The 57,144-nt window shown below is 71.9% G+C and carries 51 protein-coding genes and 1 riboswitch (2 of these 52 running past the window's edge); of the genes, 32 read left to right on the top strand and 19 right to left on the bottom strand.

What is annotated here, in order from left to right; all coding sequences use genetic code 11:
- Positions 1 to 1,181: the 3' end of a transcription-repair coupling factor gene (gene mfd / locus ACSGDB_RS03590; protein WP_434992900.1), read on the top strand. It extends 2,419 nt beyond the left edge of the window; the window shows 1,181 of its 3,600 coding nt (coding positions 2,420-3,600); the start codon falls outside the window, past its left edge; the stop codon is at positions 1,179 to 1,181.
- Positions 1,182 to 1,264: 83 nt separating this feature from the next.
- Here the strand turns inward: mfd and ACSGDB_RS03585 are convergent, their stop codons facing one another.
- From ACSGDB_RS03585 to ACSGDB_RS03570, 4 genes are all read right to left on the bottom strand, one after another.
- A complete protein-coding gene (locus tag ACSGDB_RS03585; RefSeq protein ID WP_434992899.1) occupies positions 1,265 to 1,552 on the bottom strand; it encodes a hypothetical protein in 288 nt (95 codons plus the stop codon).
- Between the two features lie 79 nt (positions 1,553 to 1,631).
- Complete coding sequence (gene deoC, locus ACSGDB_RS03580; RefSeq protein ID WP_434992898.1) at positions 1,632 to 2,312, bottom strand: deoxyribose-phosphate aldolase; 681 nt, start codon at positions 2,310 to 2,312, stop codon at positions 1,632 to 1,634.
- 116 nt (positions 2,313 to 2,428) lie between these two features.
- Positions 2,429 to 4,156 (bottom strand): phospho-sugar mutase, encoded by a 1,728-nt coding sequence (locus tag ACSGDB_RS03575; RefSeq protein ID WP_434992895.1) that lies wholly within the window; start codon positions 4,154 to 4,156, stop codon positions 2,429 to 2,431.
- A 32-nt stretch (positions 4,157 to 4,188) separates the two neighbouring features.
- Positions 4,189 to 4,989: a purine-nucleoside phosphorylase gene (locus tag ACSGDB_RS03570; protein ID WP_434992892.1), complete on the bottom strand. Its 801-nt coding sequence runs from the start codon at positions 4,987 to 4,989 to the stop codon at positions 4,189 to 4,191.
- A 56-nt stretch (positions 4,990 to 5,045) separates the two neighbouring features.
- On the opposite strand from ACSGDB_RS03570, the gene ACSGDB_RS03565 reads away from it, so the two are divergent.
- From ACSGDB_RS03565 to ACSGDB_RS03550, 4 genes are all read left to right on the top strand, one after another.
- Positions 5,046 to 6,446, top strand: a complete 1,401-nt coding sequence (locus tag ACSGDB_RS03565; RefSeq protein ID WP_434992891.1) for an NAD(P)H-quinone dehydrogenase — start codon at positions 5,046 to 5,048, stop codon at positions 6,444 to 6,446.
- 154 nt (positions 6,447 to 6,600) lie between these two features.
- Positions 6,601 to 8,013, top strand: coding sequence for an MFS transporter (locus tag ACSGDB_RS03560; RefSeq protein ID WP_434992889.1), 1,413 nt, complete (start codon positions 6,601 to 6,603; stop codon positions 8,011 to 8,013).
- 325 nt (positions 8,014 to 8,338) lie between these two features.
- Positions 8,339 to 9,559: a serine/threonine-protein kinase gene (locus ACSGDB_RS03555; RefSeq protein WP_434992888.1), complete on the top strand. Its 1,221-nt coding sequence runs from the start codon at positions 8,339 to 8,341 to the stop codon at positions 9,557 to 9,559.
- Complete coding sequence (locus ACSGDB_RS03550; protein WP_434992886.1) at positions 9,556 to 10,344, top strand: hypothetical protein; 789 nt, start codon at positions 9,556 to 9,558, stop codon at positions 10,342 to 10,344. Before ACSGDB_RS03555 ends, ACSGDB_RS03550 begins: the two co-directional genes overlap by 4 nt.
- 34 nt (positions 10,345 to 10,378) lie before the next feature.
- Here the strand turns inward: ACSGDB_RS03550 and ACSGDB_RS03545 are convergent, their stop codons facing one another.
- The 9 genes from ACSGDB_RS03545 to ACSGDB_RS03505 form a co-directional block, all read right to left on the bottom strand.
- Positions 10,379 to 12,220 carry an acetyl/propionyl/methylcrotonyl-CoA carboxylase subunit alpha gene (locus ACSGDB_RS03545; protein ID WP_434992885.1) on the bottom strand — a complete coding sequence of 614 codons (1,842 nt, stop codon included), beginning with the start codon at positions 12,218 to 12,220 and terminating at the stop codon, positions 10,379 to 10,381.
- Positions 12,221 to 12,328: 108 nt separating this feature from the next.
- Complete coding sequence (locus tag ACSGDB_RS03540) at positions 12,329 to 12,961, bottom strand: Maf family protein (RefSeq protein WP_434992884.1); 633 nt, start codon at positions 12,959 to 12,961, stop codon at positions 12,329 to 12,331.
- A gap of 37 nt (positions 12,962 to 12,998) precedes the next feature.
- A complete protein-coding gene (locus ACSGDB_RS03535; RefSeq protein ID WP_434992883.1) occupies positions 12,999 to 13,547 on the bottom strand; it encodes an AMIN-like domain-containing (lipo)protein in 549 nt (182 codons plus the stop codon).
- 177 nt (positions 13,548 to 13,724) lie between these two features.
- On the bottom strand, positions 13,725 to 15,143 hold the full coding sequence (locus tag ACSGDB_RS03530; protein ID WP_434992882.1) for a dicarboxylate/amino acid:cation symporter: 1,419 nt from the start codon (positions 15,141 to 15,143) through the stop codon (positions 13,725 to 13,727).
- Between the two features lie 168 nt (positions 15,144 to 15,311).
- Positions 15,312 to 17,027 (bottom strand): DUF885 domain-containing protein, encoded by a 1,716-nt coding sequence (locus ACSGDB_RS03525; protein ID WP_434992881.1) that lies wholly within the window; start codon positions 17,025 to 17,027, stop codon positions 15,312 to 15,314.
- A 33-nt stretch (positions 17,028 to 17,060) separates the two neighbouring features.
- A complete protein-coding gene (locus ACSGDB_RS03520) occupies positions 17,061 to 17,462 on the bottom strand; it encodes a DUF5655 domain-containing protein (RefSeq protein ID WP_434992880.1) in 402 nt (133 codons plus the stop codon).
- Positions 17,463 to 17,514: 52 nt separating this feature from the next.
- Positions 17,515 to 18,177 carry a DUF305 domain-containing protein gene (locus ACSGDB_RS03515; RefSeq protein ID WP_434992879.1) on the bottom strand — a complete coding sequence of 221 codons (663 nt, stop codon included), beginning with the start codon at positions 18,175 to 18,177 and terminating at the stop codon, positions 17,515 to 17,517.
- Positions 18,178 to 18,287: 110 nt separating this feature from the next.
- On the bottom strand, positions 18,288 to 18,767 hold the full coding sequence (locus tag ACSGDB_RS03510; protein WP_434992878.1) for a hypothetical protein: 480 nt from the start codon (positions 18,765 to 18,767) through the stop codon (positions 18,288 to 18,290).
- 98 nt (positions 18,768 to 18,865) lie between these two features.
- Complete coding sequence (locus ACSGDB_RS03505) at positions 18,866 to 21,034, bottom strand: heavy metal translocating P-type ATPase (RefSeq protein WP_434992877.1); 2,169 nt, start codon at positions 21,032 to 21,034, stop codon at positions 18,866 to 18,868.
- A gap of 265 nt (positions 21,035 to 21,299) precedes the next feature.
- Here ACSGDB_RS03505 and ACSGDB_RS03500 point away from each other — a divergent pair, with 265 nt between their 5' ends.
- Entirely contained in the window at positions 21,300 to 22,469 is a 1,170-nt protein-coding gene (locus tag ACSGDB_RS03500; protein WP_434992874.1) for a serpin family protein, read from the top strand.
- 40 nt (positions 22,470 to 22,509) lie between these two features.
- On the opposite strand, the gene ACSGDB_RS03495 is transcribed toward ACSGDB_RS03500, so the two are convergent.
- The gene (locus ACSGDB_RS03495; RefSeq protein ID WP_434992873.1) at positions 22,510 to 22,761 is read right to left on the bottom strand and encodes an acyl-CoA carboxylase subunit epsilon; all 252 of its coding nucleotides are present in this window, start codon (positions 22,759 to 22,761) and stop codon (positions 22,510 to 22,512) included.
- Complete coding sequence (locus ACSGDB_RS03490) at positions 22,758 to 24,341, bottom strand: acyl-CoA carboxylase subunit beta (protein ID WP_434992950.1); 1,584 nt, start codon at positions 24,339 to 24,341, stop codon at positions 22,758 to 22,760. The genes ACSGDB_RS03495 and ACSGDB_RS03490 overlap by 4 nt, the downstream gene beginning before the upstream one ends.
- Positions 24,342 to 24,592: 251 nt before the next feature.
- On the opposite strand from ACSGDB_RS03490, the gene ACSGDB_RS03485 reads away from it, so the two are divergent.
- The 8 genes from ACSGDB_RS03485 to ACSGDB_RS03450 all read left to right on the top strand — a co-directional run bounded on the left by ACSGDB_RS03485 (position 24,593) and on the right by ACSGDB_RS03450 (position 32,874).
- A complete protein-coding gene (locus tag ACSGDB_RS03485; protein WP_434992871.1) occupies positions 24,593 to 25,453 on the top strand; it encodes an SDR family oxidoreductase in 861 nt (286 codons plus the stop codon).
- A 41-nt stretch (positions 25,454 to 25,494) separates the two neighbouring features.
- Positions 25,495 to 26,376, top strand: coding sequence for a biotin--[acetyl-CoA-carboxylase] ligase (locus tag ACSGDB_RS03480; RefSeq protein WP_434992869.1), 882 nt, complete (start codon positions 25,495 to 25,497; stop codon positions 26,374 to 26,376).
- 3 nt (positions 26,377 to 26,379) lie between these two features.
- Positions 26,380 to 26,976, top strand: a complete 597-nt coding sequence (locus ACSGDB_RS03475) for a PH domain-containing protein (protein WP_434992868.1) — start codon at positions 26,380 to 26,382, stop codon at positions 26,974 to 26,976.
- Between the two features lie 146 nt (positions 26,977 to 27,122).
- Entirely contained in the window at positions 27,123 to 28,214 is a 1,092-nt protein-coding gene (locus ACSGDB_RS03470; protein ID WP_434992949.1) for an adenylate/guanylate cyclase domain-containing protein, read from the top strand.
- A gap of 69 nt (positions 28,215 to 28,283) precedes the next feature.
- A complete protein-coding gene (locus ACSGDB_RS03465; RefSeq protein ID WP_434992866.1) occupies positions 28,284 to 29,225 on the top strand; it encodes a PP2C family protein-serine/threonine phosphatase in 942 nt (313 codons plus the stop codon).
- A 6-nt stretch (positions 29,226 to 29,231) separates the two neighbouring features.
- A complete protein-coding gene (gene ligA / locus ACSGDB_RS03460) occupies positions 29,232 to 31,544 on the top strand; it encodes an NAD-dependent DNA ligase LigA (protein WP_434992865.1) in 2,313 nt (770 codons plus the stop codon).
- Entirely contained in the window at positions 31,541 to 32,413 is an 873-nt protein-coding gene (locus ACSGDB_RS03455) for an inositol monophosphatase family protein (protein ID WP_434992864.1), read from the top strand. The genes ligA and ACSGDB_RS03455 overlap by 4 nt, the downstream gene beginning before the upstream one ends.
- On the top strand, positions 32,410 to 32,874 hold the full coding sequence (locus ACSGDB_RS03450) for a DUF2087 domain-containing protein (RefSeq protein ID WP_434992863.1): 465 nt from the start codon (positions 32,410 to 32,412) through the stop codon (positions 32,872 to 32,874). The genes ACSGDB_RS03455 and ACSGDB_RS03450 overlap by 4 nt, the downstream gene beginning before the upstream one ends.
- 160 nt (positions 32,875 to 33,034) lie before the next feature.
- Here the strand turns inward: ACSGDB_RS03450 and ACSGDB_RS03445 are convergent, their stop codons facing one another.
- Entirely contained in the window at positions 33,035 to 34,495 is a 1,461-nt protein-coding gene (locus ACSGDB_RS03445; protein ID WP_434992862.1) for an HNH endonuclease, read from the bottom strand.
- Between the two features lie 368 nt (positions 34,496 to 34,863).
- Here ACSGDB_RS03445 and ACSGDB_RS03440 point away from each other — a divergent pair, with 368 nt between their 5' ends.
- The 11 genes from ACSGDB_RS03440 (at position 34,864) to ACSGDB_RS03390 (ending at position 46,124) form a co-directional block, all read left to right on the top strand.
- The gene (locus ACSGDB_RS03440; RefSeq protein ID WP_434992860.1) at positions 34,864 to 35,331 is read left to right on the top strand and encodes an Hsp20/alpha crystallin family protein; all 468 of its coding nucleotides are present in this window, start codon (positions 34,864 to 34,866) and stop codon (positions 35,329 to 35,331) included.
- A 76-nt stretch (positions 35,332 to 35,407) separates the two neighbouring features.
- Positions 35,408 to 35,941 (top strand): GNAT family N-acetyltransferase, encoded by a 534-nt coding sequence (locus tag ACSGDB_RS03435; protein WP_434992859.1) that lies wholly within the window; start codon positions 35,408 to 35,410, stop codon positions 35,939 to 35,941.
- 130 nt (positions 35,942 to 36,071) lie between these two features.
- On the top strand, positions 36,072 to 36,368 hold the full coding sequence (gatC, locus tag ACSGDB_RS03430; RefSeq protein WP_434992857.1) for an Asp-tRNA(Asn)/Glu-tRNA(Gln) amidotransferase subunit GatC: 297 nt from the start codon (positions 36,072 to 36,074) through the stop codon (positions 36,366 to 36,368).
- A gap of 3 nt (positions 36,369 to 36,371) precedes the next feature.
- Positions 36,372 to 37,877, top strand: coding sequence for an Asp-tRNA(Asn)/Glu-tRNA(Gln) amidotransferase subunit GatA (gene gatA / locus ACSGDB_RS03425; protein ID WP_434992856.1), 1,506 nt, complete (start codon positions 36,372 to 36,374; stop codon positions 37,875 to 37,877).
- Positions 37,877 to 39,391, top strand: coding sequence for an Asp-tRNA(Asn)/Glu-tRNA(Gln) amidotransferase subunit GatB (gene gatB, locus ACSGDB_RS03420; RefSeq protein WP_434992948.1), 1,515 nt, complete (start codon positions 37,877 to 37,879; stop codon positions 39,389 to 39,391). Before gatA ends, gatB begins: the two co-directional genes overlap by 1 nt.
- 140 nt (positions 39,392 to 39,531) lie before the next feature.
- Positions 39,532 to 40,428, top strand: a complete 897-nt coding sequence (locus tag ACSGDB_RS03415; protein ID WP_434992855.1) for an aminoglycoside phosphotransferase family protein — start codon at positions 39,532 to 39,534, stop codon at positions 40,426 to 40,428.
- 269 nt (positions 40,429 to 40,697) lie between these two features.
- Positions 40,698 to 41,741: an L-threonine 3-dehydrogenase gene (tdh, locus tag ACSGDB_RS03410; protein WP_434992853.1), complete on the top strand. Its 1,044-nt coding sequence runs from the start codon at positions 40,698 to 40,700 to the stop codon at positions 41,739 to 41,741.
- Between the two features lie 14 nt (positions 41,742 to 41,755).
- On the top strand, positions 41,756 to 42,994 hold the full coding sequence (locus ACSGDB_RS03405; RefSeq protein WP_434992852.1) for a glycine C-acetyltransferase: 1,239 nt from the start codon (positions 41,756 to 41,758) through the stop codon (positions 42,992 to 42,994).
- A 96-nt stretch (positions 42,995 to 43,090) separates the two neighbouring features.
- A complete protein-coding gene (locus ACSGDB_RS03400) occupies positions 43,091 to 44,197 on the top strand; it encodes an NAD(P)/FAD-dependent oxidoreductase (RefSeq protein ID WP_434992851.1) in 1,107 nt (368 codons plus the stop codon).
- A 241-nt stretch (positions 44,198 to 44,438) separates the two neighbouring features.
- Positions 44,439 to 44,921 (top strand): cation:proton antiporter regulatory subunit, encoded by a 483-nt coding sequence (locus tag ACSGDB_RS03395; RefSeq protein WP_434992850.1) that lies wholly within the window; start codon positions 44,439 to 44,441, stop codon positions 44,919 to 44,921.
- A 9-nt stretch (positions 44,922 to 44,930) separates the two neighbouring features.
- Positions 44,931 to 46,124 (top strand): cation:proton antiporter, encoded by a 1,194-nt coding sequence (locus tag ACSGDB_RS03390; protein WP_434992849.1) that lies wholly within the window; start codon positions 44,931 to 44,933, stop codon positions 46,122 to 46,124.
- A gap of 27 nt (positions 46,125 to 46,151) precedes the next feature.
- On the opposite strand, the gene ACSGDB_RS03385 is transcribed toward ACSGDB_RS03390, so the two are convergent.
- Complete coding sequence (locus ACSGDB_RS03385; protein WP_434992848.1) at positions 46,152 to 46,997, bottom strand: siderophore-interacting protein; 846 nt, start codon at positions 46,995 to 46,997, stop codon at positions 46,152 to 46,154.
- A gap of 46 nt (positions 46,998 to 47,043) precedes the next feature.
- On the bottom strand, positions 47,044 to 48,627 hold the full coding sequence (gene hutH / locus ACSGDB_RS03380; RefSeq protein WP_434992847.1) for a histidine ammonia-lyase: 1,584 nt from the start codon (positions 48,625 to 48,627) through the stop codon (positions 47,044 to 47,046).
- Between the two features lie 101 nt (positions 48,628 to 48,728).
- On the opposite strand from hutH, the gene ACSGDB_RS03375 reads away from it, so the two are divergent.
- The 7 genes from ACSGDB_RS03375 to ACSGDB_RS03345 all read left to right on the top strand — a co-directional run bounded on the left by ACSGDB_RS03375 (position 48,729) and on the right by ACSGDB_RS03345 (position 56,228).
- Positions 48,729 to 49,418 (top strand): IclR family transcriptional regulator, encoded by a 690-nt coding sequence (locus tag ACSGDB_RS03375; protein ID WP_434992846.1) that lies wholly within the window; start codon positions 48,729 to 48,731, stop codon positions 49,416 to 49,418.
- A complete protein-coding gene (hutU, locus tag ACSGDB_RS03370) occupies positions 49,415 to 51,091 on the top strand; it encodes a urocanate hydratase (protein ID WP_434992845.1) in 1,677 nt (558 codons plus the stop codon). The genes ACSGDB_RS03375 and hutU overlap by 4 nt, the downstream gene beginning before the upstream one ends.
- A 25-nt stretch (positions 51,092 to 51,116) precedes the next feature.
- Positions 51,117 to 52,334, top strand: a complete 1,218-nt coding sequence (locus ACSGDB_RS03365; protein ID WP_434992844.1) for an allantoate amidohydrolase — start codon at positions 51,117 to 51,119, stop codon at positions 52,332 to 52,334.
- Between the two features lie 13 nt (positions 52,335 to 52,347).
- Positions 52,348 to 53,739: a formimidoylglutamate deiminase gene (locus tag ACSGDB_RS03360; RefSeq protein WP_434992842.1), complete on the top strand. Its 1,392-nt coding sequence runs from the start codon at positions 52,348 to 52,350 to the stop codon at positions 53,737 to 53,739.
- Positions 53,739 to 54,941: an imidazolonepropionase gene (gene hutI, locus ACSGDB_RS03355; protein WP_434992840.1), complete on the top strand. Its 1,203-nt coding sequence runs from the start codon at positions 53,739 to 53,741 to the stop codon at positions 54,939 to 54,941. Before ACSGDB_RS03360 ends, hutI begins: the two co-directional genes overlap by 1 nt.
- Before the next feature lie 42 nt (positions 54,942 to 54,983).
- A complete protein-coding gene (locus ACSGDB_RS03350) occupies positions 54,984 to 55,784 on the top strand; it encodes a CPBP family intramembrane glutamic endopeptidase (protein ID WP_434992838.1) in 801 nt (266 codons plus the stop codon).
- A gap of 138 nt (positions 55,785 to 55,922) precedes the next feature.
- Complete coding sequence (locus ACSGDB_RS03345; protein ID WP_434992837.1) at positions 55,923 to 56,228, top strand: DUF1540 domain-containing protein; 306 nt, start codon at positions 55,923 to 55,925, stop codon at positions 56,226 to 56,228.
- A gap of 19 nt (positions 56,229 to 56,247) precedes the next feature.
- Here the strand turns inward: ACSGDB_RS03345 and ACSGDB_RS03340 are convergent, their stop codons facing one another.
- On the bottom strand, positions 56,248 to 56,889 hold the full coding sequence (locus tag ACSGDB_RS03340; protein ID WP_434992834.1) for a VOC family protein: 642 nt from the start codon (positions 56,887 to 56,889) through the stop codon (positions 56,248 to 56,250).
- Between the two features lie 156 nt (positions 56,890 to 57,045).
- Positions 57,046 to 57,144, top strand: a riboswitch (SAM riboswitch) (it continues 18 nt past the right edge of the window).

Here is a 57,144-nt window from a genome sequence, read left to right as displayed (position 1 = left end):
CGATGAGCGCCACCCCCATCCCGCGCACCCTCGAGATGTCCCTGACCGGGATCCGCGAGACCTCGACCCTCGCCACGCCCCCGGAGGAGCGCCACCCGGTCCTCACCTACGTGGGCCCGTACACGGACAAGCAGGCCTCCGCCGCCATCCGACGCGAACTGATGCGCGAGGGCCAGGTGTTCTTCGTGCACAACCGTGTCTCCTCGATCGACCGTACGGCCGCGCAGCTCCGGGAGCTCGTGCCCGAGGCCCGGGTGGCCGTGGCGCACGGCCAGATGACGGAGTCCCGGCTCGAGCAGATCATCGTGGACTTCTGGGAGAAGCGCTTCGACGTCCTCGTCTGCACCACGATCATCGAGACGGGCCTGGACATCTCCAACGCGAACACCCTGATCGTGGACCGCGCCGACTCCTACGGGCTGTCCCAGCTGCACCAGCTCCGCGGCCGCGTGGGCCGTGGGCGGGAGCGGGCCTACGCGTACTTCCTGTACCCGTCGGAGAAGCCGCTCGGTGAGGTGGCCCTCGAGCGCCTCAAGGCCGTGGCGTCCCACAACGAACTGGGCGCGGGCATGCAGCTGGCCATGAAGGACCTCGAGATCCGCGGGGCGGGCAACATGCTGGGCGGCGAGCAGTCCGGGCACATCCAGGGCGTCGGGTTCGACCTCTACATCAGGCTGGTCGGCGAGGCCGTGGCGTCCTTCCGCGGGGAGGCCGAGGAGAAGGCCGCGGAGATGACGATCGAACTGCCGATCAACGCGCACCTGCCGCACGACTACGTGCCGGGGGAGCGGCTCCGCCTCGAGGCCTACCGGAAGCTGGCGTCCGCCGTCACGGACGAGGCGATCGACGCCGTCGTCGCCGAGCTCCACGACCGCTACGGGGAGCCGCCCGCGGCCGTGGAGAACCTCATCTCCGTGGCCCGCTTCCGGGTGTCCGCCCGGGCCCTCGGCCTCACGGACGTGGCGCTGCAGGGCAACTTCATCAAGTTCGCCCCCGCGGACCTGCCGGAGTCCAAGCAAATGCGCCTGATGCGGATGTACCCGGGCGCGGCCGTGAAGCCCGCGCTCAACGCGGTGCTGGTCCCGAAGCCGAAGACCGCGAGGATCGGCGGGCGGGACCTCGTGGACGCCGACATCCTGGACTGGGCGAAGAACGTCCTCGACTCGGTGTTCAGCGCGTAGGCGCCGGACGCGGAAGAGGCCGTCCCCCGCGGGGGACGGCCTCTTCCGTCGGGCTGCGCTGCCGTGCGCCCGCTGCGGCGTCGCTACGAGGTGACGGCGGCGGAGGTCGGCTTCTCGTCCGCCTTCTTGCCCTCCGCGAGGTCGTACCCGGTGTCCGAACGGCCGAGGATGCCCTGGGGGATGAAGAACGCGAGGAACGAGATGACCACGATGGCCGCCATCGGCCAGACGGTCTCCAGGGTCAGCCAGTTGAGCAGGTAGATGCCCAGCAGGAAGGCGCCGAAGATGAGCACGAAGACCACGACGTTCTCGACGAGGTGACCCTCGCCGGCGTGGGAGGGCTGCTTCTCGGCGTTGGCTTCGTGTGACATTGGGTCTCCTTGACTGCGTTCGTGCGTGCCGGGTCTACTGCTGGGCTGGTGCATCTGCTGGTCGGGCCGGTCCTGGGTGTCAGTACCCTTCCGCGCCCTGTTCACCCTTAACGATAGCGACTCCCGAGCTCGCCCCGATACGCGTCGCCCCGGCGTCGATCATGGCGCGTGCGTCCTCGAGGGACCGCACCCCGCCCGAGGCCTTCACACCGAGGTCCGGGCCCACGGTCTTCCGCATCAGGGCGACGTCCTCGACGGTCGCGCCGCCGCCGTTGAACCCGGTGGACGTCTTCACGAAGTCCGCGCCCGCCTCGACGGCCGCCTCGCAGGCGAGCACCTTCTGCTCGTCGGTGAGCAGGGAGGTCTCGATGATGACCTTGAGGATGGCGCCGTGCTCATGGACGGCGTCCGCGACCGCGAGGATGTCCTGGACCAGGAGGTCGCGGTCCCCGGCGCGTGCCGCGGCGATGTTGATGACCATGTCGATCTCGTCGGCGCCGTCGGCCACGGCGCCGCGCGCCTCGAAGACCTTGACCTCGGTGGTCGTGGCGCCGAGGGGGAAGCCGACGACGGAGCAGGTGAGGACACCGGTGTCCTTCACCGCCGTGCGTACGGTGCTGACCCAGACCGGGTTGACGCAGACGGACTTGAACGAGTGTTCGACCGCCTCGCGGCACACCGTGAGGATCTGCTCACGGCTGGCCTCGGGCTTCAGCAGGGTGTGGTCGATGGAGGAGGCGAGGGATACGTCGTTAGGCATGCCCACCATCTTTCCATGTCGCGCCGACCGGGCGTGCGTCCCTCCTCCCGTCGAAAGAACAGAAATGACCGGGTTCTGGGCCTCGACCCGGTCTTTTCTGTCCTCTCGGCGGGACGTCAGAGCCCGAGGGCCGCGGCGACGTCCTGCTTGACGGCCTCGAGGCGGACGCGGGCTGCCTCCTTCGCCTCCCCGAGTGCGGCGGCGGAGCCGACCGGTTCCACCACCTCGAGATAGCACTTGAGTTTCGGCTCCGTCCCGCTGGGCCGGATGATGACCCGCGTCCCGTCCTGCGTGAGGTAGAGGAGCCCGTCCGTGGGCGGCAGGTGCGCCGAGCCCTCGGCGAGGTCCTCGGCGGTGCCCACGGGGGAGCCGGCGAAGGACGACGGCGGGGCCTGCCGCAGCCTGCCCATCATGTCCCCGAGCAGGCCGAGGCTCTCCACGCGCACCGAGAGCTGGTCCGCGGCGTGCACGCCGTGCACCAGGAAGGCGTCGTCGAGCAGGTCGAAGAGGGTGCGGCCGGCGGCCTTCGTCGCGGCCGCGAGTTCGGCGAGCAGCAGTCCGGCGGAGATGCCGTCCTTGTCGCGGACGAGCTCCGGGGCCACGCAGTAGCCCAGTGCCTCCTCGTACCCGAAGGAGAGGTCGTGGACGCGGGCGATCCACTTGAACCCGGTGAGGGTCTGCTCGTGGTCGATGCCGGAGGCCGCGGCGATCCTGCCGAGCAGGCGGGAGGAGACGATCGAGTTCGCGAAGACCGCGGGCCGGTCGGCGGCAGCATCGGCCCCGGTGTCCGGGGCCAGGCGCGCCGCCAGGTGCAGGCCCAGCAGCGTGCCCACCTCGTCGCCGCGCAGCATGCGCCAGGCGCCGGTGGAGGGTTCGCGCGCCGCGAGCGCCACGCGGTCGGCGTCGGGGTCGTTCGCGATGACGAGGTCCGCGCCGACCTGCGCCGCGGTCTCGAGGGCGAGGTCCAGCGCGCCGGGCTCCTCCGGATTGGGGAACGCGACGGTGGGGAAGTCGGGGTCCGGCTCGGCCTGGCGTTCGACGACGGTGACGTCGTCGAACCCGGCGGTCGCCAGCACCGCCCGGGCCGTCCTGCCGCCGACGCCGTGCAGCGGCGTGAGGACGATCCTCAGGTCGCGGTCCGTCATCGTCGGGTCGGCGAGGGCCGCGACGGAGGCCACGTAGTCGGTCTCGATGGCGTCCGGCAGGACCGTCCAGCCGGAGGCCGCGAGCGTCACGTCCCGGACGGCGTCGATGTGGGCGGCGATCCCGGCGTCGTGCGGGGCCACGATCTGGACGCCGCGGGCGTCCTCCTCGACGGCGCGCCCGCCCAGGTAGACCTTGTACCCGTTGTCCTGCGGCGGGTTGTGGCTGGCGGTGACCATGATGCCCACCTCGCAGCCGAGGGCGCGGATCGCGTAGGCGAGCACCGGCGTCGGCAGTTCCCGGGGCATCAGGAACGTCTCGAGACCGGCGGCGGTGAGGATGGCCGCGGTCTCCTCGGCGAAGATGCGCGAGTTGTGGCGGGCATCGAAGCCGACGACGGCGCGCGGTGCGTAGGCGCCGGCCGCGAGGTCCAGCGCGTGGGCGGCGACTCCCGCGGCGGCTCGGCGGACCACGACGCGGTTCATGCGGTTGGGGCCCGCGCCGAGGGCGGCCCGCAGCCCGGCCGTGCCGAACAGGAGCGGGCCCGAGAAGCTGTCCCGCAGGTCCCGCTCCGCGGCGGGGTCGCCGGAACGCACCAGCCCGGCGAGCGTCCTCAGCTCCTCCGCCGTCCGCGGATCCGGGTCGGCCGACGCCCAGGCGTCGGCGGCGGCGAGGAGGGTGTCCAGGGCGGCGGTTCTCATGCGGGTCCCTTACGTGGGTCGGCGGCGGACGGCTAGAGCGTGGCGACGATGTCGGCGAGCAGGCGGGAGATGCGGGGGCCCGCCGCCTGGCCGGCCTCGAGGACCTCGGTGTGGCTGAGCGGGACGGGGCTGATCCCGGCCGCGAGGTTCGTCACGAGGGAGAGGCCGAAGACCTCCATCCCGGCATGCCGGGCCGCGATGGCCTCGAGCGCCGTGGACATGCCCACGAGGTCCGCGCCGATGCGCTTGGCGTACTGCACCTCGGCCGGCGTCTCGTAGTGGGGGCCCGTGAACTGTGCGTACACGCCCTCCTCGAGGGTGGGGTCCACGCGGCGGGCGAGCTCGCGCAGGCGCGGGGAGTAGAGGTCCGTGAGGTCCACGAACGTCGCGCCCTCGAGCGGCGAGGTGGCGGTCAGGTTGATGTGGTCGCTGATCAGCACCGGGGTGCCGGGCTGCCAGTGCTCCTGCAGCCCGCCGCACCCGTTGGTGAGGATCATCGTCGTCGCACCCGTCGCGGCCGCGGTGCGGACGCCGTGCACCACGGCCCGCACCCCCTTGCCCTCGTAGAAGTGCGTGCGGGCACCGAGGACCAGCGCGCGCTTGCCGGCGGGCGTGAGGACGGAGCGGATGGTGCCGGTGTGGCCGACGACGGCGGGCGCCGAGAAGCCGGGGATGTCCGCGGCGTCGAGGGTGTGCGTGGTCTCGCCGATGAGCTCGGCGGCCTCCCCCCACCCGGAGCCGAGGACGAGCGCGGTGTCGTGCCGGTCGATGCCGGTGACGCGGGCGATGTGGCCGGCGGCGTCGCGGGCCAGGTCAAAGGGATCAGAAGTCACCGCTACAACTTACCCTCTATTTCCCGCGCGTCAGTGGCATGGGCGATGATGGGTCGGTGACCAACCAACTCGATTTCAGTTCCCTGCGCCTGGCGATCCTGGGCGGCGGTCCCGGCGGCTACGAAGCGGCGCTCGTCGCGGCATCGCTCGGCGCGAAGGTGACCGTCGTGGAGCGCCAGGGCCTCGGCGGGTCGGCGGTCCTCACGGACGTCGTGCCGTCCAAGACCCTCATCGCGACGGCGGACACCATGACGCGCTTCATGGACGCGAGCGGGCTCGGCGTCCGGTTCTCCGAGGACAGCAAGGTCTACGCGGACCTGGACAAGGTCAACCAGCGGCTCCTGAAGCTCGCCGTCGAGCAGTCCTCCGACATCCGGGCCACCCTGGAACGCCTCGGCGTGACCGTGGTCATCGGTAGCGGGAAGCTGCTCGACAACCACCGCCTCGAGGTGACCTCCGAGGGCGTGACGAGCATCGTCGAGGCCGACGCCGTGCTCCTCGCGGTCGGCGCCACGCCCCGCGAACTGCCGAGCGCCATGCCCGACGGCGAACGCATCTTCAACTGGACGCAGCTCTACAACCTCCGGGAGATCCCGGACCACCTGATCGTCGTCGGGTCGGGTGTCACCGGGGCGGAGTTCGCGAGCGCCTACAACGGCCTGGGCTCCAAGGTCACCCTGATCTCCAGCCGCGACCGCGTGCTGCCGGGCGAGGACGCCGACGCCGCCGAGGTCCTCGAGGGCGTGTTCAAGGACCGCGGCATGACCGTCCTGTCCAAGTCCCGCGCCGAGGCGGTGGACCGCACGGACGGCGGCGTCCTCGTGCGCCTGGCGGACGGCCGGACCGTCGAGGGCAGCCACTGCCTCGTCGCCGTCGGCGCCGTCCCCAACACCACCGGGATCGGCCTCGAGGCCGCCGGGGTCGCCGTCAACGAGTCCGGGCACATCACCGTGGACGGCGTCTCCCGCACCACGGCGCCCAACGTGTACGCCGCCGGCGACTGCACCGGGGTCTTCGCGCTCGCGTCCGTGGCGGCGATGCAGGGCCGGATCGCCATCGCCCACCTGATGGGCGACACCGTGAGCCCCATCAAGCTCAAGCAGGTCGCCTCGAATATCTTCACCTCCCCGGAGATCGCCACCGTCGGGGTGACGGAGGAGGACATCGAGTCCGGCCGGTACCAGGGGGACGTCGTCAAGCTCTCCCTGCACACCAACGCCCGGGCCAAGATGATGAACGTCAAGGACGGCTTCGTGAAGGTGATTTCCCGCAAGGGCTCCGGCACCGTCATCGGAGGCGTCGTCGTCGGCCCCCGGGCGTCCGAGCTGATTTTCCCGCTGGCACTCGCGGTGACGAAGAAGCTGCACGTGGACGACGTCGCCAACACGTTCACCGTCTACCCGTCGCTGACCGGGTCCATCTCTGAAGCCGCACGCCGCCTCCACGTGCACATCTGACCTCGGGCAGTTCCCGCTGTCCACATGGTGGACAGACTTATCCACCTGCTGGACACCGGTGGTCAGATATTGGCATTCACCTGTTGCACGGACGCCGTGCTGCCGCGGCCACAGGCCCGGACGGCTGCGTCTCGTCTCAAGAAAGCCGACGCCTATGACCTCCTCCACAGCCGCCAGTGCCGGCGGAACCACCAAACCGCTGAACTCCCGGGGCAAGGTGATCTTCGCCAGCCTCATCGGGACGACGATCGAGTTCTACGACTTCTACATCTACGCCACGGCCGCGGTGCTCGTGTTCCCGGCCCTGTTCTTCCCGAACCAGACCTCCGCGAACCAGCTGCTCAGCTCCTTCGCCGTCTTCGGTGTCGCGTTCGTCGCCCGGCCCCTCGGCTCCATCGTCTTCGGTCACTTCGGCGACAAGATCGGCCGCAAGGCCACCCTCGTGGCGTCGCTGCTCACCATGGGTATCGCGACGTTCCTGATCGGCCTGCTCCCGGCCGCCACGAACGACGGCTGGGTGTTCCTGGCCCCGCTGCTGCTCGTGGTGCTGCGCTTCCTCCAGGGACTGGCCCTGGGCGGTGAGTGGAGCGGCGCGGCGCTGCTGGCTACCGAGAACGCCCCCGAGGGCAAGCGTGCGATCTTCGGGACGTTCCCGCAGCTCGGCGCGCCGATCGGGTTCATCCTGGCCAACCTCCTGTTCGTGCTCCTCAGCACGGTCCTCAGCCCCGAGGAGTTCCTCGAGTGGGGCTGGCGCGTGCCGTTCCTGCTGAGCGCCGTCATGGTCATCATCGGCCTCTACGTCCGGCTCAAGCTCATCGAGAGCGCCTCCTTCCAGAAGGTCCAGACCGAGGGCAAGGTCGTGAAGGTGCCGCTCGGCACTACTTTCCGCCTGCACTGGCGGGCCCTGATCCTCGGCACGTTCATCATGTTCGCCACCTACGTGCTCTTCTACTTCATGACCGCCTTCACCCTGACCTACGGCACCGCGCCGTCGAGCGTGGAGCAGGCGCAGGCGCGGGCGGTAGCCGCCGGCAAGGAGTTCACCGACGCGCAGGCCTCGGCGTTCGTGCCAGGCCTGGGCATGGACCGCACCGACTTCCTCTGGATGCTGATCATCGGCGTCGTGTTCTTCGGCATCTTCACGCTCGTGTCCGGCCCGCTGGCCGAGCGCTACGGGCGGCGCAAGATGCTCCTCGCGACCACCGTGGGCATCGCCGTCTTCGGGCTCCTGTGGGCGCCCCTGTTCGGCGCCGGGACCGGAGGCGCCATGGTGCTGCTGATCATCGGCTTCATCCTCATGGGACTCACCTTCGGTCCCATGGCCGCCGTGCTGCCCGAGCTCTTCCCCGCCAACGTCCGCTACACGGGCTCGGCCGTCGCCTACAACGTCTCGAGCATGATCGGCGCCGCCCCGGCCTCCTTCGTCGCCGTGGCGCTGTGGCAGGCGGCGGGCGGAAGCACCGTGCTGGTGGGCGCCTACCTGAGCGTCGCCGCGGTCGCCACGTTCATCGCCCTCTGGGTCTCACGGGAGACCCGGGACCACGACTACGAGAACAACGTCGCCTGATCCCCGACCGCCCGTCCGACGGCGCCGCATCCACCCGGGTGCGGCGCCGTCGTCGTTCCCGGGCGTACCTCCCTCCGCCCCCCGGCTGCGGCTTCCTGCGCGCCTCCGGCTGCGGCTTCCTGCGCGGCATTGGCCGCACTCAGGCCCCGATCGGCGGCGTGTCCCGCCGCGACACGCCCCCTGGTCCCAGAACGCGTGCACGATCCCACCGCTTTCGGCCGAAACCGGCCAGCCCCGTACACTTGATGCACAGTCGGCTTATTAATTTCCGGACGCGCCCCGATCGCGGGCGCCCGGAAGCCGCACAGCGGGGTAGTGGAAGCGGGTGGCATTGGAGAAGCAGGCACTGGCCGGGCGGTACGCCCTGGGGGAGCGCGTCGGCAGCGGCAGAATGGCGGACGTCTTCTCGGCCCGGGACACGAGGCTCGAGCGGGACGTCGCCGTCAAGCTCTTCCGGCCGGGCATCTCCGACGGCATCGACCGCGGATCCGCGGAGGCACGGATGCTCGCCGGCCTCGACCACCCCGGCCTGGTCCGCGTCCTCGACATGGACCGCGGCGACCGCATCGGGGACGACGCCTACCTGGTCATGGAACTCGTCGACGGCCCGGACCTGGGCGTACTGCTGCGCTCCGGTGGCCCGCTCGGGGCCGAGGACGTCCGCCTGATGGGGCTCGATCTGGCCCGGACACTCCAGTACATCCATGGGCGCGGGATCGTGCACCGCGACCTGAAGCCCTCGAACGTCCTGACCCGGCAGGCGGATGCCGACAGCGGCGTCTTCCGCTTCCTCCTCACCGATTTCGGGATCGCCCGGTTCTTCGACGGCAGCAGGATGACCGCCACCGGGCAGGTGATCGGCAGCGCCGCCTACTTCAGCCCCGAACAGACACGGGGCGACGGCGTCGGCCGACCCTCGGACGTCTACTCCCTCGGCCTCGTATTGATCGAGGCCCTGACGGGGGAGCGCGCCTTCCCCGGGACCGGCGTGGAGAGCGCCCTCGCGCGCCTGCACCGCAGCCCGTCCATCCCGCATGCAGCCGGGCCGGCCTTGTCCTCGCTCCTGGTGTCCATGACGCTCGACGACCCGGAGGACCGGCCGGATGCCGCCCGTGTGGTGCAGGCCCTGACGGCCATGGGCTCCCAGCACGACCGCGGGGACGCCGCGACGGTCGTGCTGCCCGCCGGGGTGTCACGGACGACGGCGATGCCCCCCGAACGTGCGGCATCCGAGGCGGAGCGGCCCGAGGCGCCGCCCACTGCTGCCCCGGCAGCCGCCGTTATTCCTGCGGGTACTGATACCGCGGTGCCCGGCACCGCGGCGGGATCGCTCCGGCCGACCGCGGGCGCCCGTCCCTCCCGACGCCGCCGGCACGTCGTCCCCTGGCTGGTCGCACTGCTCGTCGTCGGCCTCCTGGCCGCCGCGCTGTGGACCTTCACCGCCACGACCGCCCCCGAGGAGGACTCCGACGTCCCACCCCTGCCGGCAGTACCCGGGGAGACGGGCGAGAAACTGCAGGAACTCTACGACAGCGTGCAGCAATGAGGGGTATCCGCAGGCAGGTGCTGCCCCTCCTGATCGGTGCGACGCTCGTCCTCTCCGGCTGTGCGGATGACACCCTCGATGCCGGGGTGGCCGGGGACTTCCAGGCCGAGGTCCGTGCCATCGCCACGGCGGCAGCCGCGGGTGACGCGACCGGCGCCATCGCCCTGGCCGAGGGGCTGAAGGACGACGTGGACGGAGCGCGCAGCGAGGGCAGCCTCACCGAGAACCGGGCCGCGCTGATCGGCATGCGCATCGACGCCGTGATCGCCTCGCTCGACGCCGGGCAGGCCCCCGGCGGGACGCCGGAGCCGTCCGAGGCGCCTGTGGACGACCCGGCGCCGGTGGTGACGGACGGCGTTCCGGCGCAGCCCGTCCCGGCGCAGCCCGTCCCGGTGGATCCGCCCCCGGCGCAGACGACGCCGGCCCCCGCACCTCCTGCGCAGCCCGCGCCGGTCGACGCACCCCCGGCGCCGGCGCCCGCTCCCGTCCCGGACGACGACGGCGCCGACGGCCCGGACGACGACGGCCCGGACGACGACGGCGAGGACGACGCGGACGCGGGCACGAAGGGCGACGCGGACGACGCGGACGCGGGCAGGAACGGCGAGAAGTCGAGCGAGAAGGCCGCGGGCAAGTCCGGCGAGAATCAAAGCGAGAACCGAAGCGAGAAAGCCGCCGAGAAGGTCGCGGAGCAGCAGCGCAAGGCCGAGGAGAGGGCCAGGGAGGTCGCCGAGCGGGCGGCGAAGAACCCTCCCGGGAACGGCAAGGGGAACGAGGGCGGCTAGCGCTGCCGGCCGCCCCCGGGCAGGTCGGTGACCGTCAGTCGCCGATGGTGGCGAGGACGGAACCGGCGGACACGGTGTCTCCCGGCTTCGCCAGGAGGCCGGAGAGCCTGCCCGCCTTGTGGGCGGTGAGCGGCTGCTCCATCTTCATGGCCTCCAGGACCACGATGAGGTCGCCCTCGGCCACCGTGTCGCCGTCGGACACGGCGACCTTCACGATGGTTCCCTGCATGGGCGACGTCAGTTCGTCGCCGCTGACGGCCGTCTTGCCGGCCCGGGCGCGCGAGGACTTCTTGGACTTCACCGGCGCGGCGGACTTGCCGTTCGACGTCGCACCGAACCAGGACGGCAGGACCACCTCCAGGCGGCGCCCGCCCACCTCCACGGTGACGCGCTGGCGGGCGTCGTCGTCCGCGGTGGCGTCGGCCGGTCCCTTCCACGGTTCGATGGTGTTGGTGAACTCCGTCTCGATCCAGCGCGTGTGCACCGAGAAGGGGCCGTCCGCGGGGGCGAACGCGGGGTCCTCGACGACAGCGGCGTGGAACGGGAGGACGGTCGGCATGCCCTCGACGACCATCTCCTTCAGGGCCCGGCGTGCGCGCTGCAGGGCCTGCTCGCGGGTGGCCCCGCTGACGATCAGTTTGGCGAGCATCGAGTCGAAGTTGCCGCCGATCACCTCGCCGGCCTCGACGCCGGAGTCGACGCGGATGCCCGGGCCGGTCGGGAGAGTGAGGCTCTGGACGGTGCCCGGTGCGGGCATGAAGCCGCGCCCGGCGTCCTCCCCGTTGATGCGGAACTCGATCGAGTGGCCTCGGACCTCGGGGTCCCCGTACCCGAGTTCCTCGCCGCGGGCGATGCGGAACTGTTCGCGCACCAGGTCGAGGCCGGTGACCTCCTCGGAGACGGGGTGCTCCACCTGGAGCCGGGTGTTCACCTCGAGGAACGAGATGGTGCCGTCCCGGCCCACGAGGAACTCGCAGGTCCCGGCTCCCTCGTACTCCGCCTCGCGCAGGATGGCCTTGGAGGCCTCGTAGAGCTGGGTGTTCTGGTCCGCCGAGAGGAAGGGGGCGGGTGCTTCCTCCACGAGTTTCTGATTGCGACGCTGCAGGGAGCAGTCGCGCGTGGAGACGACCACGACGTTCCCGTGCGCGTCCGCGAGGCACTGCGTCTCGACGTGGCGCGGGGCGTCGAGGAAGCGTTCCACGAAGCACTCGCCGCGCCCGAAGGCCGCCGTCGCCTCACGCACCGCCGAATCGAACAGCTCGGGGATCTCCTCGGAGTTGCGGACCACCTTGATGCCGCGTCCTCCGCCACCGAAGGCAGCCTTGATCGCGATCGGGAGGCCGAACTCGGAGGCGAAGTCGATGACCTCCTGTACCGACCCGACCGGGTCCTTGGTGCCCGGGACCAGCGGCGCACCGACCCGCTGCGCGATGTGCCGTGCCTGGACCTTGTCGCCGAGCTGCGCGATGGAGCGCGGGGACGGGCCGATCCAGGTGATGCCGGCGTCGAGGACCCGCTGGGCGAATCCGGCGTTCTCCGACAGGAAGCCGTAGCCGGGGTGGATGGCGTCGGCGCCGCTGCGCTTCGCGGCGTCCAGGATGCGGTCCATCACCAGGTAGGAGTCGGCGGCGGTCTCCCCTCCCAGCGCGAACGCCTCGTCGGCCATGCGCACGTGCAGGGCGTCCCGGTCCGGTTCCGCGTACACGGCGACCGACGCGATCCCCTCGTCCCGGGCGGCGCGGATGACCCGGACGGCGATCTCTCCCCGGTTGGCGACCAGGACCTTCGTCACCCGGCGGTGGAGCCCGGGGTCGGTAGTGGCGCTGCGACCGTGTACGGCGGTGGGCGCGGACGGGCTTGGGGGGGTCTGGCTCATGGGGGTGTGGACTCCTTCTTCTCTCGTCGGAGCCTAGCCGGGTTTGGTGGCTTCCGCCCATGGATCGTGTCGAAGGGGAGTGTTGTGTGACGATCCTTTGTAGGGAACCTACAACGCGGCCGCCGGTGCCCAGAGGTCCGTCACGGAGACGCCCGCCGCGTGGAGGAGGGCCCGGAGCGTGGAGATGCTGAGCCCGACGACGGCGTGCGGGTCGCCGTCGACGCGTTCGATGAAGGCGCCGCCCAGGCCGTCGATGGTGAACGACCCGGCGCAGTGCAGGGGCTCGCCACTGGCCACGTACGCCTCCACCTCGGCGTCGGACATTGCACCGAAGTGGACGGTCGCCGAGGAGACCGCCCCGACGGTGGCCCCGGATCCGCCGTCCCGCGCATCGACGAGCCAATGGCCCGTGTGCAGGACGCCGGAGCGCCCGCGCATGCGGCTGATGCGCTCGATCGCCACCGAGGGTTCGTAGGGCTTGCCGTGTGCCTCGCCGTCGAACTCGAACACCGAATCGCAGCCGAGGACGAGGGCACCATCGGCCTCCGCCAGGGCCGCGACGGCCTCGGCCTTGGCGCGCCCCAGCAGCAGCGAGGTGTCGTGCGCGTCGAGGTCGCCGTAGGAGGCCGCGACGGCCACCTCGTCGACGTCGGACACGAGCACCGAGTGCCGGATGCCGGCGTCGTCGAGGAGGCGGGTGCGGGCAGGGGATTTCGAGGCGAGGATCAGGCGGAGGGTCATGCACCAAGCCTAGGCGCCGACGTGCCGCCAGGGGTGCTCACCAGCGGTGCGCGACGTCGATCACCACCCTCGACCCGGCCCCGGGTCCCGGCAGGACGAAGACCCGCATGGGCAGGCGCGCCCGGACGCCGAGCCCGAAGCTGGTGCGTCCCTCGAAGCTTCCGCCGAGGGCCACCTGGCGGAAGGTGCAGTAGCCCGCGACGTTCACGAGCTCCCGCGGGTTGGCGGGCCGGTAGGTGGGCTGCCCCGCACTGTTGTAGGCCGGGGCGACCACGGTCACGGACAGGCGTGCACCCCCGCGGAGCGGGATCGGCAGGCCGGAGGCGATCCCGGTGTACTGGGGAACGTACCGGACGTTGTACCCGGCCGCGCGTCCCCGCACGTCGACGACCATCCGGTCGAAGCACACGTGCCGGCCCGCACGGACGTTGGTGATGGGTGCTGGATTGTTCGTGGAGGTGGCGACCTTCGCCGTCGAGCCCCACGTGATGCCGCAGTACGCGGCGGATGCCGGAGGTCCTCCCGCGAGGCCGAGGCCTGCGGTGAGGGCGAGGGCGGCGAGTGTGGCGGAGAGTCTCCCCGTCATGCGCGATTTCTTCATGGCGCACCACCTGGTCGAACTGGATAGGGAGCCCTATCGTCCTCCCGCCTCCCGGAGAAAGCGCCGCCACGGCCCCGAACGGCGCCTAATCGTTAGCCGGAACGTGCGACGGCCCGCTCCCGGCGGGTGCCGGGGGCGGGCCGTCGATGCCGCGGACCGGTTCTAGCGCGCCACGGACGCCGAGATGCCGTCGTTCGCGGCCGGGCCGGTGGCGTCGGCCGCGCCGGTCACGCTGTCGTCGGCGAACGGGTCGCCGGTGCGCCGGGCGTTGTAGAGGTCGAGGTCGAGCAGTCCCTCGCGGCGGGCGACGATCGTGGGGACGAGGGCCTGGCCCGCCACGTTGACGGCGGTGCGGCCCATGTCGAGGATCGGGTCGACGGCGAGGAGCAGGCCGACGCCGGCGAGGGGGAGTCCCAGCGTGGAGAGCGTGAGGGTCAGCATGACGACGGCGCCGGTGGTCCCGGCCGTCGCGGCGGAGCCGAGCACGGAGACGAGCGCGATCAGCAGGTACTGGGTGAGGCTGAGGTCGATCCCGAAGAACTGGGCCACGAAGATCGCGGCGATCGCCGGGTAGATGGCCGCGCACCCGTCCATCTTCGTCGTCGCGCCCAGGGGCACGGCGAACGAGGCGTACCCGCGGGGCACGCCGAGGTTGCGTTCCGCGACGCGCTGCGTGAGCGGCAGGGTGCCCACCGACGAGCGGGACACGAAGGCCAGCTGGATGGCGGGCCAGGCGCCCGAGAAGTACTGCCTGACCGACAGCCCGTGCGCCTTGATCAGCACGGGGTACACCGCGAAGAGCACGAGGGCGAGGCCCACGTAGATGGCCAACGTGAACTTGCCGAGCGAGCCGATGGTGTCCCAGCCGTAGACGGCGACGGCGTTGCCGATCAGGCCGACGGTGCCCAGGGGCGCGATCCGGATGATCCACCAGAGGACCTTCTGGATGACGGCGAGGGCGGAGGCGTTGACGGCGAGGAACGGTTCGGCCTGCTTGCCCACCTTCAGGGCGGCGATGCCCACGGCCACGGCGACCACGAGGACCTGCAGCACGTTGAAGTTCAGCGACGTGCTGACGGACCCGGACTCGGCGACCGCGGACGAGGCCTGGAGGCCGAGGAAGTTCGCGGGGATCAGTCCGGTCAGGAAGGCCCACCAGCTGCCGGTGTTGCCGGTGTACTCGGCGGGCTGGGTGGCGTCGGTGCCGGCGCCGGGCTGGAAGAGGACGCCGAGCGTGATGCCGATGACCACGGCGATCAGGGCGGTGATGGCGAACCACAGCAGGGTCTGGCCGGCGAGCCGGGCGGCGTTGGTGACGGCGCGGAGGTTCGCGATGGAGCTCACGACCGCGGTGAAGATCAGGGGGACGACGGCGGCGCGCAGCAGGGCCACGTAGCTCGAGCCGAGCGTGGCGAGCGTGGTGCCCAGGCCGTTGGGCGTCTCCTGGGTGTGCCCCGTGTACTTGGCGACGAGGCCGAGGGCCAGCCCGACGACCAGGGCGGCGATGATCTGCGGTCCGAAGGAGGTCGCCCAGCGGGGCAGCCTGCGCCGGGTGGGCGTGGAGCTGGTTTCAGTAGACACGCCCGAAACTCTAGGGACGGACGTATACCAAGGCGAAGCGGGTGTTGCGGAATGTTACGTGCCGCCGGGCCGGCGTCGTGCCCGGTGCCGCGGTACTTCCGCGGCCTGCCGCCGTCCTGGCGGGCGGACCGGGGGAGGACCCCGGTCCGCCTGTGACGAACGTCTACGTCAGGAGACGAGGGCGCGGCGCAGCGTGTCGAGTCCCACGGAGCCCAGGTTGAGGGCCCGCGTGTGGAAGGTGCGGAGGTCGAAGGCCTCGCCCTCCGCGGCCCGGACCTCGTCGCGGACCTGCTCCCAGAGGCGCTGGCCGATCTTGTAGGACGGCGCCTGTCCCGGCCAGCCGAGGTAGCGGGTGAACTCGAAGCTGAGCTGCCCCTCGCTGATGGCGATGTTCTTCCGCAGGAAGTCGTAGCCCTTCTCCGGCGTCCAGGTGCCCTCGCCCCAGCGCGCGGGGATCTCCAGTTCGAGGTGGACGCCGATGTCGAACACCACGCGCGCGGCGCGCATGCGCTGGGCATCGAGCATGCCGAGGCGGTCGCCCGGATCGGACAGGAAGCCGAGTTCCTGCATGAGGCGTTCCGCGTACAGGGCCCAGCCCTCGCCCTGCCCGGACACCCAGATGGCGTTGCGGCGCCACGGGTTCAGCAGCGCACGCTGGTAGGTGGCCGTCGCGATCTGCAGGTGATGCCCGGGGACTCCCTCGTGGTAGACGGTGGTCGTCTCCTTCCAGGTGGTGAAGGAGTCCTCGCCCTCGGGGACGGACCACCACATGCGACCGGGGCGCGAGAAGTCGTCGCTGGGGCCGGTGTAGTAGATGCCGCCCTCGTTGGTCGGTGCGATCCTGCACTCGAGGCGCCGCATCACGTCCGGGATGTCGAAGTGGACCCCGGCCATGGCGTCCACCGCCTTGTCCGAGAGTCCCTGCATCCAGGCCTGCAGCGCGTCGGTGCCGTGGAGCTGGCGGGCGGGGTCCTCGTCGAGGATGCGGATGGCCTCCTCGATCGAGGCCCCCTCGCGGATCTCGTCCGCCACGGCTTCCTGCTCGGCGATGACGCGGTCGAGTTCCTCGACGCCCCACTGGTACGTCTCCTCGAGGTCGACGGCGGACCCGAGGAACACGCGGGACATCAGCGCGTAGCGGTCGCGGCCGACGGCGTCCTTCTCCGGGGCGGAGGGCAGGAGGTCGTCCTGCAGGAAGGACGCCAGGGTGCGGTAGGCGCCGCGGGCGGCCAGGGCGCCGGAGCGCAGCCGGTCGCGGACCGCCTCGGGCAGCTCGCCGTCGTCCGCCGTGGCGGTCCCGCCGAGGGTGTCGAAGAAGCCCCCGTCCTCCGCGTACTTGGTGGACTGCTCGACGACGATGGCGACTTGGCGGCGCGCGGCGACCAGGCCGCGCTCGCGTCCGGCCCGCAGTGAGGAGATGTAGCCGTCGATCGCCCCGGGCACGTTCGCCATGCGACCGGCGATGTGGTCCCAGTGCTCCGCGGTGGCGGTGGGCATGAGGTCGAAGATCGCGCGGATGTTCTGGGCGGGGCACGCGATGTTGTTCAGCTCGGCGTAGTCGAGGCCGGCCTCGTGGATCTCGAGGGCGAGTCCGAGCCTCTCCCGCATGGCGTCCAGCGTGACGGTGTCGACGTCGTCGGCGGGCTGCAGGTCGTCGAGTCGCCGCAGGGTGCTGCGCGCGGCTTCGGCCTGGGCCTCGATGCCGGCGGGCGAGTAGTCCTGGTACTCCGTCTCGTGGCCGGGGAGCCCCAGCTCGGTGGCGAAGTTGGGCATCAGCTCGAGCAGGGTCTCGTAGTACGACGTCGCGACGGCGTCGATGGCCGTGGACTGCCGTGCGGGCTGCTCGCTGGGGGACGGGGTGGGGGCTGGGGTGTCGTGGGTCACGTCCCGAGCCTAGCCGCAGAACGTTGCCGGAGGCTACCGAGTGGACGGCGGGTCGGGCGGGCCCCAGCCTGCGTTCGCGTACGCGTCCGCCAGCCAGCCGAGCACTTCCGCGTCCAGCTCGTCGGGCGCGTGGATCTCGAGATGGTGCATCCACACCGTCGCCGACGGGTGGGCGACCTCCTTGAAACGGGCGGAGTCGACCCGGCGGGGGAGCGCGATGGACAGCACGGCCGGGACGTCGCTGGCGACGTACTGGCCCGGCCGCCACACGTACGCGAACCCCCGACGACGCCCGAACGCGATCTGGCTCTTCGTCGTGGTCATCGAGGTCCCGCCGAGCCGGGAGACGGCGTCCTGGACGGTGCGGCAGATCGCAAGGCCGTCCGGGAATCCGGCGAAGAGATCCTCGGGGGTTCGTGTGCGCTCGTCCTCCACTCGCCGAGGGTAGGTCCGCGCCCGCCGGCGCGCAACAGGGCGTCCGGGCCGGTCAGAGGGAGGCGAGCAGGGCCTCCATCTCGTCGATCTCCGCCTGCTGGGTGGTCACGATGGTCCGGGCCAGTTCGATCGCGTCCGGGTTCTCGCCGTCCTCGATCTCGTCCTGCGCCATGTCGATCGCCCCCTCGTGGTGGACCGTCATGGACTCGAGGAACAGGCGCGTCGCCTCCGTGCCCTCCGCGCGGTCGAGTTCGGCCATCTCGTCGTCGCTCAGCATGCCCTCCATGCCGCCCATGGGTCCGTCGTGCATGTCTCCCATGCCGTGGCCGTCCCTGCCGTCGGGCCCGACGTCGTCCCAGGTGTCCAGCCAGCCCTGCATGGTCTCAATCTCGGGCCCCTGGGCGTCCCTGATCCTCGTCGCGAGGTCGGTGATCTCGGGGCTGATGCCGTCCTTGGCGAGCATCAGCTCGCTCATCTCCACCGCCTGCTCATGGTGCGGGATCATCATCCGGGAGAACATCACGTCCGCCCGGTTGTGTTCCTCGGACACGGTGCCTGCGCTGGACGGTGACGGTGACTGTGATGGTGACGTGGGGGAGGTCGTGGTTCCAGTGCCGGTTCCTGCGTCGGTGCCCGTGTCGGCTCCACCCGTGCAGGCGGAGAGGGTGAGGGCGGCCGCGAGGGTCAGCGCGGCCAGGGAAAGGTGTCGCTTCATGATGCTCAGGTCCTTCGATACGGAGTGTGGTCAGCTGTCGTCCGTGCCCTCGGTGGAGGCGCGGGTGTCGGATGCGGCCATGGCACTGCGAGTGGTGCGGGCCGCGGATCCTACGTGCGGCTGATACAGAGCTGCGTCAGTGAAGGAGTAGGAGCGGGCCGGGATACCCAGGACGGTGCGGGAGGGCCTCGCCGGCCCGACGCGGACAGGAGGGCGCGGCCGGCAGGCATGAGGAGACCTGCGACACCGACGACGATCATCGCCAGCACGCACACGCCCAGCATCATCTCGTCGACGCAGTCTCCACCGCAGCCGCCGAGGACGGCGTGATCCACGGGGACGGAGGCGGCCGCCACGACCATCCCCGCGTCCGAGGACGGGCCGGGCGCCGAAGCGTGGGTGTGGTGCAGGGGCACGGCGCTGTCCGGGACCGCTGCGGCCACTGCGTCAGCGGTGTGGTGGGGCGCCGCGCCGTGTCCCCCGATCCAGACGTGCATCGCGAGGATCCCGACGATGACGGCGCACAGCCCACCGAAGGTCAGCAGGAAGGCGAGGGCCGTGCGCGGCGGCGCCAGGAGGAATGCGCGCATCGTGCGATTCCCTGTCATCGTCTCGTCCCTCCCTCGCTCCGCGATCCCGGCTCCCCGACGGGATGGTGGCCTGGTGGTGCTTCCAGCGTAGCCACTGGTCAGGGCGTCCCGAACCGCTCGGGGCGGAGATCGATCCGCCGCAGGAGCTGTGCGTTGAGGGCGACGACGATCGTGGACACGCTCATGAGAACCGCGCCCGCGGCGGGCGAGAGGAGGATCCCCGCGAACGCCAGCACGCCGGCGGCGAGGGGTACGGCCAGCAGGTTGTACCCGGTGGCCCAGACCAGGTTCTGGATCATCTTGCGGTAGCTGGCGCGCGACAGGTCGATCATCGCCAGGACCGATCGTGGGTCGTTGCCCGCCAGGACGACGCCCGCCGATTCCATGGCGACATCCGTGCCCGCGCCGATCGCGATCCCCACCTCGGCGCGGGCGAGGGCCGGGGCGTCGTTGACGCCGTCTCCGACCATCGCGACCCGCAGGCCGCGCGCCTGCAGCTCGGCGACCTTCGAGTCCTTGTCCTTCGGCAGGACGTCGGCGAACACCTCGTCGATCCCCAGGTCCGCTCCGACGGCGTCGGCCACCTGCCGGGCGTCGCCGGTGATCATGGCGACCTTCACGCCGCGGGACCGCAGGGCGGTCACGGCGGCACGGGATTCCTCACGGACCCTGTCCTCGAGCGTCAGCGCACCGATCACGGCGCCGTCGCTGATGACGTGCAGGACGGACGCGCCGCGATCCATCCAGGCCCGGACGGTGCCCTCGATGCCCGCGGGAGTGTCGAGGCCCAGGTGCCTGAGCAGGTTGGGTCCGCCCACCATCACGTCCCGGCCGTCGACGGTGGCGCGGACGCCGCGGCCGGTCAGGGAGCTGAACCCGGTTCCGGTGCGGGCGAGGTCGACGGCGGCCGGGTCGGCCTGCGCGGCGGCGACGATGGCCCGTGCCACGGGGTGCTCGCTGTCCGCTTCCGCGGCGCCGGCCAGGGCGAGCAGTTCCGCGTCCGGAACGCCGTCGACGGCGGTGATCGCCGTGACTGCGGGCCGGCCCTCGGTGAGGGTCCCGGTCTTGTCGAACAGTACGACGTCGACCGTGCGCATGCGCTCCAGGGCCATCCGGTTCTTGATCAGCACCCCGGCCTTCGCGGCGCGTTCGGTGGAGATCGCGATGACCAGGGGGATGGCGAGGCCGAGTGCGTGCGGGCAGGCGATCACGAGGACGGTGACTGTCCGGATCACCGCGTCGTCCGGGCTCCCGAGGAGCAGCCAGGTGATGAACGTCAGGATGCCGGCGCCGAGTGCGAAGTAGAACAGCAGTGCGGCGGCCCGGTCCGCGAGGGCCTGGGCCTTCGAGGAGGATTCCTGTGCCTCCGCGACCAGGCGCTGGATGCCGGCGAGCGTGGTCTCCGCGCCGACGGCGGTGACCTCCATGCGGACCGCGGTGTCGGTCGCCACGGTGCCGGCGACCACGGTTTCGCCGACACCGCGGGAGACGGTGCGGGACTCCCCGGTGATCATCGATTCGTCGAACTCCGCGGTCCCGTCGACGATCCTCCCGTCCGCCGGGACGCGCGCCCCGGAACGGACCAGGAGGACGTCGCCGGTCCTGAGGGTGCTGACCGGCACGGTTTCCACCCCGGTGGCGGTGACCCTGTCCGCCTCGTCGGGGAGCAGCGCGGCCAGGGCGTCGAGGGCGCCGGCGGCCGAGCCGAGGGCCCGCATCTCCATCCAGTGCCCGAGCAGCATGATGACGATCAGCAGCGCCAGTTCCCACCAGAAGTCGAGGTCGAAACCACCGATGCCCAGGGTCGTGACCCAGGAGGCGGCGAATGCGACGCTGATCGCCATGGCGATCAGCAGCATCATGCCCGGTTGCCGCGCTCTGAGCTCCGCCACTCCGCCCTTCAGGAACGGGGCACCGCCGTAGACGAAGATGACCGTCCCGAGGATCGGCGCGATCCAGCTGGATCCGGGGAACTCGGGCGGCATGGTCCCGAGAAGCATGGTGAACATGGGGCTGAACGCCAGGACGGGCAGCGTGAGCGCCAGGCTGACCCAGAACCGTTGTCTGAACATCGCCGTCGAATGGCCGGCGTGCTCGCCGTGGGAATGGACCTGGTGATCGTCGTCCACGTCGTGCCCGGCACCGCGTGGTGCGGCGTGTTCTTCAGCGGAAAGGGCCGAGCGGGGCTGATCGGCGGGCATCGCCTGACCGTGCGTCGGCTCCGCCCCGGTGTGGTCCTGCGGATGAACGTGCTTGTTCGTGCTCATGGTGCTTCTCCTCCGGCGTCCCGTCTGGCGGGTAGCTGGGTCCTCCGCATCGGGGAGGCAGCTATCTCAGGTGCCACCGAACATATACCCCTGGGGGGTATATGGTCAAGAGGTCCGCCTACCCGAACAGAGCCTGCGAGGAACCGCCGGCGCATACCGCCGCTCACGGCAGCCAGGACGCGGCGCCGCAGTCGGAGATGCCTCGCGCCCATGGTCTTTCGGCGGGCCCGCGCCTACCGTGGGGGCATCACGCGAGGGGGATCCCATGAAGCAGTCCAGAGCGCGGATGGCGCGCGTCATCGTCGAGCCGGGTCGGTTCCCCGAGGCGGAGGAAGCCCTCCGCCGCACGGCCTTCCGGCTCGGGGCGGCACTTCTCGCGGGCCCGACCGGGAATCAGGTCTGCAGCCCGGTCAGTGCGCTCCACGCCCTGTCGATGCTGCGCGCCGGTGCGGGCACGACGACGGCGTCGGCTCTGGACACGGTCCTCGGACTCCCGGAGGAGCACCATGCGGCGATGGACGCGCTCCTCACGACGCTGCAGTACTTCGACGGTGACCCCGTGGACGTCGACGAGGAGGATCCCCCCGGACAGCCGCTGGTGCACCTCGCCAATGCGGTCTTCGTCCCCGAGGGCGGGGCGATCGGCGAGGCGTTCCTCGACACGCTCGCCCGGTACTACGGCGCGGGTGTCCATGCCGTGGATTTCGCCGATCCGGCCACGCCCGGGCAGATCGACGACTGGGTCCGGAGGGAGACCGGCGGGCGTGTCGCGACGGCGCCGCTGGCCGTCGGCCCTGACACGGAGGTGTCCCTGCTGAACGCCGTGTACTTCGCCGCGGCCTGGGACGAGCCGTTCGATGCCTCCGGGACGGGCGAGGACGCCTTCACCCTTGTGGACGGCACGCGGGTCTTCGTGCCGATGATGCACGGCTACCGCTGGGTGCGCTACGCCGGGGACGGCGGCTGGCAGGGCGTCGACCTGCCCTACGGCGGCGGGTTCTTCCTCCGGCTCGTCCTGCCCGCCGAGGGCGTCGCGCCCGCCTGGGACGAGCGCGGGCTGCTCCGGATCGCGGACGGACTCGATGCCGCAGAGAGCATCCGCGTGGATCTGTCGCTGCCGACGTGGGACCACGGCAGCGCCCTGGACCTGCTTCCGGTGCTGGTCCGGCTGGGGCTCGAGCGGATCGTCGGGGCGGGTGCCGACTTCGATGCCATCCGTCCCGGGCTCCGCGTCTCGGGGGCTGCCCAGGCCGCCACCATCACGGTCGCCGAGAAGGGGACCATCGCCGCCGCCGTCACCCAGCTGGCGATGATGACGAGCGCCCCGGTCCCTCCCGAGGTCGTGATTTCCTTCGATCGGCCCTTCGGCTACCAGATCATCCACGAGGACACCGGGTTGCCACTGTTCCTCGGCACGGTCGACGACCCGCGCTGAGGCACCACGGGCGCTGCGGGCGCCGCGGGCGCCTTGGGCGTCAGCGGACGCTGCGCCGCCATGACCCGGGGCCCGGCGTCGGGCCCAGGCGCAGCAGTGCGCGCCGCACCCAGGACCGCCCGTGGCGCCGGCCGTCGTCCTCGGTGCCGCTGTCCTGCAGGGCGACGACGACGGCGGTGAGCGCCGCGAGCTCCTCGTCGGTGGGGTTGCCGGACACCACGGAGAGCACCGTGGCGTCCTCCTCCGACGCAGCGGCCGCCACGCCGTCCTCCTGGGACTCGGGGCCGGTCACAGCGGGATGTTCCCGTGCTTCTTGGCCGGGTTGGCCGAGCGCTTGTCGCGCAGGGCACGGAGTCCGCGGACGATCTGCAGGCGCGTCTCGGACGGCGCGATCACGGCGTCCACGTACCCGAGTTCCGCCGCCTGGTACGGGTTGAGCAGCTCCTCCTCGTACTGCCGGACGACGTCGGCACGCTCGGCCTCGACGTCCCCGCCGGCCTCGGCGACGGCCTTGAGCTGCCCGCGGTACAGGATGTTGACGGCGCCCTGCGCGCCCATGACGCCGATCTGCGCCGTGGGCCAGGCGAGGTTGAGATCCGCGCCGAGCTTCTTCGAACCCATGACGATGTACGCGCCGCCGTAGGCCTTCCGGGTGATGACCGTGAGCTTCGGCACCGTGGCCTCCGCGTAGGCGTAGAGCAGCTTCGCCCCCCGGCGGATGATGCCCTGGAACTCCTGGTCCTTGCCGGGCAGGAAGCCCGGCACGTCCACGAGGGTCAGGATCGGGATGTTGAAGGCGTCGCAGTGGCGCACGAAGCGCGCGGCCTTCTCCGAGGCGTTGATGTCGAGGGTCCCGGCGAACTGCAACGGCTGGTTCGCGACGATCCCGACGGTGTGCCCCTCCACGCGGGCGTAGCCGGTGATGATGTTCGGCGCGTACAGGGCCTGCATCTCGAGGAAATGGGCGTCGTCCACCACGGCGTCGATGACGGCGTGCATGTCGTAGGGCTGGTTCGCGGCGTCGGGGATCAGCGTGTCGAGGGCGAGGTCCTCCTCCGTCTCCTCGAGCTCCTCGACGAAGGCCGTGAGCGGCGCCTCCGCGAGGTTGTTGGACGGCAGGAAGTCGAGGAGTTCGCGGACGAAGCCGATGGCGTCGGCCTCGTCCGTGGCGAGGTAGGCGGAGGTGCCGGTCGTCGAGTTGTGCTGCCGTGCGCCGCCGAGTGTCTCCATGTCCACGTCCTCGCCGGTCACGGTCCTGATGACGTCGGGCCCGGTGATGAACATGTGCGAGGTCTTATCCACCATCACCACGAAGTCGGTGAGCGCGGGGGAGTAGGCCGCACCGCCCGCACACGGGCCCATGATGAGGGAGATCTGTGGGACCACACCCGAGGCGTGGACGTTGTTCCGGAAGATGTCCGCGAACATCGCCAGCGACGCCACGCCCTCCTGGATGCGCGCGCCGCCGCCGTCGTTGATGCCGATCACGGGGCAGCCGTTGCGCAGCGCGAATTCCTGCACCTTGACGATCTTCTCCCCGTTCACCTGGCTCAGCGAGCCGCCGTAGACGGTGAAGTCCTGGCTGTAGACGGCGACCAGCCTGCCGTCGACGGTCGCGTACCCGGACACGACGCCGTCCCCCAGGGGTTTCTTCCTCTCCATGCCGAAGGCCGTGGAGCGGTGCACGGCGAGTGCGTCGAACTCCACGAAGGAGTCCTCGTCCACGAGCAGGTCGATGCGCTCGCGGGCCGTGTTCTTGCCGCGGGCATGCTGCCGCTCGATCGCCTCCGGACCCGAGGGCTGTTCCGAGAGCTCCTTGCGCCTCCGGAAGTCGGCGAGCTTCCCGGCCGTCGTGGTGAGGTCGGGTTGCAGGTCCTGATGCATGAATACTCCGGTCGGCGGGTCGGGGAAGGCGGACACCGCCGCAGGAGCCCCAGCCGCGACTGGAGGTTTCCGACAACGGGCGGCGCGTTTCCCCCAGTCTAGTGAGGATCCTCGGGGTCGCCGTTGTAGGACGTCTACAGTTTCCGCCGTCATCGCTTAGCCGGGCCGTCGATGTTACCCGCGAGTAACATCGGTGCGTCGAGGTCGGTCCGGGGCCCGCCGCTGCATATGGTGGAGCCATGACCGAACGCAACGAAGCGCACCAACCGCAGGCCCCGACGACGCTCGCAGGGCGCACCATCCTCATGTCCGGCGGAAGCCGCGGCATCGGCCTGGCCATCGCCCTCCGGGCCGCCCGCGACGGCGCGAACGTCGCTCTCATGGCCAAGACGGGGGAGCCCCACCCGAAGCTCGAGGGCACCGTGTACACGGCGGCGGAGCAGATCGAGGCCGCCGGCGGCAAGGCCCTGCCGATCGTGGGGGACGTCCGGAACGACGACGACGTCGCGGCCGCGGTGGAGGCGACCGTCCGGGCGTTCGGCGGCATCGACGTCGTCGTGAACAACGCCTCCGCGATCGACCTGTCGAAGACCCCCGACCTGGACATGAAGCGCTACGACCTCATGGCGGACATCAACGTGCGGGGCACCTTCATGCTCAGCAAGTTCGCGCTCGACGCGCTGCGCGGCTCGCGGAACCCGCACATCCTGACGCTGTCCCCGCCCCTGAACCTCGCCCCGAAGTGGGCCGGGATGCACCTGGCCTACACCATGGCGAAGTACGGGATGAGCCTGACCACCCTCGGCCTCGCCGAGGAACTCAAGGACGACGGCGTGGCCGTGAACTCGCTGTGGCCCGCCACCCTGATCGACACCGCCGCCATCCGCAACATGCCCGGCGGCAGCACCCTCGTGCAGGCGGCCCGCAGCCCGGAGATCGTCGCCGACGCTGCCCACGCCCTCCTCGTCCGTCCCTCGCGCTCCTGCACCGGGAACTTCTACACCGACGAGGAGGTGCTGCGCGAGGAGGGCATCACCGATTTGGCCCCGTACAGTCTCGGCGCGCCGGAGGGCCGGCTGGTTCCCGACATCTTCCTCTGACTCCCGGTCCGGTGCGGGCGGGGCCGGATAGGATCGATGTCATGTCCTCCCCCTACTCCAATCTGGAACGCCCCGGCCTGAACGTCGGCGCGCTGAGGACAGCCCTGTGCATGCCGTCCGGTCCGTTCCCGCGGCTCGACATCGTCGCCACGACCGGCTCCACCAACACCGACCTCGTGGAGCACGCGCAGGTGGAGGCGGCCGGATGGCCGGACCTCAGCGTGCTCGGGGCGGAGACCCAGACCGCCGGGCGCGGCCGGCTCGACCGCCGCTGGGAGGCGCCGGAACGCTCGTCGCTGTTCGTGAGCGTGCTCCTGCGCCCCTTCAACCGGCACGGACGGCCCGTCCCCACGACCGCCTACTCCTGGTTCTCCCTCCTCGCCGCGCTCGCGCTCGCCGAGAGCGTCGAGGAGCGCACCAGGATCGCCCCGCAGCTCAAGTGGCCCAACGACGTCACGGTGGACGGCCGGAAGCTCGCGGGCGTCCTGGCCCAGTTCGTGCCCGGTGCGGGTGCCGAGCCCCCCGCCGTCGTCGTCGGGGTGGGACTCAACGTCAGCCTCACGGACGACGAACTCCCGGTCCCCACCGCCACGAGCCTGCTCCTGGAGTACGCGGGCACCACGGACCGCAACGTGCTGCTGAAGTCCTTCCTGCGCACCTTCGCCGACTCCTACCGTGCCTTCTGCGACGTGGACGGCGACGCCCGGGCGGCGTGGGACTCCGGTCCCTCGCTGCTCGACCGCGTCGGCGCCCGGATGGCGACCCTCGGCCAGGACGTCCGCGCGGAGCTGCCCGGCGGCACCGTGGTGGCCGGCCGTGCGCTGTCCCTCGACGCCCACGGCGCCCTCGTGGTGCGCGACGACGACGGCGAGCGGCACACCATCTCCGCCGGCGACGTGGTGCACGTGCGCCCGCAGGCGTAGCCCGTGCGGATCAGGCTGCTGCCCGGGGAGCGCGTCCTCGTCAGGACGCGGCCCAACCCCCTGCCGCTCGCCGGACCGGTTCTCGCGGGGTTCCTCCTCCTCGCCCTCGGGGGCTTCGGGCTCGGCTACCTCGCCCGGCCGGACCTCCCCGGCGGCCTCGCCGAGTGGCAGCCCGTGCTCCTGCCGGTGGTGCTCGCCGTCGCGGTGCTGATGCTCCTGGTGGTCGTCGCGCGACCGATGGTCCGCTGGGCCGGCAACCGGTACGTCCTCACGAGCATGCGCCTCATCCATCGGTCGGGGGCGACGCGGCGCACGGAGCACCAGATCAGCCTGGCGGCGATCTCTCAGCTCCAGACGGACCAGGGGCTGATCCAGCGGATGGTGGGCAGCGGCACGCTCGTCGCCGACCTCGGATTCGATCGCGCGCACGCCTACCGGCACGTTCCGCAGATTGCAACGTTCAAGGAATATGTGGTCCAGGCGATCGGCGAGCTCCCGCTCACCCGCATGTTCGACGGAGTAGACATGGAAATCGATCCGCAGTACGCCCGCGGCGGGACGCCCCGGGTGCAGCAGGAATGGAGGGACGCGCAACCGTGACAGTCGAGGACCGCCGCCAGGCCGGGCAGCCCGCCGACCCCGAGGGTACCGCCGGTGAGGCCATCCTGCCCGCAGGGCAGGGCGGCGACGCGCCCGACGCCGCAGCCTCGACGTCCCCGAAGGCCGTCTGGCAGCTGCTGCCCGACATGGCGACGGGCAGCGACCCGGACGCCCCGCCGTCGAGCGCGGCGCCGATCGAACTGGACCGCGAGACGATCCGACGCCTGGAGCGCGAGCTCCTCGGTGCCGAGCGCACCCTCAAGCGCCGCGACATCGCGGCGGGCGCGGGCGTGTCCCTGCTCTCGGCCCGCAAGCTGTGGCGCGCCATGGGCTTCCCCAACATCGGGGACGACGACGTCGCCTTCACCGAGAAGGACCTCGGCGCCCTCACCACGATCATCGACCTGGTGCGCCAGGAGCAGCTCACCGAGGACGCGGCCATCTCCATCACGCGCGCCGTCGGCCAGATGACGGACCGCATGGTCGTGTGGCAGATCGAGGCGATCGTCGAGGAGATGGTGGCGCAGCGCGGGCTCTCTGACGCCGACGCGCGGAAGACCCTGGTGTCGGAATTGCCGGACCTCATCGATCCGCTCGAGAAGACGCTCGTCTACGCCTGGCGCCGGCAGATGAACGCAGCGGTCCAGCGCCTGGCGCTCCGTGCCGAATCGGGCCTGGCCGCGAGCGAGACGGGCCGCGACGGCGACGAGCAGGACGCCCCGCTGCCGCTCGCACGGGCCGTGGGCTTCGCCGACCTCGTCTCCTACACGAGCCTGTCCCGGCAGATGAACGAGCGGACGCTGGCACAGCTCGTGCAGCGGTTCGAGAACAAGAGCGCTGAGATCATCTCCGTCGGGGGCGGGCGGCTCGTGAAGACCATCGGCGACGAGGTCCTCTACATCGCCGAATCCCCGGAGGCAGGGGCGGAGATCTCGCTGGCCCTGGCCAAGGCCTTCTCCGAGGACGAGTTCCTCCCCGCAGCCCGCTGCTCCCTCGTCTGGGGCCGCGTGCTCTCGCGGCTCGGCGACATCTACGGGCCGACGGTCAACCTGGCGGCGCGCCTCACCGCGCTCGCCGAACCGGGCGAGGTCCTCGTGGATTCCGGCACCGCCGCGACCCTCGCGGCCAACGACAGGTTCGTGCTGACCCCGCACGAACCGCGGCAGGTGCGCGGCTTCGGCGAGGTGCAGCCGGTGACCCTCGCGGCGGGGGCCGGCACGGGGATCATCCTCGACTGACGATCCGGTCCCGACGGTCCGCCGTGGCGTCCCGGGGTCCGGGGCCGGGCAGAGGGCAGAATGGGGACCATGACAGACCAGCAAGGCGGCCTCGAACCGCGGGCGAACGGCTCACACGCCGTCGACGTCGGCCCCACTCCAGCCAGGACCACCGCTCCCCGCCAGCAGGAGGCGGGGACGGCACCCGGGCTCGGTGTGCGGCTCACCTACGGGTTCGGCACCGACCGCGGACTGCGCCGTGAGCTGAACGAGGACTCGTTCCTCGCCGTCGAACCCGTCTTCGCCGTCGCCGACGGCATGGGCGGGCACGAGGCCGGCGAGGTGGCCAGCAGCGTCTGCGTCCGCACCCTCGAGGCCAGCAGCATCGCCGGGACCCGCCTGCCGGCGCTCACGGTCGCCGACCTCGACGACATCATCCAGCAGGCCGACCAGCGTATCCGCGCGGAGGCCGGCGGCCACGCGGGAACCACCCTGACGGGGGTCGTGCTCGTCGAGGACTCGGGCGCGCCCTCCTGGCTGTTCTTCAACGTGGGAGACTCCCGCTCCTACCGGTTGAGCGGCGGGACGTTCGGCCAGATCTCCGTCGACCACTCCGAGGTGCAGGAGCTCGTGGACCTCGGGAGCATCACCGAGGACGAGGCCCGGACCCACCACCGCCGGCACGTCGTGACCCGGGCCCTCGGGACGGGCGACGACGCCGACCCGGACTTCTGGCTCATGCCGGTCGAGGACCGCGACCGCATCCTGCTCTGCACGGACGGACTGAGCGGCGAGGTGACCGACGAGCACATCTACACCATCCTCGCCACCGTCCCCGACCCGCAGGAGGCGTGCGACGAGCTGATCGCGGCGGCCCTCCGGTCCGGCGCCCGCGACAACGTGACGGTGATCGTCGTCGACGCCGCCGATCCCGGCACCCCTGACCCGGACGGGGACCGGATACGGTCCGGCGTCGCCGCGGGCGGCCGGTTCGCCGCGGACGGCGACGGCCGGCCGGTGTCGGAGCCATAGGGCAGGATGGGAACGGTGACCCCAGGACCTGAGAGTGCATCGGTAGACGCCGGCCCGGCCGGGCAGGACGGACCCCCGAGCGACGAGCTGCGCGAGGAGTACGCGCAACTCGTCGAGGAGGTCCGCGCGCATCGGACCGCCTACTACCAGGAGGCCGCCCCGACGATCTCCGACGCCGAGTTCGACGCCCTGTTCCAGCGCCTCGAGAAGCTGGAGGCGCTCCATCCCGAGCTCGTCGCCAACGACTCGCCGACGCAGGAGGTGGGCGGTGAGGTCTCCGCGGCCTTCGCCCCCGTGGACCACCTGGCCCGTATGTACAGCCTCGAGGACGTCTTCTCCCTCGAGGAACTGAGGGCCTGGCTGGACCGCGCGGCGGCCGGCGCCGAGCAGCGCAGCCCCGGCGCGAGCCTCGAGTGGCTGACGGAGCTGAAGATCGACGGCCTCGCCGTGAACCTGCTCTACCGCAACGGGGAACTGGTGCGCGCGGCGACCCGCGGTGACGGTGTGACAGGGGAGGACATCACCCACAATGTCCTCACCATCGCGTCGATCCCGCGGCACCTCGCGGGCGCGGACCACCCCGAGGAGGTGGAGATCCGCGGCGAGGTGTTCTTCCCGACGAAGGAGTTCGGCCAGCTCAACGAGCGCATGGTGGCCGCGGGCAAGGCGCCTTTCGCCAATCCCCGGAATGCCGCCGCCGGTTCCCTGCGCCAGAAGGACCCGGCCATGACGGCGGAGCGGCCGCTGGACATGTACGTGCACGGCATCGGCGCCCGGACAGGGCTGTCGGCGCAGACGCAGTCGGAGACGTACGCGTTGCTGAAGGGGTGGGGCCTGCCGACGTCGCCCTACTACCGGGTGCTCCACAGCCAGGACGAGGTGGTCGAGTTCATCGCCCACTACGGGGACCACCGCCACGACCTGCTGCACGAGATCGACGGCATCGTGGTCAAGGTGGACAGCTTCGCACTGCAGCGCGCGCTCGGCCACACCTCGCGCGTGCCCCGGTGGTCCGTGGCCTACAAGTACCCGCCCGAGGAGGTGAACACCCGCCTGCTGGACATCCTCGTGAACGTGGGCCGGACCGGCCGCGTGACGCCGTTCGGGCTCATGGAGCCGGTCAAGGTCGCCGGCTCCACGGTCAGCATGGCCACGCTCCACAACCAGGAGGTGGTCAAGGCCAAGGGGGTGCTCATCGGCGACGTCGTGGTGCTCCGGAAGGCGGGCGACGTCATCCCCGAGATCGTGGGACCCGTCATGGCCCTGCGCGACCCGGAGAAGGTGCGGCCGTTCGTCATGCCCACCGAGTGCCCGTCCTGCGGCACCCCGCTGCAGCCGGCGAAGGAGGGCGACGTCGACATCCGCTGCCCCAATGCCCGCTCCTGCCCCTCGCAACTGCGTGAACGGGTGTTCCACCTCGCCGGCCGCGGCGCCTTCGACATCGAGGCCCTCGGCTGGGAGGCCGCCATCGCGCTCACCCAGCCCACCGAGCCCGCGGTGCCGCCCATTACCACCGAGGCCGACATCTTCGATCTCACTCCGGAGAAGCTGGCGGACGTCCGGATCGAGCGGGACAAGAAGGTCAAGGGCGTGGTCACGGGCCGCGAACTCGTGCCCTACTTCTATTCCAAGGGCACCGCGAAGAAGCCCTCCGAGCCGAGTGCCACCACCAGGAAGCTGTTCACCGAACTGGAGAAGGCGAAGAAGCAGCCGCTGTGGCGAGTGCTCGTGGCGCTGTCCATCCGGCACGTCGGCCCGACGGCGTCGCGCGCCCTCGCCACGGCCTTCGGCTCCATGGACCGTATCCGCGCCGCGAGCGAGGAGGAGCTCGCCGGCGTCGACGGCGTCGGACCCACCATCGCCGTGGCGCTCACCGAGTGGTTCGCGGAGGACTGGCACCGCGAGATCGTCGACCGCTGGGCAGCGGCGGGCGTGCGCATGGAGGACGACGTCGACGAGAGCACGCCGCGGACCCTCGAGGGCCTGACCGTCGTCGTGACCGGTTCGCTCGAGCGGTACAACCGCGACGAGGCGAAGGAAGCGATCATCACGCGCGGCGGCAAGGCTGCCGGGTCCGTCTCGAAGAACACGAGCTACGTGGTGGCCGGGGAGAACGCGGGCACCAAGCTGGAGAAGGCCGAGGCGCTCGGTATCCCGGTCCTCGACGAGGAGGGCTTCGTCGCCCTGCTCGAGAAGGGTCCCGCGGGCACGGGGCCCGCTGACGGGAGTGCCGGGGCCGACGAGAGCGAGGACGCCGAGGTCGCCGAGGAACTGGAGTCCGGGGCCGGCACCGATCCCGGCGGACGGGCCGAGCCATGACCGCGGGGTCCGGCAGCGGTGATGCCCGGTCGGCCTCCCCGGAGGAGCTCCTGCACCTCGCCCGGCAGGCCGCCGCGGCGGGCGCCGCAGTGCTGGCCAAACGTGATCCCGAGGCACTCGACGCGACGAGCAAGAGCTCGGACAGCGACTGGGTGACCGCGTTCGACGTCGCCGCGGAGCAGGCGGTCCGCACGGTCCTCACGAGCGCCCGGCCGCATGACGCGATCACGGGTGAGGAACTCGGCACCACCGTTCCTGCCGGCTTCACGCCCGACGGCGAGCGCGTCCGCTGGTCGATCGACCCCCTCGACGGCACCACGAACTTCATCCGCAACATCGTCTACTACGGCACGTCCGTGGCCGCCGCAGGCCCCGACGGCACCTGGCTCGCCGGCGTCGTGCACGCGCCCGCGCTCTACCGCATCTACTGGGCGTCCCGCGGTGGGGGAGCCTGGGTGAGCGATCACGGGACGGTGCGGCGCCTCGTCGGCCCGAGGACCGGGCGGGGGCGCCTCCTGGGGACCGGCTTCTCGTACGACGCTGCCACCCGGTCCGAGCAGGTGGTGGCCCTCGGGACGCTCCTCGAGGGCTATGGCGACGTCCGACGGCTCGGCTCGGCCGCCCTGGACCTGTGCCTGGTAGCCGACCGCACACTCGACGCCTTCGTGGAACGCGGCCTGAACGAGCACGACTACGCGGCCGGCGCCCTCATCGCCGAGGAAGCCGGCATGGCCGTGCACCGGCCACGGCTCCGGCCGATGCTCGACGGCGGCCCCACCGAGGCCGAACGGCTGGCCGGTGTCACCGCGGCGGGGCCCGCAGCCCTCGTCGATTCCCTCATGGCCGCGCCGGCCGGGGGAACGGCATGAGCGTGCCGTCCTGGCAGAAGGTCCTGTCCACGCTCGCCGGCGGCCGCGCGCGCGAGCTGTACGCGCATGCCGTGCTCGGGCAGCCGCTCGACGCCACGCCGAAGGAACTGCAGCGGCTCGTCGACGCGGGGCTGCTGACGCCTGAGTACGCGGTCGCTGACGGGCTGTTCAAGCAGGTCCTCGCAGCCGCGGCAGCCCCCACCCCGAAGGGGGTGGACCGGTTCTTCCGGGACGGGCGCATCGACGGCCTGCCGCGGGCGGGACAGGATCGCACCGACCTGCTCGCGCATCTCGCCGGGCGGCTCTTCCCGACCGACGAGGAACTCCGCGAGGCCGAGGTCAACCGGCTGCTCGCGACCGTCACACACGACATCCCGGCCCTGCGGCGCGCGCTCGTCGATGCCGGTTCCCTGGTGCGTCACCCCGACGGCACCGGCTACCGGCGGGTCGCGGTGTCCTGAAGGCCGGCCCCGGTCCGTCCTCCGACGCCGAGGTGCCGATCTGCTCTGTCGCGGGTTCGCGAGCGACGCCGAGGTGCTCTGTCGCGGCACCCGAGCGACCCAGTCTGTCCGCTCGCCCGGGTCTGGCAGCGGGAGGTTGGTCGGGCGTCCTGTCCGGACGTCAGGCGTAGACCATGTCGACGGAAAGGTTCCGCCGAGCCTGCGGAAAGGCAGGAGCCCTGGGACCGTCCGGCGGGTGGCCCGGCACGAGGGTCGGTGCCGGCGAACGGTCGCGCATCCCGGCTCCCCGCTGGTGGTCCCTCCAACTTGGTCTGCTGCCGGGGAGGGGTGGTGCGGTGGAGGAGTAGGTGTGGCCGGTGGGCGTGCTGATCGTGATGGCGTGCCGGGCAATGGATCCTCGGTCGGGCCTGGGGCCGGGTGGTGCTGTGGCCTTCCAGCCGGGGAGTTCCTTGGTGTGGTTGCACGCTTCGCAGAGTCCTGCCCCGTTGGCGAGGCTCGTGGGTCCGTTGGTGCGCCAAGGGATGATGTGGTCGTAGTGCCGGATCGGGGCGTCGCAGTACGGGGTCCGGCAGAGGTCATCCCGGGCCTGGAGGAAGCGGCGCTGGCCGGGCGTGAACAGCCGGGCCCGGGAGTCGGCGGCGATCAGCTCCCCACCGGACGGTGCCGTGTAGAGGCGCCGGAGCCAGACCTGTTGCTTCGCTTTGTCCTGGGTGAGGAGGTCGCGGGCCCAGCCGGCGGGGACGATCCCGTACCCCGGCAGCCGTGCCGGTTCGCTGTCGCCCTGGAACAGGGTGCGGTCGGTCATGATCAGCTGCACCTCGACCCGGGAGAACCCGCCCGGGGCGCCCGTGGTCCGCTCCACGAGGGCATCCGCCATCAGCTGGCCCCGGCTCCGCTCATCGCCTGCGCCGCGCTGGGTGTCGGCGTGCCGGGTCAGCTCAGCGTGCACGGCGACGCCCTGGGCGACCGGGAGGAGGGCGGTCAGGTACGTCATGGTGTCCGGGGCGGGGCGCAGACTCACATGCCGGTCCCGGGCAGCGTGGGCCGCCCGCTGGGTGACCGACCGGGGATCCCGCCGGTACGCCGCCGCCCGCGCCGCAGCAACCAGCTGCCTATCCCCGGCGCCGTCGAACGTTCCCCTGTCCGGGCTGAGGTCCTCGTCGACCGCGCACCGATCCGCCGCCGACAGGCACGCGGTCTCCCGGACCAGCAGCGTCGCCCGCCACTCGTTCAGCTGCCCCGTCTCCAGGGCGGTGAGGGTGTGAGGCATCTCCGTCACCAGGGCCCGCGCCAGCCCGAGCAGCCTGCTCCCGCGGGCCGGGGACTCCCGCCGGGCCAGGGCGAGCTGCGCACCCACCCCCTGACCCCGCTCCCCGGCAGGGACACCAGCGGCGGCCTGGGATTGGCGCTGGGCGAGGTCGAACGCGACCGCGGCCCTCGCCTGCCGGCCCGCGATCGCCGACTTCAACTCCTCTAGGACCCGCACCTCATCGATCAGCTCGGCGCCGTCCGCACTCAGCGGGAGGGAGGCCAGGGCGTCGACCAACTCCCGCACCCCGGCAACCCCCGAAGCACCACCGATACCGGCGGTGACGGGAGGAGCGATGCGGCTGCTGTCCATACCGAATTCTCCCAACCACCACCGACATTATTGGGGCTGTCACGGCCTGTTTCCACACCGCGAATGTCCGTCGGTTGCCGATGGGGTTCGTCTAATCAGGTCCGTTGAATGTGCCGTGGTGAGCGCCTGATGACATCGGCCGACGGTGGACGGCCGATGGCGGAGGCCACGGGGCACGTGAATGGTGACCGCGGCACGCAGCGGACGCGGAGTGGCCGGGCTTACGGCTTTGACCGCCCACGCGAGAGAGGAGCCCCGCACTGAGCGCGACCGGGTCTTTCGTCCCTGTCCGCGAGGAGGCGCCCGGTGTCTACTCGAAGCACCCGGCCCCCGACCGGGCCGATCCCACTGAGAGTCTGGAGTGTGTCATGACCGATGTACAGCTGTGGCCGTCGTTCGGGTCCGGCAGGAACTTCCCCTTCAACGCCGTCAGCCGGTCGCCCCTGGACCTCCTCGATTCGATGGAACGGCTCTTCGGGTCGTCGTCGTCCGGGCCGGCCTCCATCCGGGTCGAGGAGTTCGTCGACGGCAAGAACCTGGTGGTCCGCGCTGAGATGCCGGGGCTCGATCCCGAGAAGGACATCGAGGTCAGCATCGAGAACGGCGTCCTGCGGATCAGCGCGCACCGGGAGGAGAAGGAGGAGCACAAGGAGAAAGACCGCTACCGGAGCGAATTCCGCTACGGGTCCTTCCGGCGGGACATCGCGCTCCCCGACGGAGTGAAGGACGAGGACATCCAGGCGAGCTACGCCGACGGGGTGCTGAACGTCAGGACGCCGCTCCCGGACGACGCGAAGCACGAGGGACCCCGGAAGCTCCCCGTCACGCGGGGCTGATCGGCGGCAGGAGCAGGACCGGCGCCCGCCGGGACGACGGCGTCCCGGCGGCGCCTGCGCGTGGCAAAATGAGCCCGTGACCACCGCACCCTCCGGGAACGCCCCCGCCGACGCCCGCATCACCGTCCGGCCCGTCCGGCCCGAGGACTACGAGGACGTCCGCCGCATCACGCGCGGCGCGTACCTCGACGCCGGGTACTTCACCGACGAGGCGCACCCCTACATGGCCGTCCTGGCCGACATCGAGCACCGGGCCGAGCACGCCGAGGTCTGGGTGGCGGAGCGCGACGGCGTCGTCGTCGGGTCGGTCGCCCTCACCTTCGCGGGCCAGCGGTACACCGACATCGCCGTCGAGGGGGAGCTCGAGTTCCGGATGCTCGCCGTGGATCCCGTCGTGCAGCGCGGCGGTGTCGGTCGCGCCATGGTGGAGCGCATCATCGACCACGCCCGGACGATCCCCGGCATCGAGGCCGTGAGCCTGACGAGCGGCTCCGACATGGTGCGCGCCCACCGCCTCTACGAGTCGATGGGCTTCGTCCGTGTACCCGACCGCGACTGGGAGGTCCCGAACGAGGACATCCTCCTCTGGGTCTTCCGCCTGCCCCTGTAGGCACAGGCTCCCGCCGTCGTCGGATGCCGCCCCCGCCGACACCGGGCGCGGGCCGCCGCCGTCCCTGAGGCCGGACGCGCCCGCACTAGACTGGAGGCAGATACCCACCTCCGACTTCCAGGGGAGATCCATGGCTGAGATCAACCGGGACGACGTCGCGCATCTTGCGCGGCTCGCCCACATCGACATGACCGACGACGAGCTCGACCGCATGGCCGGGGAACTCGCGGTGATCGTCGAATCAATCAAGAGCGTAAGCGAGGTCGCCGGCGACGACGTCCCCGCGACGAGCCACCCGATCCCGCTGAGCAACGTGTTCCGCGACGACGTCGTGGGGGAGACCCTCAGCAACGAGGAGGCCCTCCTCGGCGCTCCCGACAACGCCGACGGCCGCTTCAAGGTCCCTGCAATCCTGGACGGGGAGTAACCCATGACAGACCTGATCCACCTCTCCGCCGACGCCCTCTCCCAGAAGCTCGCCGCCAGGGAGGTCTCCGCCGTCGAGGCGACGCAGGCCTACCTCGACCGCATCGACGCCGTGGACGGCGCGATCAACGCGTTCCTGCACGTCAACACCGACGAGGCGCTGCTCGTCGCCGCCGGCGTCGACAAGGCCCGCACGGACGGCGACACCCTGCACCCGCTCGCCGGTGTGCCCATCGCGGTCAAGGACCTGATCGTGACCAAGGGCCAGCCCACCACAGCCGGATCGAAGATCCTCGAGGGCTGGCAGAGCCCCTACGACGCCACCGTGGTCCGCAAGCTTCGCGCCGCGCGGATGCCGATCCTCGGCAAGACGAACCTCGACGAGTTCGCCATGGGCTCCTCCACCGAGCACTCCGCATACGGTCCCACGCGCAACCCCTGGGACCTCGACCGCATCCCCGGCGGGTCCGGCGGCGGGTCCGCGGCCGCCGTCGCCGCGTTCGAGGCCCCCCTGGCGCTCGGCACCGACACCGGTGGCTCCATCCGGCAGCCCGGCGCCGTCACCGGCACCGTCGGCGTGAAGCCCACCTATGGCGGGGTGTCCCGCTACGGCGCGATCGCCATGGCCTCCTCGCTCGACCAGATCGGCCCCGTGTCCCGCACCGTCCTCGACAGCGCCCTGCTGCACGAGGTCATCGGCGGCCACGACCCCCACGATTCGACGTCGCTCACCGATCCGGTCGGTGCCCTCGTCGAGGCCGCCCGCCTCGGCCAGGTCGAGGGCATGCGCATCGGCGTGATCAAGGAGCTCCAGGGCGAGGGATACCAGGCTGGCGTCCTCACCCGCTTCACCGAGTCGCTCGAACTGCTGCGCTCGGCGGGTGCCGAGATCGTCGAGGTCTCCTGCCCCAATTTCCGGTACGCGCTCAGCGCCTACTACCTGATCATGCCGTCCGAGGCCTCCAGCAACCTGGCCAAGTACGACGGCGTGCGCTTCGGCCTGCGCGTGGTGCCCGAGGGCATGCCCACGATCGAGCGCGTCATGGGGGCCACACGCGCGGCGGGCTTCGGCGACGAGGTCAAGCGCCGCATCATCCTCGGCACCTACGCCCTGAGCGCCGGCTACTACGACGCCTACTACGGCTCGGCGCAGAAGGTGCGCACGCTCATCCAGCGCGACTTCGCCGCAGCCTTCGAGCAGGCCGACGTGCTGATCTCGCCGACCGCCCCGACCACGGCGTTCAAGCTGGGCGAGAAGCTCGACGACCCGCTGGCGATGTACCTGAACGACGTCGCCACCATCCCGGCCAACATGGCCGGGGTCCCCGGGCTGTCCCTGCCCGGAGGCCTCGCGGACGAGGACGGGCTGCCCGTCGGCATCCAGCTGCTCGCCCCCGCCCGCAAGGACGCCCGGCTCTACCGCGTGGGCGCCGTCCTCGAATCGCTGCTCGAAGCCACGTGGGGCGGGCCGCTGCTGGCCCAGGCCCCCGAGATCACAGGTGGTAAATGATGACTGCTGTAACCGATGAGGTCCTGTCCTTCGACGAGGCCATGGAGAAGTACGACCCGGTGCTGGGGTTCGAGGTCCACGTGGAGCTCAACACGCGCACCAAGATGTTCTCCTCCGCGCCCAACGCGTTCGGGGACGTGCCCAACACCAACGTGACCCCGGTGGACCTCGGGCTGCCCGGCGTGCTGCCCGTCGTCAACGGCGTCGCCGTCGAGTCCGCGATCAAGATCGGCCTCGCGCTGAACTGCAAGATCGCCGAGAAGTGCTATTTCGCGCGGAAGAACTACTTCTACCCGGACACCCCGAAGAACTTCCAGACGTCCCAGTTCGAGGACCCCATCGCCTATGACGGCAGCATCGACATAGAGCTCGCCGACGGCACCGTGTTCACGGTGGAGATCGAGCGCGCCCACATGGAGGAGGACGCCGGCAAGCTCACCCACATGGGTGGCGCGACCGGCCGCATCCAGGGCGCCGAGTTCTCCCTCGTGGACTACAACCGGGCGGGGGTGCCCCTGATCGAGATCGTCACGAAGCCGATCGTCGGTGCCGGCTCGCGTGCCCCCGAGCTCGCGAAGGCCTACGTCGCCGCGATCCGCGAGATCGTCAAGAACCTCGGCGTCTCGGACGCCCGCATGGAGCGCGGCAATGTGCGCTGCGACGCGAACGTCTCCCTCAAGCCGAAGGGCCAGGAGAAGTTCGGTACCCGCACCGAGACCAAGAACGTGAACTCGCTGCGCGCCGTCGAGCACGCCGTCCGGTACGAGATCCAGCGGCACGCCGCCGTGCTGGATTCGGGCACGCCGATCCTGCAGGAGACGCGCCACTGGCACGAGGACACGCGCTCGACGACGTCGGGGCGCCCCAAGTCCGACGCCGACGACTACCGCTACTTCCCGGAGCCGGACCTCGTGCCCGTCGTGACGAACGATGCCTGGATCGAGAAGCTGCGCGCCGAACTCCCCGAGCCGCCCGCCGAGCGCCGCAAGCGCCTGCAGGCCGACTGGGGCTATTCCGACGCCGAGTTCCGCGACGTCGTCAACGCCGGGGTGATGTCCTCGATCGAGGACACGGTCGCGGCCGGCGTCAGCGCCGCCGTCGCCCGCAAATGGTGGATGGGCGAGATCTCGCGCCGCGCCAAGCTGGCCGACGTCGAGCCCGCGGAGCTGGGTGTCACGCCCGAGCTGATCGTGGAGCTCAACGCGCTCATCGAGTCGGGCAAGATCAACGACAAGCTCTCCCGCGACGTGCTCGATGGCGTCCTCGCCGGTGAGGGCACGCCGGCGGAGGTCGTCGAGCAGCGCGGCCTCGCGGTCGTGTCCGACGACGGCCCGCTGCTCGAGGCGATCGACGGCGCCCTCGCGGCCCAGCCCGACGTCGCGGACAAGATCCGGGGCGGCAAGGTCCAGGCCGTCGGCGCGATCGTGGGCGGCGTCATGAAGGCCACCCGCGGGCAGGCCGACGCCGGCCGTGTGCGCGAACTGATCCTGCAGCGCCTCGGCGTCGAGGGCTAGCAGCCGCTGCACCGTGTCCTGTCCCGTGGCTCCCCGCTTCGGGTGGGGCCGCCGCGGCGGCGGTGCAGACCCGGGGCAACGTTCCCACGGGTCTGCACCGCTGCCCCGGGTCTGCGTCCCCAGGAGGTCCTATGGCGGTCATGCCGCAGGCTGAGTTCGACGCCCGGCCATCGCTCGTCCGCGCCCTGCTCGATGATCAGCTGCCGGAGCTGGCGCATCTGCCGGTGCGGTTCGCGGGCAGTGGGTGGGACAACACGCTCTTCCGGGTGGGGGAGGACCTCGTGGCCCGCCTGCCCAGGCGTGCCGTCGCCGACGCGCTGATGGTCGCGGAGCAGCAGTGGCTGCCCGGCCTCATCGCCACCGTGTCCGTGCCGACGTCGGCGCCCCTGCGGATCGGCCGGCCCGGTGCCGGCTATCCGTGGCACTGGTCGGTTTCCCGGTGGATCGACGGCGCGAGCGGCAGCACCGTCCCGCGCACCGAACGCTCCCGTGCCGCCGTCCCGCTCGCGCGCTTCCTCGCGGAGTTCCACCGGCCCGCGCCCGCCGACGCTCCCGTCAGCCCCGTGGGACGCGGCGGTCCGCTGGCGGCGCGCGACGGCGTCGTCCGGCCCCGGGTGGCGTCGCTGCGAGGGGTCCCCGGGGTACCCGCCGATGCCCTGTTCCGCGTCTGGGAGAACGCCCTCGCGGCACCGGTGTGGTCGGGCGTGCCGCTCTGGCTGCACGGCGATCTGCATCCGGCGAACGTTGTCCTCGCGGCCGACCGCACGCTCGCCGGCGTCGTCGACTTCGGGGACCTGTGCTCCGGGGACCCGGCGACGGACCTCGCGGCGGCCTGGCTGCACTTCGACGCCGCGGGCCGGTCCGCCTTCCGCGCCGAGACGGAACGCCTGCGCCCGGTCGACGCCGCGACGTGGCAGCGCGCCAGGGGCTGGGCGCTGAGCATGGGCAGTGCCATGGCGGCATCCTCCGACGACTCCCCGACGTTCCTCCGCCTCGGGGTCGAGACCCTGGCCGCGGTCCTCGACGACGCGCCGTAGCCCTGACGACGCGGGTGCACACACCCGGCGCGGCGTGCGCACCCCGCGCGGCATGCGCACACCCGGCGCGGCGGCACAAACCCGGTGGGGCGTTCCCCCGGGTCTGCGCACCCGCCGCGGCGGCCCGGGCCTGTCGTCCTTGCACCCGGCACGCCCCCAGCCCGGCGCCGCTGTTACTGTGGCTCGGGGCACATTCCGCCCTGGCACTCGTCCCGCACGATCCCGACGCGATCCGTCGGCGACAGGCGCGGCATGGAAGGAACCGTTCAGTGAAGGCGCTGTACAAATCCGGGGCGCATCCCGGCTTCGAGCTCGTGGACCGGCCCGAACCCGATCCGGGGTGGGGCGAGGTCAAGATCCGGGTCATGACCACGGGCATCTGCGGCACGGACCTCCACATCGAGAGCTGGGATCCCTGGGCCCAGGGCATGATCACCGCACCGCTGATCCCCGGCCACGAGTTCTACGGCGAGGTCGTCGCCCTCGGTGAGGGCATCCGGGACGTCCGCATCGGGGACCGCGTCTCCGGCGAGGGCCACATCGTCTGCGGGATCTGCCGCAACTGCCGCGCCGGCCGCCGGCAGATGTGCATCCGCACCTCGAGCGTCGGCGTCCAGCGCGACGGCGCATTCGCCGAGTTCGTCGTCGTGCCCGAGACCAACGTCTGGGTGCACGACGCGACCATCACGCCCGAGCTCGGCGCCGTCTTCGATCCCTTCGGCAACGCCGTCCACACCGCCCTGAGCTTCCCGCTCGTCGGGGAGGACGTCCTGATCACGGGCGCGGGGCCGATCGGCCTGATGGCCGTCGCCGTCGCCCGCCACGCGGGGGCCCGCAAGATCGCCATCACCGACGTCTCCGCGCCGCGGCTCGCCCTCGCGTGCGGCGTCGGGGCGGACATCGCCATCGACGTCAGCAGGCAGCGCGTCGCCGACGCGCAACGCGAACTCGGCATGAAGGAGGGGTTCGACGTCGGGATGGAGATGTCCGGTCATGCCACGGCCCTGCCCGAGATGATCGACAATATGAACCATGGCGGGCGCATCGCCATGCTCGGCCTGCCGGCGGGGCCGATCTCCATCGACTGGGGCAAGGTGGTCACCCATATGCTGACCCTCAAGGGAATCTACGGCCGGGAGATGTTCGAGACCTGGTACGCGATGAGCGCGATGCTGCAGTCCAACGGGACCTTGCGCGCGGCCGTCTCGTCCGTGGTCACCGACTGCCTTCCCGCCCGGGAATGGCAGCAGGGATTCGCGACAGCGCGCAGCGGCGCGAGCGGCAAAGTGGTCCTCGACTGGACCACCCTCTAGGAGGTTCGGAAGACATGTACTCAGCAGTCCGCGACCAGTTCGCCGGGGAACTCGACGAGATCCGCCGTGCGGGCCTCTTCAAGCACGAGCGCCGCATCTCCTCACCGCAGTCCAGCCACATCACGGCCGGTGCGCTCGGGGCCGACGACGCCCCGGTGCTGAACTTCTGCGCCAACAACTACCTCGGCCTCGCCGACCACCCGGACATCATCGCCGCGGCCAAGACGGCCCTGGACGAGCGCGGCTTCGGCATGGCGTCCGTCCGCTTCATCTGCGGCACCCAGGACCTGCACCTCGAGCTCGAACGCCGCGTCTCGCGGTTCCTCGGCACGGAGGACACCATCCTGTTCTCCTCCTGCTTCGACGCGAACGGCGGCGTGTTCGAATCCGTCCTCGGAGCGGAGGACGCCGTCATCTCCGACGCCCTGAACCACGCGTCCATCATCGACGGCATCCGCCTGTCCAAGGCGCAGCGCTTCCGCTACGCCAACCGCGACATGGCGGACCTCGAGGCGAAGCTGCAGGAGGCGGCGGGGGCACGACGGCGCCTGATCGTCACCGACGGCGTCTTCTCGATGGACGGCTACCTCGCACCGCTCGAGGCGATCTGCGATCTCGCCGAACGCTACGACGCGATGGTCATGGTCGACGACTCGCACGCCGTCGGCTTCATGGGTGCCACCGGCGCCGGCACGCCCGAGCATGCCGGGGTCGCCGACCGAGTGGACATCTTCACGGGCACGTTCGGGAAGGCCCTCGGCGGGGCGTCCGGCGGGTACGTTGCCGCCCGGGCCGAGATCGTGGCCCTCCTGCGGCAGCGCGCCCGCCCCTACCTGTTCTCGAACTCGCTCGCGCCGTCGATCGTCGCCGCGACCCTGACCGCCCTCGACCTGGTGCAGAACAGCACCGACCTGCGGTCCGCGCTCACCGCGAACGCGGCGCTGTTCCGCGGCCGCATGATGGAGGAGGGCTTCGACCTGCTCCCCGGGGAGCACGCGATCGTCCCGGTGATGTTCGGGGACGCCGTCCTCGCGGCCCGGACGGCCGACGCCATGCTCTCGCAGGGCGTCTTCGTGACGGCCTTCAGCTACCCCGTGGTCCCGAAGGGCGCTGCCCGGATCCGCGTGCAGCTCTCGGCCGCGCACACGGCCGCGGACATCGAGGCCTGCGTCCGTGCCTTCGTCGCCGCCCGCGCCGCGGTCGCAGCGCACCCGGCCGACGTCGACGGCGCCGCCGGCGCGCACGTGGGCTGACGTCGCCGGCGCGCACGCGGGCTGACCCGACCAGCACGCGGGCGGACGGAACAGTGGGCGGACGGAACCGTGGGTGGGCGCGCCTAGGATGACGGGATGAGTTCCCTCGAGTGCGACATCCTGATCATCGGCGGCGGGATCGCCGGACTCTCCCTGGCCTCCGCGCTGGCACCGTTCTCCAGCGTGGTCCTCGTGGAATCCGAACCGACCCTCGGCTACCACGCCTCCGCCCGGTCGGCGCGGCAACTCATCCCGAGCTACGGCCCGGCACCCGTCCTGGACCTGACGCGGCGCACGCTCGACCTGCTCGACGGCGTGCAGTCCTCCACGGGGCTGCCCCTGACCGTGCCGAGGTCCTTCGTCCTCGTCGGATCGGAGGCCGACGTCGACGCGCGGGCCAGCGCGTCGATGCACCGGATTCCGCACGCCGAGGCCCTCGAGCTCTGCCCGCAGCTGCGCCCCGACGCCTTCGCGGCGGCCGCCGTCGACACCGACTGCGTGGGGACGGACACGGACCTGCTGCTCGAGTACCACCGGCGGAGCGCGAGCGACGACGGCGTCCTCATCCTTCCGTCCGCGCCGGTCACCGCGGCCCGCTACGACGGCTCCGGCTGGACCGTCCGCGCCGGCTACCGCTCGATCACCGCGGAGGTGGTGGTCGACGCGGCGGGAGCCTGGGCGGACGACGTCGCGGCGCTGTGCGGCGTCGCGCCCCAGGGCCTCGTCCCGTTCCGGCGGACCGCGGCGATAGTCGCCGCGGACAACGCTCCGCCGCCGGGGTCCCCGATGGTCGCCGCGGCCGACGACTCCTTCTACTACCGCCCGGACGCGGACGGCGTCCTCATCTCGCCCAGCGAATCGGAGCCGGCGGAGCCCGGGGACGCGCAGCCCCACCCCGGCGACGTCGAGCGCCTCGTCGAACGGCTCGGAGCCGTGACGACCCTCGGGATCACCGCCGTCCGCCGGTCCTGGACGGGTCTCCGCACCCAGCGGGACTCCACCGTGCCGGTGGTGGGCTTCGACCCCGGCCACCCAGGTTTCTTCTGGCTCGCGGGGCAGGGCGGTTACGGCTTCCAGACCTCGTCGGGCATCGCCGAAGTCGCGGCCGTCCTCCTCACCGGAGCCGATCCGGCCGATCTCGGCGCCGACCCGGACCGCGTGGTCGCGGCGGCCGCCGCGCTCCGTCCGGCCCCGGCGGCCTGAGGTCGACGGCCCCGGAGGGTCGATGGATCCGGACAGTGGGAACGGCACGACGCCGGTGACCGGCTCGATCACCGGCGGCACGAGCCGCGGGACACGAGGGACGGAGCGGACCATGTCAGCAGGAGGTGGATGCGCGCCGAGGGCATCCATTCCGCGGCGGACTCCGGGAAGCAGATCCTGCTCCTCGTCGGAGGCCGACGTGCCAGGCGCCGAGGTGTCCGCGCGGGTCTAGGATGATCGGATGAACGTCATCGAAACACGCCTCCCCGGCATCGGTGTGCGGCGCGAGATCGTCACCGGGTCCGGCCGGAGGGTGGGCATCGTCGCGCAGCGCGACGGCGAGCTCGACCTCATCATCTCCAAGGCCAACGACCCGGACGCCTGCGTCGCGTCCATCCCGCTGACCCCGGACGAGGCGGCGACCATCGGCAACCTCCTCGGGTCGCGGCAGCTCGTCGCGCAGCTGACGGAGGAGCACCGGGACCTGCCCGGGGTCTCCACCCGGCAGTTCCTCATCGAGCGTGGATCGCCGTTCGACGGCCGGTCCCTCGGCGACACCCGGATGCGGTCGCGCTCCGGGGCGTCCCTCGTCGCCGTGCTCCGGTCCGGCCAGGTCCAGGCGTCGCCCACTCCCGACTTCACGCTCGCCGCCGGTGACCTGCTGGTGGTGGTGGGTACCGCGGAGGGCCTGGACACCGCAGCGGACATCCTGCGCAACGGCTGACCGCCGCGCATGCACACCACCGCCCTCACCCTGATCGAACTCGGCGCGATTCTCCTGTTCCTCGGGGTGCTCGGACGGCTCGCGGGCCGGATCGGCCTCTCGCCCATCCCCCTGTACCTTCTCGGTGGCCTGGCCTTCGGGCAGGGCGGTTTCGTCGAACTCGAAGGGGTCATCGACTTCAGCGAGGTGGCCAGCGAGATCGGTGTCGTCCTGCTCCTGCTGCTGCTCGGCCTGGAGTACACGGCGAAGGAGCTGGTCACGGGGCTGCGCCAGTCGTGGCTCGCGGGGATCGTGGACTTCGTCCTGAACTTCGCGCCGGGCGCCCTGGTCGCCGTGATCCTCGGCTGGGGCCCGGTGGGCGCGCTGGTGATGGGCGGCGTCACCTACATCTCGTCCTCGGGCATCGCCGCGAAGGTCATGAGCGACCTCGGCCGGCTCGGCAACCGGGAGACGCCCATCGTCCTCGCCATCCTCGTCTTCGAGGACCTCGCCATGGCGGTCTACCTGCCCGTCCTCACCGCGGTGCTGGCCGGGCTCAGCTTCGCCGGCGGGCTCGGCACTGTCGGGATCTCCCTCCTGGTGGTCACCCTCGTGCTCGTCGTCGCGCTGCGCTGGGGGCACGCGGTCTCGGCCGTCGTCGACAGCAAGGATCCCGAGGTCTTCCTCCTGACCCTCATCGGGGCGGCGCTGCTGGTCGCGGGGCTGGCCTCGGCGCTGCAGGTCTCGGCCGCAGTGGGGGCGTTCCTCCTGGGCATCGCCATCTCGGGCGCGACGGCGGAGAACGCCGCCCGCCTCCTCGAACCGCTGCGGGACCTCTTCGCCGCGATCTTCTTCGTGGTCTTCGGGCTCAACACCGACCCGGCGTCGATCCCTCCGGTGCTGGGGGTCGCGGTGCTCCTGGCGCTCGTCACGACGGCGACGAAGCTCGCGACCGGCTGGTGGGCGGCCCGCCGCCAGGGCATCGGACGCCGGGGGCGGGCCCGCGCCGGCGCGGCCCTCGTGGCGCGCGGGGAGTTCTCGATCGTCATCGCCGGGCTCGCGGTGGCCTCCGGTGCGGTGGTCGCGGAGCTCGCCGCGCTCGCGACGACCTACGTGCTGATCATGGCCGTGGCGGGGCCGGTGCTGGCGCGCCTCGCCGAGCCGGCCATGGGACTCGTGGAGCGGTTCCCGAGGCGCAGGCATCGCACGGTGCCGGCCGCCTGAGGCGCGGAGGGCCGGGAGCGGGCGGCGTCAGTCGTCGAGGATCTTCCCGATCGGTTCGCGCTTCTCCGCCTGGAAGGTGTCCTCTCCCCGGCCGTGGGCCCAGTAGCCGGAGAGCGAGACCTGCGAGCGGTCGAGCCCCCGGTCCCTGAAGAGGATGTCGCGGAGGGCCTTCATGGCGCCGCGCTCCCCATGGACGAAGGCGTCGACGCGCCCCTCGGGCCACGGACCGGCGGCGACGGCGTCCGCGAGCAGCGTCGTCGTGCCCGGTTCCCGGCCGTCCCGGGTCAGCCAGTGCAGTTCGATGCCCGCGGGGGCGGCGAGCGGGAGCACGTCGGCGGCGGTGTCCACCTCGAGGTAGGCGTGCCCGACGGCGGCCGGGGGCAGGGCCTCCAGTCCGGCCGCGATCGCGGGGAGCGCGGAGTCGTCCCCGGCGAAGAGGTGCCAGTCGGCGTCCGGGTCCGGCGACCACTTGCCGGAGGGTCCCATGAGCACCAGGGTGTCGCCGGGGGAGGCCTGCGCCGCCCACGGGCCGGCGATGCCGGCGTCGCCGTGCACCACGAAGTCGATGGCCAGGCGTTCCGCCGCGGGATCGATCCACCGGACGGTGTAGGTCCGCTTCACCGGGCGGTCGTCCGCGGGAAGGGTGCGCTTGAGGGCCGCGAGGTCGTAGGGCGGTGTCAGCCCGAGGGAGGGCTTCGCGAACAGCAGCTTGGCGTACCTGTCCGTGGCGTCGCAGTCCTGCAGGTCCCGGAAGCCCGGCCCGCCCGCCACGACCCGCACCAGGTGCGGGCCCAGCCACTGCGTCTCGAGGACGGTGAGGACCGCCTGCGGTCGTGGCGGTTTGACGGCAGGCGCAGGAGCGGGGGAGGACAAGGAGGGGCGCTTCTTTCTCGGGACGGTCAGCCCACCCTAACAAGCCCTACCGGAGGGACGCCGGGAGTGCCTGCCGGGCCGCTGTGAGCAGGGAGCCGTCGTCCACGAGCAGTCGGGCGGCCTCGATCTCCGGGGCCAGGTAGCGGTCGGTGCCGGGGCCCTCGACCTCCCGCCGGAGCCGGGCGCGGACGGCGGTGATCGGCGCGGAGCTGCGCGGCCCGACGGCGGTGCCGGCGCCGCCGTCGCGCAGGTCCAGGGCGCGTGCCGCGGTGAGGATCTCGATCGCGAGGACGCGCGTCAGGCCGTCGAGGGCCCGGCGCAGCTTCAGGCCCGCAGCCCAGCCCATCGAGACGTGGTCCTCCTGCATGGCGGAGGAGGGGATGGAGTCGACGGAGGCAGGGGCGGCGAGCCGCTTGAGCTCCGACACGATGCCGGCCTGCGTGTACTGGGCGATCATGTGGCCCGAGTCGACCCCGGGATCGTGGGCGAGGAAGGCGTTGAGCCCGTGGCTGCGGGACGTGTCGAGGAAGCGGTCCGTGCGGCGCTCGCTCATCGACGCGACGTCGGCGACGGCGATCGCGAGGAAGTCCAGCACGTAGCCCACGGGGGCCCCGTGGAAGTTGCCGTTGGATTCGATCCGGCCGTCGGGGGTGATCACCGGGTTGTCGATCGCCGACCCGAGCTCGATCGCCGCGACGGCGTCCGCGTGCGCGAGGGTGGCGCGGGCCGCGCCGTGGACCTGGGGCGCGCAGCGCAGGGAGTAGGCGTCCTGGACGCGGGTGTACCGATGCCGGCCGGTCTCGGACGTGAGCTGCTCGGCGAGCAGCGCGGACCCGGAGAGCAGGGCACGGATGTTCGCGGCGGACGCCAGCTGGCCCGGGTGCGGGCGCAGGGCGTGGAGGTCCTCGGCGAACACGGCGTCGGTGCCCAGCAGGCCCTCCACGCTCATGGCCGCGGCGACGTCCGCCGTCGTGAGGAGCCGGTGCAGGTCCGCCGAGGCGAGGACGAGCATCCCGAGCATCCCGTCCGTGCCGTTGATCAGCGCCAGTCCCTCCTTCTCGCGCAGTTCGACCGGCGCGATGCCCGCCGCCGCGAGCGCCGTCGACGCCGCCACCAGGCGTCCTGCGCCGTCCCGCACCCGGCCCTCGCCCATGAGCGCCAGGGCGACGTGGGAGAGCGGGGCCAGATCACCCGAGCAGCCCAGCGAGCCGTACTCGCCGATGACCGGCGTGATGCCCGCGTTCAGCAGGGCGGCATACGTGGAGGCCACGAGCGGGCGCACCCCGGTGCGGCCCGTCGCGAGGGTGGAGAGGCGGCCGAGCATGAGGCCGCGCACCACCTCGCGATCCACCTCGGTGCCGGAGGACGCCGCGTGGCTCCGGATGAGGCTGCGCTGCAACTGGGTCCGCTGCTCCAGCGGGATGTGCCGCGTGGCGAGGGCGCCGAAGCCGGTGGAGACGCCGTAGTGCGGCGTGCCGTCGTCGACGAGCGCGTCGACCACCGCCCGCGACCGGTCCATCGCGGTGAGGGCCCCGGCGGACAGGTCCACCCGCGCGCCGCCCCGCGCCACCGCGACGACGTCGGCGGGGGACAGCGGGCCCGGGCCCACGATCACGGTCTGCTGGTCCACGCTGCGCCTCGGTTCCTGCGGCTCCCGCCGCTCTTGCCATTGAGTGAAAAGAGAGTTTCAATAAGTGAAATCCACTGTGACCGCGAAAGCAAGGAGGACGCGTGGCCGAGTCGTCGACCCGCACCGTCGAACGGGCCCTCGTGTTGCTCGGTGCGGTCTGCGGAGCGGGGTCGCTGACGCTCGCGGACGCCGCCCGGGAGGCCGACCTGTCGGCGTCGACGGCGCTGCGGCTCCTGCGCACCCTCGAGGGCACCGGGTTCCTCCGCCGCGACACCACCGGCGCGTACCGGCCCGGCCTCCGCGTGGTGCAGCTCGGCGCCCAGGCCCTCGGCCACGAATCCCTCGTCTCCCTCGCGGAGCCCGCCCTCGAGCGCCTGGTCGGACTGACCGGCGAGTCGGCCTACCTCAGCGTCCCCTCCCACGACGGCGAGGGCGTCTACCTCGCCATGCGCGAGGGTACCCACTCGGTGCGCCACGCCAGTTGGGTGGGTCGCAGCATCCCGCTCGAGCACACCGCGGTCGGCGCCGTGCTCACCGGCGGGCCCCCGGACGGCGGCTTCGTCGTCGTGCGCGACGGCGTCGAGGCGGACGTCACCGCCATCGCCGCGCCGGTCTCGCCGGGCGGCCGGACGGTCGCCGCGCTCAGCGTGGTCGTCCCCAGCTACCGCATCACCGGGCCGGAGGCCCACCGCATCGGCGCCCTCGTGGCACGCGAGGCCGCGGCCCTCCTGGCGGAGCCCGGCGCGGGCGCCGCCCCGGCGCCCGAGGATCTGACAGGAGAACCGGCATGACCACCCCCACCTCCCCGACCCACGACCCCTCCCGGTCCATCCGGGCCGCCCGCGGCCCGCAGCTGACCGCGAAGAGCTGGCAGACCGAGGCGCCGCTGCGGATGCTCATGAACAACCTCGATCCCGAGGTCGCCGAACGTCCCGAGGACCTCGTGGTGTACGGCGGGACGGGCCGGGCGGCCCGCAGCTGGGACGCCTACGACGCCATCGTCCGCACCCTGACCACGCTCGAGGACGACGAGACGCTGCTCGTGCAGTCCGGCAAGCCCGTCGGGGTCTTCCGCACCCACCCCTGGGCGCCGCGCGTGCTGCTCGCCAACTCGAACCTCGTGGGGGACTGGGCCACCTGGCCGGAGTTCCGGCGCCTCGAGGCGGAGGGCCTGATGATGTACGGGCAGATGACCGCGGGGTCGTGGATCTACATCGGCACGCAGGGCATCCTCCAGGGCACCTTCGAGACGTTCGCCGCCATCGCACGCAAGCGGTTCGGGGGCAGCCTCGCCGGCACCCTCACCCTGACCGGGGGCTGCGGCGGGATGGGCGGCGCCCAGCCCCTCGCCGTCACGCTCAACGGCGGGGTGGTCCTCATCGTCGACGTCAGCGAGGCGCGCCTGCGCCGCCGCATCGCGAAACGGTACCTGGACACCGTCGCGGACACCCTCGACGACGCCGTCGCGCAGGTCCTCGCCGCGAAGCGCGAGCGGCGGGCCCTGTCCGTCGGCGTGGTCGGGAACGCGGCCACCGTCTTCCCGGAGCTGCTCCGGCGCGGGCTCGACGTCGACATCGTCACCGACCAGACCTCGGCGCACGACCCGCTCAGCTACCTGCCCGAGGGGATCGCCGTCGACGAGTGGGAGCGCGAGGCCGCGGCGGACCCGGACGGCTTCACGAAGAAGGCCCAGGCGTCGATGGCCCTGCACGTCGAGGCGATGGTCGGCTTCCTCGACGCCGGCGCGGAGGTCTTCGACTACGGCAACTCGATCCGCGACGAGGCCCGCAAGGGCGGCTACGGCCGGGCGTTCGAGATCCCCGGGTTCGTCCCCGCCTACATCCGGCCCCTGTTCTGCGAGGGGCTCGGCCCGTTCCGCTGGGTGGCCCTGTCCGGGGACCCGGCGGACATCGCCGTCACCGACGCCGCCCTCAAGGAACTGTTCCCAGACAACCGGCACCTGCACCGCTGGCTCGACGCCGCGGCGGAGCACGTGGAGTTCGAGGGCCTGCCCGCCCGGATCTGCTGGCTCGGATACGGGGACCGGGCCAAGGCGGGCCTGCTGTTCAACCGGCTCGTCGCCGACGGCACGGTGTCCGCCCCGATCGTCATCGGCCGCGACCACCTCGACTCCGGGTCCGTCGCCTCGCCCTACCGGGAGACCGAGGCCATGGCGGACGGTTCCGACGCCGTCGCCGACTGGCCGCTGCTCAACGCCCTCCTCACCACCGCCTCCGGGGCCACCTGGGTGTCGATCCACCACGGGGGCGGGGTGGGGATCGGCCGGTCGATCCACGCCGGACAGGTCTCCGTCGCCGACGGCACGGACCTCGCGGCGCAGAAACTGGAACGGCTCCTCACCAACGACCCCGGGACGGGCGTCATCCGGCACGTCGACGCCGGGTACGAGCGGGCCCGCGAGGTCGCGGCGGAGCGCGGGGTCCGCATCCCCATGCAATCCTGAAGACTCCCGACCGGAAGGTATCCCCGTGCAGACCGTCTCCTCAGTCCTCGACTCCATCAGCGACGTCGGCCGCGACACCACCCGCGGGGGCTACTCGCGCGGCGTCCACACACCCGCCGAGTCCTCGCTGCGCGAGTGGTTCACCGGGGAGGCCGAGGCCCGCGGGCTGGCCGTGGAGACGGACCGCAACGGGATCCTCTGGGCGTGGTGGGACGCCACGGACAGCCGCGACGGAGCCCTCGTCACCGGCAGCCATCTCGACTCCGTGCCCGGCGGAGGCGCGTTCGACGGCCCGCTCGGCGTCGCGTCCGCCCTGGTGGCCCTCGACCTGCTGCGCGAGCGCGGGGTCCAGCCGCAGCGCTCGCTCGCGGTCACCGTGTTCCCCGAGGAGGAGGGCTCCCGGTTCGGGGTCTCCTGCCTCGGGTCCCGGCTGCTCACCGGCACCCTCGACCCCGACGCCGTCCGGGCCCTCACGGACACCGACGGCACCACCTTCGCCGAGGCCTCCCGGGCCGCGGGCATCGACCCCTCGCACCTGGGCCGCGACGAGGAGGCGATCCGGCGGATCGGGGACTTCGTGGAACTCCACGTCGAGCAGGGTCGCGGGCTGATCGACCTCGACTCCGCCGTGGCCATCGGCTCCACCATGCTCGGCCACGGCCGCTGGCGCCTGTCGATCACCGGCCAGGGCAACCACGCCGGCACCACGCTCATGGCCGACCGCGCCGACCCCATGGTCGCCGCCGCCCAGGTGGTCCTCGCCGTCCGGAAGGCCGCCGCGGAGCAGGACGGCGCCCGGGCGACCGTCGGCCGGCTGCAGCCCGTGCCGGGCGGGACGAACGTCATCGCCTCCCGCGTGGACCTCTGGCTGGACGTCCGCCACGAGGAGGACGCCGTGACGGCCGCCCTGCTCGAGCGGATCCACGGCCAGGCCCAGAAGATCTGCGCGTTCGAGGGCTGCCGCGCCACCCTGACCGAGGAGTCGCGCAGCGGGACCGTCCACTTCGACGGCGCCCTGCAGCGCACCCTCGGCAACGCCCTCGGCCGCTCCTTCCCCGGCGCCCCGACCCTGCCCACCGGCGCGGGGCACGACGCCGGCATCCTGGGCGCCGTCGCGCCGACCGCCATGCTGTTCGTCCGCAACCCCACCGGTGTCAGCCACTCACCCGAGGAGTTCGTGGAACGCGATGACGCCGACGCCGGGGCCACCGCGCTCGCGGACGTCCTCGACGACCTCCTGTGACCGGGCATCTCCCGTGAAGGGCGTCTGGTGCGAGCACGCGTGGCGGGGGGCCGAGGGCGTGGCGGAGGCGGTCCGCGTCGAGGTGGACGACGCCGGACGGGTCACCGCCGTGCGGCCGGGTGTCCCGGCCCGGGCGGGCGACGTCGTCCTGCACGGCGTGGTGTTCCCCGCCGCCGCCAACGCGCACTCGCACGCGTTCCATCGTGCCCTGCGCGGGCGCACCCACGACCGCGGCGGGACGTTCTGGACGTGGCGGGAGACGATGTACCGCGCGGCGGACGCGCTGACCCCCGCCCTGTACGAGGAGCTCGCTACCGCGGTGTACGCCGAGATGGTGGTGGCGGGCTGGACCAGCGTCGCCGAGTTCCACTACGTGCACCACCGTCCCGACGGCACCCCGTACGGTGAGGGGTCCGGGGAGGACGGCCGCGACGACGGCGGGCCGCACGCCATGGAGCTGGCCCTCGCCCGGGCCGCCGTCCGCGCGGGCATCCGGCTGACCCTGCTCGACACCTGCTATCTCGCCGGGGGCTTCGGGACACCGCTCGGGGCGGCCCGGCGGCGATTCTCCGACGGGACCGCCGAGCGGTGGCTCGCACGGCTCGCGACGCTGCGTACCGCGGTCTCCTCGCGTTACCCCGCGCACCAGGTCACGGTCGGGGCGGCCCTCCATTCCGTCCGCGCGGTGCCGGAGCGGGACCTCGCCGTGATCGCGCAGCGCCTGCCCCCCGAGATGCCCCTGCACGTCCACCTGTCCGAGCAGCCCGCCGAGAACGAGGACTGCCTCGCCGCCACCGGTTGCACCCCCACGGAACTGCTCGACCGGCACGGGCTCGTCACCGGGCGGCTGTCCGCCGTGCACGCCACCCACGTCGCGGAGCACGACATCGCACTCCTCGGAGATGCCGGGGCGGGCATCGTCCTCTGCCCCACGACGGAGGCGGACCTCGCGGACGGGCTCGGGCCGGCCGGGGACCTCCTCGACGCGGGGGCGTCGCTCGCCCTCGGCTCCGACCAGCACGCCGTCGTCGATCCCTGGCTCGAGATGCGGGCCCTCGAGCACGGGGAGCGCCTGCGCACCGGCCGGCGGGGACACTTCGACCCGGAACGGTTGCACGGCATCGCGTCCCTCGGCGGAGCACGATCGCAGGGACGCCCGGGGGCGGGCTTCGGCCCCGGTCTGGCCGCCGACTTCATGGCCGTCGATCCGCACAGTGCGCGCACCGCCGGCTCCTCCTGGGAGCAGCTCGCGTACACGGCGACGGCGCAGGACGTCACCGGCGTCGTCGTCGGGGGAGTCCGGACGGCGAGCGACGGCGTCCACGCGACCCTCGGGGACCCCGGCCCGCTGCTGGCCGCGGCGATCGCGCGCCTCGACGCCGCGGATCCCGGGGAGCGGCACTGATGTCCCTGCTCGTCACGAACATCCGTGAACTGATGACGCAGGACGCCGACGGCGCCGTGCTGCGCGACGCCGCGCTGGTCCTCGAGGGCGAGCGGATCAGCTGGATCGGCCCCGCCGCCCGGGCCCCCGCGGCGGACGATGCGTACGACGCCCGCGGCCGGGCCGGGCTGCCCGGCTGGGTGGACAGCCACACGCACCTCGTGTTCGCCGGGGACCGGACGGCCGAGTTCGAGGCCCGGATGGCGGGGGAGGCGTATGCCGCCGGCGGGATCGCAACCACTGTGGAGGCTACACGCGCGGCGGGCGACTACGACCTCACGCGGCTCCTGCTCGCCCGCGTCGCCGAGGCCGCCGCCGGCGGGACCACCTACCTCGAGACGAAGACGGGCTACGGGCTCGACGTCGCGCAGGAGGCGCGCGGTGCGCGGATCGCGGCGGGCGTGGTGGACGAGGTGACGTTCCTCGGCGCGCACCTCGTGCCGGCGGGGGCGGACGCCGAGGACTACACGGACCTCGTGTGCGGGCCGATGCTCGACGCCGTCCGCCCGTACGTGCGCTGGGCCGACGTCTTCTGCGAGCGGGGGGCCTTCACCCCCGACCAGTCACGCCGGGTCCTCGCGGCCTGCGCCGCCGCCGGCCTCGGCCTGCGCGTGCACGGCAACCAGCTCGGTCCTGGAGCCGGCGTCGCGCTCGCCGTCGAGTTCGGCGCCGCCAGCGTCGACCACGTGAACCACCTCTCCGACGCCGACGTCGACGCGCTCGCCGGAACCTGGGCGGTGCCCGGCGCGGACGACGTGCCGGGCACCGTCGCCACGTGCCTGCCCGCCTGCGACCTCTCGACGCGCCAGCCGTTCGCTCCCGCGCGGCGCCTGCTCGACGCCGGGGCGCGGATCGCCCTCGCGAGCAACTGCAATCCCGGCACCTCCTACACGAGTTCCCTGGGGTTCTGCGTCGCCACCGCCGTCCTGCAGATGGGGCTGACCGTCCACGAGGCGGTCCGCGCCGCGACGTACGGCGGAGCCCTGGCGCTGCGGCGCCACACCGGGGACGACGCCGACGGCCTGCGCGCCATAGGATCCCTCGCCGTCGGGCACCGCGCGGACCTGCAGCTGCTGGACGCGCCGTCCGCCACGCACCTGGCCTACCGGCCCGGGATGCCGCTCGTGCACGCCGTCTGGCGGGCGGGCACCCGCGTCCGGTGAACGATGGTGGGACCCGCCGGCCTCCGCTGGCAGGATAGCGTCATGACCGCCGGATCCTCGTCCTCCACCGCCCCGCCCGCCGACGGCCCTGCGGGTCCGGACTCGAGACGGCGCATCACCGCCGAACTGCTGATCGTCTTCGGGCTCTCGCTCGGGCAGTCGGGCGTGTATGCCGTCGTGAGCCTGACGGACAAGCTGACGCGCGGGCCGCTCGCCGGGCAGACCACCACGCTGAACCCGGTGCTGAACGAGCGCGAGTACTTCGACCTCGCCTACCAGCTCCTGGACATCTTCTTCGCCCTGATGCCCGTGGCGCTCGTCCTGTTCCTGCTCAGCGGTCCCGGTGTCTCGGCCGTGCGGCGCCTGGGGCTCACGGCCGAGCAGCCGCTGCGCACCATCGGTGCCGGGGTGGGCCTCGCCGCGGTCATCGCCGTCGGCACGCTCGGGGTGTACACGGGGGGCCGTGCGCTCGGGATCACGACGGCGCTCGCGCCGGCCGCGCTCGACGACTACTGGTGGACCATCCCCGTGCTGGTCCTCTCGGCGCTCCGGCACGCCGTGCTCGAGGAGGTGATCGTGGTGGGCTACCTGTTCATCCGCCTGCGGGAGCTCGGCTGGTCCACGCCTGCGATCATCGTCACGAGCGCCCTCATCCGGGGCAGCTACCACCTCTACCAGGGGTTCGGCCCGTTCATCGGGAACGTCCTGATGGGCCTGCTCTTCACCTGGTTCTACACGCGGACGCGGCGGGTCCTGCCGCTCGTGATCGCGCACGCGCTGATCGACATCACGGGATTCGTCGGCTACGCGCTGCTGGGGCCGGCCCTGGGGATCGGCGCGTGAGTCGGCGGGCATGACCCCGCCGGCGCCGATTGCGCACGAGAACCATGACTAAATTGTCGGTCCGGCGCGGGCTTACGCTGGTGGCATCCAGCACGACGGCGGCCCGAGGGCCGTCCCTCGGATCAGCCAGGAGGAATCATGACCGACATGATCAGCGTCACGGACAGCCCCAGCGTCACCGAGTGCAGCGTCCGCGCCTGCTCGTTCAACCACGACGGCTGCAACGCCGTCGCCATCACGGTGGCCGGCAGCGAGGAGCACGCGTCCTGCGCCACGTTCGTCGACACCTCCGTCAGCGGGGGGCTGCCGAAGGTCATCGCCCACGTGGGTGCCTGCCAGCGCTCCGAGTGCAGGTACAACCACGACCTGCTCTGCGGGGCGCCGGCCATCCAGGTGGGTCCCGGCGCGGACGCCGCCGACTGCCTCACCTACACGCGCGCCTGAGGCGTGCGGGAACCGACGGTCAGATCTCGACGCGTCCGTTGTCGGTCTCGAACGTCACCGACATGACGCCGGGCGTCCCGTTGGGGGCGATCCACTGCACCTGGACGTCGTCGAGGGTCTTCTCCACGTCCGTCCCGAGCCAGTCGGTCACGCGCTCCGAGGAGCCGGCGATGGTGAGGCAGTCCAGCTTCACCGAGGCCGGGCGGGCCTTGGAGGGGTGGAGGTCCTCGGTGCCGTCGTCCCAGCGGAGGAGGTAGGGGACCTGGGGGTCGGCGATGAGCCCCTTGATGCCGATCTGCTGCCAGGTGAGCTCCTGGCCGTCCGGGAACTTGCGGTTGCCGGGCACGGAACTGCGGCCGAGGCGCTCCTCGAACGGCGCGAGGTCGTCCACGGCGACGCACCAGCCCATCCAGCCACCGCCGGCTTCGGAGCGTGCACGGACGGCCTGGCCGAACGGGGCCTTGTCCGACGCCGGGTGGTTCAGCACCTCGACGACCTCCAGGTACTGGCCGTTGACCAGGGGGAAGATCATGTTGCGGGTGCCGAAGCGGGGGTGCACACCACCCTTCACCGGCTCCACGCCGAGCTTGGCCGAGATCCGTTCGGCCGTCGCGGCAAGTCCATCGGGTTCGCAGGCATAAGATACATGGTCCAGACGCATGCGGCTATCTTGGCACTAAGTGATGTGCGTCTCGACTAAGGCTTGCCTTACTCCCGGGCGGGTGTCCTTCGACCGGATCGGGAGCGTGCCCACGGGCGGCTTCATGGAGGGTCACACGCTTGCCGGATCCCCTCCGGATCGGCTTTCATGAAGGCAGGTCATGAGTGCCAGCACACAGCCCCGGCTTGCTGGCCGGCAACCCTCCAACCGCGGTGGGGTGCCCCGGGTGAAGACCAGGTCCGGCGTCCCATCGGC

This window comes from Arthrobacter sp. Ld5 (assembly GCF_051172775.1).
Lineage (GTDB): Bacteria > Actinomycetota > Actinomycetes > Actinomycetales > Micrococcaceae > Arthrobacter_D.
This window is presented reverse-complemented; position numbering and strand designations above follow the sequence as displayed.

Excerpts from the sequence above, each read along its gene's own strand:
- ACSGDB_RS03585 (WP_434992899.1), bottom strand. The coding sequence starts at position 1,552 with ATGTCACACGAAGCCAACGCCGAGAAGCAGCCCTCCCACGCCGGCGAG.
- deoC (WP_434992898.1), bottom strand. The coding sequence starts at position 2,312 with ATGCCTAACGACGTATCCCTCGCCTCCTCCATCGACCACACCCTGCTG.
- ACSGDB_RS03575 (WP_434992895.1), bottom strand. The coding sequence starts at position 4,156 with ATGAGAACCGCCGCCCTGGACACCCTCCTCGCCGCCGCCGACGCCTGG.
- ACSGDB_RS03560 (WP_434992889.1), top strand. The coding sequence starts at position 6,601 with ATGACCTCCTCCACAGCCGCCAGTGCCGGCGGAACCACCAAACCGCTG.
- ACSGDB_RS03550 (WP_434992886.1), top strand. The coding sequence starts at position 9,556 with ATGAGGGGTATCCGCAGGCAGGTGCTGCCCCTCCTGATCGGTGCGACG.
- ACSGDB_RS03545 (WP_434992885.1), bottom strand. The coding sequence starts at position 12,220 with ATGAGCCAGACCCCCCCAAGCCCGTCCGCGCCCACCGCCGTACACGGT.
- ACSGDB_RS03540 (WP_434992884.1), bottom strand. The coding sequence starts at position 12,961 with ATGACCCTCCGCCTGATCCTCGCCTCGAAATCCCCTGCCCGCACCCGC.
- ACSGDB_RS03535 (WP_434992883.1), bottom strand. The coding sequence starts at position 13,547 with ATGACGGGGAGACTCTCCGCCACACTCGCCGCCCTCGCCCTCACCGCA.
- ACSGDB_RS03515 (WP_434992879.1), bottom strand. The coding sequence starts at position 18,177 with ATGAAGCGACACCTTTCCCTGGCCGCGCTGACCCTCGCGGCCGCCCTC.
- ACSGDB_RS03510 (WP_434992878.1), bottom strand. The coding sequence starts at position 18,767 with ATGCGCGCATTCCTCCTGGCGCCGCCGCGCACGGCCCTCGCCTTCCTG.
- ACSGDB_RS03505 (WP_434992877.1), bottom strand. The coding sequence starts at position 21,034 with ATGAGCACGAACAAGCACGTTCATCCGCAGGACCACACCGGGGCGGAG.
- ACSGDB_RS03500 (WP_434992874.1), top strand. The coding sequence starts at position 21,300 with ATGAAGCAGTCCAGAGCGCGGATGGCGCGCGTCATCGTCGAGCCGGGT.
- ACSGDB_RS03485 (WP_434992871.1), top strand. The coding sequence starts at position 24,593 with ATGACCGAACGCAACGAAGCGCACCAACCGCAGGCCCCGACGACGCTC.
- ACSGDB_RS03480 (WP_434992869.1), top strand. The coding sequence starts at position 25,495 with ATGTCCTCCCCCTACTCCAATCTGGAACGCCCCGGCCTGAACGTCGGC.
- ACSGDB_RS03470 (WP_434992949.1), top strand. The coding sequence starts at position 27,123 with ATGGCGACGGGCAGCGACCCGGACGCCCCGCCGTCGAGCGCGGCGCCG.
- ACSGDB_RS03465 (WP_434992866.1), top strand. The coding sequence starts at position 28,284 with ATGACAGACCAGCAAGGCGGCCTCGAACCGCGGGCGAACGGCTCACAC.
- ligA (WP_434992865.1), top strand. The coding sequence starts at position 29,232 with ATGGGAACGGTGACCCCAGGACCTGAGAGTGCATCGGTAGACGCCGGC.
- ACSGDB_RS03455 (WP_434992864.1), top strand. The coding sequence starts at position 31,541 with ATGACCGCGGGGTCCGGCAGCGGTGATGCCCGGTCGGCCTCCCCGGAG.
- ACSGDB_RS03450 (WP_434992863.1), top strand. The coding sequence starts at position 32,410 with ATGAGCGTGCCGTCCTGGCAGAAGGTCCTGTCCACGCTCGCCGGCGGC.
- ACSGDB_RS03445 (WP_434992862.1), bottom strand. The coding sequence starts at position 34,495 with ATGGACAGCAGCCGCATCGCTCCTCCCGTCACCGCCGGTATCGGTGGT.
- ACSGDB_RS03440 (WP_434992860.1), top strand. The coding sequence starts at position 34,864 with ATGACCGATGTACAGCTGTGGCCGTCGTTCGGGTCCGGCAGGAACTTC.
- gatC (WP_434992857.1), top strand. The coding sequence starts at position 36,072 with ATGGCTGAGATCAACCGGGACGACGTCGCGCATCTTGCGCGGCTCGCC.
- gatA (WP_434992856.1), top strand. The coding sequence starts at position 36,372 with ATGACAGACCTGATCCACCTCTCCGCCGACGCCCTCTCCCAGAAGCTC.
- gatB (WP_434992948.1), top strand. The coding sequence starts at position 37,877 with ATGACTGCTGTAACCGATGAGGTCCTGTCCTTCGACGAGGCCATGGAG.
- ACSGDB_RS03415 (WP_434992855.1), top strand. The coding sequence starts at position 39,532 with ATGCCGCAGGCTGAGTTCGACGCCCGGCCATCGCTCGTCCGCGCCCTG.
- ACSGDB_RS03405 (WP_434992852.1), top strand. The coding sequence starts at position 41,756 with ATGTACTCAGCAGTCCGCGACCAGTTCGCCGGGGAACTCGACGAGATC.
- ACSGDB_RS03400 (WP_434992851.1), top strand. The coding sequence starts at position 43,091 with ATGAGTTCCCTCGAGTGCGACATCCTGATCATCGGCGGCGGGATCGCC.
- ACSGDB_RS03395 (WP_434992850.1), top strand. The coding sequence starts at position 44,439 with ATGAACGTCATCGAAACACGCCTCCCCGGCATCGGTGTGCGGCGCGAG.
- ACSGDB_RS03390 (WP_434992849.1), top strand. The coding sequence starts at position 44,931 with ATGCACACCACCGCCCTCACCCTGATCGAACTCGGCGCGATTCTCCTG.
- hutU (WP_434992845.1), top strand. The coding sequence starts at position 49,415 with ATGACCACCCCCACCTCCCCGACCCACGACCCCTCCCGGTCCATCCGG.
- hutI (WP_434992840.1), top strand. The coding sequence starts at position 53,739 with ATGTCCCTGCTCGTCACGAACATCCGTGAACTGATGACGCAGGACGCC.
- ACSGDB_RS03350 (WP_434992838.1), top strand. The coding sequence starts at position 54,984 with ATGACCGCCGGATCCTCGTCCTCCACCGCCCCGCCCGCCGACGGCCCT.
- ACSGDB_RS03345 (WP_434992837.1), top strand. The coding sequence starts at position 55,923 with ATGACCGACATGATCAGCGTCACGGACAGCCCCAGCGTCACCGAGTGC.
- ACSGDB_RS03340 (WP_434992834.1), bottom strand. The coding sequence starts at position 56,889 with ATGCGTCTGGACCATGTATCTTATGCCTGCGAACCCGATGGACTTGCC.